Raw genomic sequence first — 57671 nt, forward strand, 5'->3', positions numbered from 1 at the left:
TGGTCAAAGGGGATCAGAAACTGGGATGAAATCGGTGAAGTGGAGTTAAATCCAGAGAACAAAAAAGAAGCAGCTTAACAGCTTAGGCGACAACTACCTTGAAAAACGCCGAACCACACTAGCTGCGGAGTTACTTTTTTCCAGGTTTCACCGATCTTTATTTGTCTGTTGGGATTACGGAAGTCAGGTTTAACTTTCGATAGGTCAGTGAAGAGTAACGGTCCCATTTTTATTGTTTCGGTATTGAGCTGGACATCTGGAAACAATCCTATATCAGGGAATTTATTCTTTAATCCAGCTTTCCATAAGTTAATTTCCCAATCTTCAATTGTGTCTGAAAACTGGTTGGAAGATTGTTCCGTATTCACAGAAGCTATGTCATATCCGAATTGGATTAACGACCATTTTAAATGTTTAAGAAATACTCTGTCTGGAGTATCAAGACTTGCTGCCACAACCAATGCTTCTTCAATGATAGCTTTTTGAGCTTTTCCCGAGCGAAAGAGAGCATCCTCGAAAGCCATTTTGTACAGTATGTTTGCTTGACGAAGATCGCCAGAAAAAACACACCAACGTGCTTCGTGCCAATCTAGCCAATACTTATTGGGTCCATATTGGGGCGTGCTTAACAGTTGGGACCTAGTGGACTCCAATATAGCCATATATTTTTGCGGCGCATCTTTGGAAACTGTTCTTCTTAGGCCTTGCTGTAGTATTGATAAGTTATGCATTAATGGACTAAGGGAATCTCTAGCTGCAGATTGAAGCGTTGCTATTTTCTTCACCATATCAAAGTTGCTTTTCCCGCCCCAAAGCGATAGTCGTATTTCATCAATGACTAAACCAAAACTATCCTCTTTTTTAAGCCAATCAATTGCTCTGGCGCTAAACAATAAAATACGTACTCGTTGCCAATCAATCTGTTCAGGTCTAGGCCCATTATAGTTTTTTTGTAAGAGTTGAATTGACTGGGAAGACGGTAAATCTGTGCTTCTTATCCATGATGAAATACGATCTTTTTGCTCTTTATTTAGACTTGATAAATAACTACTCCAGCCATTCTCATTATTTGATATCCAGTTTAGGGAGGTCGTTACTGCGGAAGTATCACGACTAAATAACGTTGATGGGTGTGGCCCTTCAAAATGTTGGAACATCGATAGCACTAAATCTTCCAAATGATATTTTATAAACCCATTCAGCAATATGGGCATCATGTCAGTTCTTAATAGTCCCTCGGCGGATACGGTCCCAATCATTTGCATGTAGTCGTTAAAAGTTCTTTCAATCGACTCAAAAAAAGGATTATCGGATTTTAAACCAACATACCTTTCAATAGGACGGAAGATGCAGTTAGTTAGTGCTTCTTTAAGCTCCCTTGGATCATATACTCGAGTAAAAGCACGTTCATCTAGGTACTTATTCGAGTGTTTAAGATCTAAGGCGTTGGTGATTACTCTGATAGCTTCAAATGGTGTGGGATAAGGAAAATCATATTTATTGTCCATTAAACAGTCCCTGTTTGGTGTTGATGTGTTTTATATCTCGACTGAAATTATACCAAGATCGATAATCGCTGGGAGTTGATGGTATTGGCATTTTTCTCCCCGATGGCGCTACTAATATCGCATGCTTTTTTCTATTAAGAACCAGCCAGCCATTTTTGATAAGGCATTTAACAAGGTTATTAATATCTTTATTGTTACTGAATTTCTTCATGGTGTCGCCTATTACCAAGCCTAAATAATAGGCTTGGCTGTCTAATAAAGCAGAGTTACTTTGGCCCATTCCCGCGACCACCACCAGACTTTCCACCCGTTTTACTCGGCCAATTACCGCCATTGTCTTTACTCATTGAAGTGCAGTTAATGCTTGAGTTAGTAAAAGTGTGAGTTGAAGTTAAGTTAGATTTAATCATCATAATTTCCTTGCTATTAGTTACCCGACATTGGGTAGGGGCACTTTATAAAATTACTGAATTATGATCTGCTAGGTGATAGGCTGGAAAATATTTTATTTTACAGGATTTGTTAATTGTTATTTAAAAACAATTAGTTGGTTTTTTTGATGTTGTCGATGAAAGCCGTCAGAAATATCGTGAAAGACGAAAGATCACAAATACTACTATGGTAAGTAGTATTTGAGTTATGTGACTCATAGTCTGTTGAGTTTTTAGTTTGATAAGTTGATTCTAGGAATAATGGGACACAGATATGGAACGAGAATGATTTTAAGACAGGTCACAGCATCAACATTGAAAAGCTTACGTCTTGAAGCTGGTTTGAGCCAAGAGCAATTGGCAAGGAAGTCAGGGATAGATAGAACTTATATCTCTGGAGTAGAACGTGGTGTTCGAAATATTACTTTGGACTCATTAGAGACGATCGTTTTGGCTTTGGGTGTCAGTCAATCAGAATTTGTTGAAACACTCCATAACCACCTAAAAATGGTTAAAGCTGTCGATTAGCTGGTTAACTTTTCGATAGCCTTATAAGCGGCTTCAAGAGCCTGCTGAACTTCAAAATCTAACCCGTAATCATGTTCTTCGTCATTTTGGCTTATTGACCAACAAAAACCTTCGCGGTACTGATCTGGGTTTGTCTCAATGTAAATATCAAAACCAAGATAAGTTTCTTCATATGGAAGATTTACCATTACTGTATTATTCATTTGTACTTCCTATGATGCTGTTTGACTTGATTATCATACGTGTTACTTCAAAGGTCTACGGACTATACGTCACAATTTTTTACTTAATAACGAAGTTTGGGTAGAAAGTGAAGTGCTAGATTGGATTTTGGCAAGGATAGAAGAGCAGGATTTGTATTGTTAACTTGGTAATTTCTTAGTTATTTTTACGTCGACTTTAGATTGAATTAAACAAGTAAATATTAGTACGAATATATATTATAGATTTCCTCTTGTGAATAGAGGTAAAAAGTATTGTAAATCATAGGTTCGCTTACATTTCTCACGAAGAATTGTTGGCCATAATAGGCAATGGTGATAGGCTACAAAACATAAGATACACTGGCAAATAAAGTTGTGAATCAATGGATATGACCTCAAACAAATATGACTCTGTTCGCCACGTAGATGCAACACCTTATGCTTCATCACTGATTGAAGGGCATAGAGACTTTGGCTACAGCCTTAAAACTGCTTTGGCTGATATAATAGATAACTCCATTTCTGCTGATGCTAATTGTATCCGTCTTGTTGTCGATTCAGTTTCTAATAATCCATCGGTTATTATTGCGGATAACGGGCATGGAATGACTGAAGGAGAGTTGTTAGAAGCTATGAGATTAGGTTCTAAAAGCCCTACTATTGAGAGGAAACCTTTTGAACTTGGACGATTTGGTCTTGGTTTAAAAAGTGCCAGCTTTTCTCAATGCCGCTCCCTTACAGTTATAACGAGGCGTAACGGAATTACTTCATGTGCTCGTTGGGATTTGGATTTAGTCTCAGAAACAAATGCATGGACCTTAGAAGTATTCGATAATTTTGAGGATCAGTTAGGCTATTCTTTACTTGAAGATAAAGGGACTGTCGTAGTCTGGGAAAAATTAGATCGTCTAGTGGGTGAGGCCGGTACATCCGCTAAGGTCATAGAGAATATGAATGCAGAATTTTCTCTTGCTGAACGTCACTTAAGACTTACTTTTCATCGATTTCTTGAAAGCAATAAACCGCAAATTCAATTGAGCCTTAATGCTCGTCAGCTTACTCCCTTAGATCCCACGGCCTCATCTCATCCAGCAACTCAGAAAGATCCAGAAGATACAATTCATTTATCTAACGGTGATGTACGTATTCGTAGTTACACTATTCCACATTACAAAAAAATGTCACAAACAGATTGGGATGAGCTTGGCGGGCCTGAAGGGCACCTAAAATCTCAAGGATTATATATCTATCGAGAAAATAGGCTAATAATAGCAGGTAGCTGGCTTGGGCTTGCGAAGCAGACAGAATTAACGAAATTAAGCCGCATTGCTATCGATATTCCTAACACTATGGATTCTCAATGGAAAATTGACGTGAAGAAATCATCGGCACAGTTGCCCCCTTTAGTTAGGGAGCGACTTATGCGAGTGGTTGAGCGCTTTGTTGGAACGTCGAAAAGGACCTATCGAAGTAGAGGTCAAAGGCTGGTTGAAAGCACTATGCACCCCATTTGGAATAGAGTCCAAGTAGAAGGGAAAATACACTTTAAACCGAATATAGACCACCCGGTATTTCAAGCTTATTCAAAATGTCTACCGATTGAGTTTAAAGAAGGGTTTGAGCGCTGTATTCGGTTAATCGCAGCAGGCTTACCTATCGATGCACTACATGCCGAGCTGGTGGGGAATGCGGAATCAATAGTTGCTTTGCAGACAGCTGAATCAGATTTAAATCAGGTCGTAATTGATCTCACGGAAGTCTTGTTGGCTAACGGTATCACTCGGGAGCGAGTTAAAGACACACTTCAAAATTACCCTTTGTTGCAATCGAATTGGGAAGTAGCAGAGCGATTAGTCACAAATTACCTTAAGGAAAAGGTTTATGAGTAGCAGACAACAAGTATTAAGCATGGTTGAATCAGGTCTTTTTGGTCAAAGTCCTAAACCGGAAAAGGAATTGAGACAGTTAGTGAAAGGAATCGCCGGGGTTATTGATTCTAGTCTTAGTGAAGAAGATATTGAATCAGTTGCGAGAGAAATAGAGTCAAAGCAAGGTATTAAGGTTGGCCTAGGTTCGGTTGTCGATAGTAAAAAGTTTAAACCATGGTTAGATGATGCCAAGCCACTTATAGAACCTTTTTACTGGAAGAGATATGAGAAGCTGTTGTTACAAAATGGATTACCAAGAGATGTTGTTACGGGCACTGACATAGTAACAGATAAGCTACTTGGTCGTTTGGGAAACCCCAAGGAGTATTCATCTTGGGATCGAAGAGGAATGGTCGTTGGTCATGTTCAAAGTGGCAAAACGGCGAACTACACGGGTTTAATTTGTAAAGCAGCAGACGCTGGTTATCGACTTATTATTGTTATTGCAGGGATACATAATAATCTTCGCAATCAAACCCAAGCTCGAATTGATGAAGGATTTATCGGCCGCGATACAGGTAAAGCGTCGGACAAGAAAAGCGGCAATGCAAAACATGTTATCGGTGTAGGACATTTTGATCCAAATAGAACTCCTGTGAGTCTCACAAATACCTCTCGGGATTTTAATAAACCCACAGCATCAACTAATACCAGTGAAATAGACTCGTATAGAGTACCTGTTGTTCTTATCATTAAGAAAAATCACAGTACACTTAAAAATTTACTTGAATGGCTTAAAGACAATAGTGCTCGCGGTGACAGAGAAATGATCGATCAACCAATGTTGTTAATTGATGACGAGGCTGATAATGCATCAATTAACACTAAATATAGTGCCCAGCTAGTAACAAAAATTAATGGGCAAATACGCGACCTGTTGAAGATGTTTCATCGTAGTTGCTACGTCGGTTACACGGCTACTCCATTCGCAAATATCTTTATAGATCCTGACGAAACTCATGATGTACATGAGGAAGATTTGTTTCCTAAAGATTTCATTATTGGTTTAGATGCGCCGACCAATTATTTTGGTCCAAAGAAAATCTTTATCGATGGATTACCTGATGAGGGTGAGGGTGAGCCGACATGGTTGCGTAATATCAAGGATAACGAAGATATTCTCCCAATAAAACACAAAATAGACCATGACCTATATCAATTGCCCGATTCACTATTATTCGCATTACGAGCTTTTCTTTTATCTCGAGCAATTAGAAACTTAAGAGGCCAATCGACTTCCCACTGTTCTATGTTGGTCAATGCAAGTCGTTTCACCGCTGTACAGAGCAAGCTCAGAAATCGTCTACATGAAGCATTAGAACGTATTCAAAATTCTTTGCGAATAAACTCCTCTTCAGCGAAAGCGTTGATGGATCCTGAAATAAATGCCCTATTTGAGGTATGGAAGAGAGAGTATGCTGACGTAGGAAAAATAGAGGGTGCCGATACCAAATTCAAGTGGGAAGACATTCAACATTCAATTTTTGACTCAATAGCGTCAGCTAAAGTTGTTGAAGTAAACAGCAAAGCAAACGGTTTGGATTACTCAAATGTGGGTGACAGAGGTCAAACCGTTATTTCTGTTGGTGGGTTCTCACTATCTCGAGGGCTGACACTTGAGGGGCTGACTGTTACATGGTTCTTACGTAATACAATGATGTACGACACGTTAATGCAGATGGGGAGATGGTTTGGCTATCGAAATGGTTATGAAGACCTGTGTCGTGTTTGGATGCCTAAAGAAGCAATCGAGTGGTATGCATTTATAGCTAACGCGGCAGAAGAGCTTCACGATGAATTAAAAAGTATGGATCAGGCTAAAGCTACTCCTGAGGATTTTGGTCTTGCTGTGCGCAGTCATCCCGCATCATTATTGGTTACGGCAAAAAACAAGATGGGAGATGGTAAGAAAGTTATAATTCGTGTAGGTCTTTCAAATAGATTTATTGAAACATCTAAGGTAAGTCTTAGTCCAATTGATCTTGACTCTAATTTAAACGCAGGTAAGAAGCTTGTATCCAACCTTAAAAATGAAGGTTACGCTTATGAGTTAACTGATTGGGGTTATCTTTTTTATAATGTTTCCGTTAATTATATTGATGAATTTTTAGCGGCTTGGAAAAATTCTCCTGCGAGTGTGTTAACTGATACGCGCCCTGTAAGGCATTACATCGACGCTTTGAAAAATGGTGAATTATCACATTGGGATTTATTGATTCCAAGTCTAAAAAAAGGAGAAGGGGAATCAACACTTGGTTTAAATGTAATACCAACTAATCGTGCTGTGAGTCTTGAAGATTTACAAAAGGGGCACTTATCATTTAGTGGCAAAAAGATGAGAGTCGCATCTCGAGGCATCGAAAAAGCTGGTGTGCCATTTGAATTAGCTCTGGCAGCTGAAAAAAAGCATATAGATGACAAAAATAATACGAACTACTCCGACTCTATTTACAGAATGGCTAGAATTAAGGCTCTTTTCGTACTCCATTTTGTGAAGCCGAAAGCTCCTCGTGGTGAAGAAGGGCATATAGCCGTTGCATCGATCCCAAATTATCCAGTTGTTGCTTGGGGCATTAGTCTTCCAACCTCAAAGGAAGTTGGGGTTGAATATGTAGTTAATACTCGGCGATACAAAGAGCTTTATGGCGAGGCTGATATTGATGAAGAGTATGAGGATGAGTTAAATGGATAACTCTCCTTGGAAAGGCTTAGAACCTAGTACAGCTAGAAGGGTAAATGATAAAGGTCAATTTGATTTTTTCTGGGTGCTAGTTGAGCAGGGAATGCCGGGACTTATGCTTAGGCTTCCAAATGAGCCAGATAGTAAGAACAAACTTCCGGAACTTAAAAGTCTTATAGCTCATTTCAGAATAATATCAGGACGATGGGCATTTGTAATAGCACTCAAAGAAAGCAGTCAAGCAGAGCTTTTTGAAACTCTTTGCAGGGATGTCGTTAAATCAGGTGAGGAAGCTACAAATCTTGATGAAGCATTATCTAGAGCCATCCATCGCACGAAAAGGTGGCACCACCTTCTGCGAGCTGGACATTCGGACGGCCTTTCTGTTGAAGAACAACGAGGCCTTATTGGTGAGTTAGCTTTTCTGCGAGATTTAGCCGTTACTTTTGGAGCTAATACGGCGATTGAGGCTTGGAAGGGGCCTTCGGGAGCTCCAAAAGATTTTGAATTTATTGGATGCTGTGTTGAAGTAAAAACTAGAAGAAGTGCTGCAGTTCCTTCAGTTTCTATTTCATCAGCAGATCAGTTAGCAGATTTTGATGGTGGGCGTCTTTTTCTAAATGTGACAAATGTAGAGTCTGCCATTGTGCCTGAAGGTATGACACTTCATGACTATGTAAATTTGACTGACTCTTTATTTCAAGAAGAACACCATATTTATACTAAATGGGAAGATGTAATTTATTCAACTGGTTATGATCCTCAAAATAAATACGATGACCGTCGTTGGCTGATACGATCTACTTCTTACTTTGAGGTTATAGATGGTTTTCCAAGGATACCCTGCCCATTACCACTGGGAGTGCAAAATGCAAGATACTCAATATCTCTAGATGCCTGCACCCCTTTTCAATTGAGTAACAATATTTTTGAATCTATCCGAGAGTGCTTTTAGAAATGACAGAATTAGCAGAATTCAATCTCCAGTTTATAGCTGATGTGCAAGGCGATGCTGATGCATTGGGCCTAGTAACAGTAGAAGCATTCTTTGAAAAAGTAGGTGATCTACTGAGTGAAGCGGGGGAAATCGAAAACGCAAACAGAGCTTTTCATGAAAGTTCATATTCACGTGGTATTGCGCAGATTGATGGTTATGGGGGAGACCCTAGAGAAAGTGATGGGATCCTTAGTTTAATTTTGTGTGATTTCACTTTAGATAGAGAAATACGTCCCTTATATAAAGAGCATGCACAAAAATTATCTCAAAAGCTTTTTAGGTTTTTAAACGCGAGTTTAGATGACCAATTTAGAGATAAGCTTGAGGAAACTAGTCCCGGCTTCGGCCTTGCTGATTTAATTAAAGCAACATGGTTTAGCGTAGAAAAAGTTAAATTTATTATCGTTTCTAACGGTGACTATAGAGCAAGAACAGATGCAGATAGCTTTGAAGTTATCGACGGAAAGCCAATAACATTAAGCATTTGGGATATTAAGCGTCTCAAGCGTTTTATGGAGCAAGGGCAAGTTAGAGCTGACACAGTCATTAATTTTAAAGAAGATTTTGGCGGCGGTATACCTTTACTCAAAGCATCTGGCGGTAACGATGCACTTGAGAGTTACCTTGCAGTAATTCCAGGAAAACAGCTTGCTGAAATTTATGATAAATGGGGGCCTAGGCTGCTCGAAGCTAATGTTAGGAGTTTCCTTCAAGTTAGGGGAAAAGTGAATAAAGGAATACGGGATACCATTCGCGATGAACCACATATGTTTTTCTCTTATAACAATGGGTTAAGTGCAACGGCTGATAGTGTTGAGATAGAAAAAACAGAGACTGGCTATCAATTAGCTAGTGTTAATAATCTTCAAATAGTTAATGGTGGCCAGACTACCGCGTCTTTATATACAGCGAGTAAAACTCTCAAAGAACAAATTCAACAAGTATTCGTTCAAATGAAGTTAACTCTAACTCCTAAAGAGTGCTCTGAAGAAGTTGTTCCAAGAATATCTGAATATGCAAACAGTCAGAATAAAGTGAATGCAGCTGATTTTTTTGCTAATCACCCATTTCATATACGTATCGAGGAATTATCTCGACGTATTTTATCCCCTGCAGGTTCAGACAGTTATCGAGAAACAAAATGGTTTTATGAGCGAGCTAGAGGCCAATTTGCAGATGAAAGAAGTAGAAGAACGCAAACTGAACGTACAAAATTTGATAAAGAATACCCAAGGAAACAGTTTTTTACTAAAACTGATCTGGCAAAATATGAAAATACTTGGTTGTGTTGTCCCCATATTGTAAGCCTTGGTGCACAAAAAAACTTCTCAGAGTTTGCTAAAAAAATAGGTAAGAATTGGGGGAAAGAGGGTTCTGCTTTTAATGAGGTTTGGTTTAAGAGGTTGATTGCTAAAACTATCATGTTCAGGGAAACTGAAAAGCTTGTTTCTTCAGCGGAATGGTACGAAGGTGGTTATCGGGCCAATATTGTAACATATGCAATTTCAAAGCTTGTACATGATGCTAAAAGCGTAACTATGGTTATAGATCTTGACCTTATCTGGAAAATGCAACAAATTCCAGATGCATTAAAAACCTCATTGTTAATAGCTGGAAAGTTGGCTCAAAATATTATCACTACCCCTCCAGAAGGAATTAGGAACTTCAGTGAATGGGCAAAGAAACCACTTTGCTGGCAAAGATTAACGGAGAGTGAATCTCTTCTTAACGACACCTTTAGAAGTGTAATCATTCCTTCAGAGCTAGCCGATGAAAAAGTTAGAGAAGTAAAAGCTGAAAAGGCATTAGATGACAGTATAAATGTAGAACTTGAAGTTTTTAATCTAGGTAAAGAGTTTTGGAGTGATGCTAAAAACTGGGCAAAAGAACGAGGAATGCTCACACCCAGGGAGAATAGTATTATTGAAATTTGTGCATCAATTCCTTTAAAAATACCGTCTCCTAAGCAATGTGGAGCTGCGATTGAGGCGCTCAAGAAGTTGGAGGCTGAAGGGTTTTCGTCATCGCAAAAGAAATAATTGTAATTAATCAATTGCAGATAACAGACCTGTTTGACAGAAAATATTTCTATCGAATTAAATTAATCCATTGCTCGATAGTTTCAGCCTGGTATGATTGCCTGGAAATTTTATTGATAGTAGTAGTTAAATGAAAACTGGTGACGTTCTTGTAATCGATCTTTTTGCTGGGCCTGGCGGGCTTGGAGAGGGGGTCTCTTCTGTAGTTGATGGCAATGGTAACAAACCGTTCCAGATTGGTGTATCAGTCGAGAAAGAGCCTTCGGCACATAAAACATTAACAACGCGAGCCTTCTACAGAAAAATTAAAGAATTAGATGGCGGATTAGAAGACTACTTCAATTATGTTCGTGGGAAGTTAACTCAGAATGAAATTTTCGAGTTATACCCTCAACAAGCTCAAGAGGCAATGTACGAAACGTTAGAAGAACCAAGGGCTCTTGGTGAAGATAACGAGCTAATTCATACTCGCATTCGTGAACTAGTTGCAGCTCATAAAGGCCCAAAAATAGTCATTGGCGGGCCGCCCTGCCAAGCATACTCCTTAGCTGGACGTTCTCGCAATGCGGGAATCAAAGACTATAAGGCCGAATATGACCATAGAAACTTCTTATACAAGGAATACCTTAAAGTATTATCTATAGCGCAACCTGATGTATTTGTTATGGAAAATGTACGAGGCATTCTATCTGCCAAAATCGATGGCAACGTTATGTTTCCCCAAATATTGGAAGACTTGAGAGACCCGGGCCTGGTAACTGGAGTTAGTGGTGTTGCTAAATATAGAGTTTTTTCACTTGTTGTAGAGGCAAGCGATCCAAACGATCCTCAATACCTAGACTCCTCAGACTTTCTTATTCGTTCTGAAAATTATGGCGTCCCTCAAGCACGGCATCGTGTAATTTTGTTGGGAGTACGACAAGATATAGCCCATATACCTAGTACCATTCATCCGATGGAGCAAGTTGTAACTGTTGAACAAGTGCTGTCTGATTTACCTCCATTAAGAAGTGGCTTGTCTAAGAAGAAAGATATTCAAAAAGATTGGGAAAACCAAGTACAAATAAATGCTAAGAAGTTAAAACGTATTTTGAAAATGCGATTCGAGAGTGGTGCTGTTGATAAATTAAATCTTGAACCGATACTAGGGTTAGATCGTCAAAGTTCTCTATTGTCAGAACTTGAGCGAATTATACCTGTGCATCTTGAAGACTGGTATTTGGATGGCCATCCTGGTTGTGTGTTAAATCATGCGACTCGCGGACATATGACCTCTGATTTACTTCGCTATTCTTTTAGTGCTGCGTTTACTAAGTTAAGTGGTGGCACATCACCTAAAGCAAGAGATTACCCATTAGAGTTAGCTCCTGATCATGAAAACTGGGATTCGGGAGCGCATGCAGATCGTTTCCGAACTCAAGCGGCAAACAAGTGTGCTACGACTGTGACTAGCCACATCTCTAAGGATGGTCATTACTTTATACACTACGACCCACAACAGTGTAGGAGCCTAACTGTGCGAGAAGCGGCGAGATTACAGACATTTCCTGATAACTATTTATTTGAAGGGAATAGGACACAGCAATATGTTCAGGTTGGAAATGCTGTGCCACCGTATTTGGCACAGCAGATTGGTAAGGTAGTTTTGGAATTGTTAAATTTAGTTTACTCTGGATGTGAGTAATCTGGAGTTCCTATACGGCTGAAATGTGAGCCTAATCGTTCGACAAATGAAGGTACGAACTCATTTGATAGCCTCGCATATTTGCCACTAATATATCGTTCAACCATTTCTGTGTCGGTTTTATTTACATAAGTTAGTTGTTCAAACTGTGCGTGTAAAGGGCCATAACTTTCACCACTAAGCCTCTTTATTTCAGGCAAGATATGAAGGGAAATTTTAACCCCATTATTTGGGAGTAATTTACTTACTTTACTCTGCTGTTTTTGTATATTTTTGTCAGCTTTCGTAACCGATTCTCTCGCAAATTCTAATTTACGTTGAGCTTCTTTTAGAGCCGTTTCAGCTTTCTTTTCAGCTTCCTCCAACTCAAAAAGCTTTTCGAGCTCAGAAATAACTGTTGCATTTATCTCCGCTAGCTCTTCATCTTCCGCACTAGCCTTTTTTCTTAGAGCTTGCTTTACCAGCCTTCTTTGTGTGACAGTCTGTCCAACCGTTTCTTCATAAGTATTAGAAAGCTGCTGTACTACATCGTTGCAATCAGTTTCTGATGTTTTTTTCTGCTCAGCTAAATCTTCTAAAGCACCTAGTTTAGTTTTTTCTTGCTGCAACTCTTCATATTTATCTTCCAATTTAACAAACTGATAATAACTGTTCTTTTTCTGAGCTATCTCACATCTTGGAGTGACTAGAATATAATGTGTACCATCTACCTGTGTTATATCACCTGTATCTAAATTGCCTTTAATCATTGGCCCCGTGAAGTAGTACTCTTCAGGGTGAACCTTTTCCGCCTCATTAAGAAAGGAAGCATGAAGATGAGTTGCCATATGGCGAATAATGGCTTTGTCAGCATATCCTGAACCATCTTTTCCCCATAGGCTCCAGCGAGGCCAAATCGCTGAATAGAAATGCTCCGCTTTAGACTGACTAAACTGATGTTTGATCTCAATAATTGAATCTATTATGTCTCGCTTTGATTCTAATGTTTCGAGCAACTCTGACTTGGACTGCGCTGCACGGTCTATCAGCTCAATATACTCCTCTAGATATGCCGGAATATCCGCATCTGTTCGTTGCCCTGTATACACCCAAGCTAGGCACATCGTAGACTTAACAATATCTAAAAGAACGTCATTGCCTTTGGTATTATTTTCATTTGGCTTACCGTCGTCTTCCGCTAATCGAATATCAATAATTGCAGCGGAAAAGTTAAATGTTTTTAAAAGTTTTTTAGCTTTGCCATAGCTCTCAGCAAACTCACAAGAAAACTCTATTTTTTTATCGTCTCTGTCAGCTAAAAGGTTGAACTCAATAATTGCATTTTTCCATTGGTCGATATGGCTTTGCTGATCTTCTACAATTAAAATGTTAATACGTTTCATCGTTACCTGCTTCTTTAGCCTTGGTTGGGATGGTAAGAATAAATGTTGTGCTGTTACTGCTAGGATCAAATTCTAGGTCACCGTTACTGCTTCTCATGGCTTCTCTTGCGATTACCAAGCCTAGTCCATGTCCGGCAGTCTTTAGAGTAAAGCCTGCATTAAATAAGCGTTCATGATGAATCGGCGGAATTTTAGGTCCATTATTCGACACTAAAATACGTACCGTATCTTCATGCTCTTCTGTAGTAATTGAAATTTTCTTATATTCTGACTCTTCAGTATCTAGCCAATGGATAGCATTGGTAAATAAATTCAGTAAAGCGGCTTGTAAATCACCCATAAACCCAAAACAATTGAGAGTTGGAGAAACTTGGTGATCGACAAACACCTCCGCGCTAGATTGATTAGTTTGAGTCAGTCGCTCGACTTTCTGAATAACCTCTAAAAGATTAAACTCTTGAGGTTTAAGTCTTTTTCTTCCTGAAATAGGGTCTATATCATCAAATAACTTATGAATGCCTTCAGCTCCCAACCTCATCCCCTCTAAAGTATTTGGTAACCGTTGACGTGCATAATCACCATACTTATCAGTAGAAGTTAAATTTTCTGCAAATCGTTCAAAGAACTTATTAGCTTCTCGAACGGGTGAAATATATGTACGGCCCTCATGGAGTACTTGCGCAACCACATTACCTAGTGACACTCGTGACTCTAATAATTTCAGATACTTATCCATTCCTTTAAGCACTTTGTCCATATCACTGGACGTCTTGTTGACAATAGCCTGAATAGCTTGCTTTTCGCTAGAGTTTAAAGCCTGACTAGATTTTATAGCATCTGAAATGTTGTCCAGTGATGCGATCTCAAATGCCGATTTGAAGTCTTTTTTAGGCGCTCTGCTGATCTCGGCTTTTTCTCTGTAACCAAAACGAGCTGCTTCCACATGCAGTAGTAAGTTGGTGATTAACGACTTTAACCGTGTAAATGATCCATTTTGCTCTAGCCCTTCTCGACTACTTTTCTCAATTAAGCCTGATGTAACTTCATCAGAGATAGTAATTGAACCACCAATTTGGGCATGACCAATTCTGTGAGATGGGTTTTGAACTCTTCGTTTTTCTAAGTTTAGCCAATCATGATCATGGTGGCCATAAGGCCTAACACGGAAAGAGTTTCGATAAATTCCAATACCTGTATTATCAGCGATAAATTTTCTGGCATCTTTCAAACTAAATGCCTCATAATTGAGTCCCATTACTTTGAACAAACGCTTGATTGAGTCAGACTCTAAATCATAAAGTTTTAGCACGACTTGAGTGGCACCACATGACTTTTCATTTTGACTAAGTTCACGTGCTTCTAACTCTATTGGGACAGGAACTTTATCTCCACGCAGAATTTTTAGGGTACCAGAAAAGGCACCTGCTTCATCAAAGCTGCCTTTTACAAGATAATCACAGTGCTCTCCAAGCGAAAACGGTCTGATTTTATTACCGATATCTTCTTTATTAGTGGATAACTGTTCTGCAGTATCAGCTGTTAGCGACTGGATAGTGCGATTGTTCAATTTGAGAAATTGAACTCCATCGAAGTCATATGGCGAAAAAGCTTTATATGGCACATCTTGTCGCTTCTTAGCTTTCTTTACTTCCTCTAAGTAATCTGTTCTTTTTTCAGATTGAATATAAGCCGACAGATCTAGCGTAATATCAAACGAGTTATTCTCATTAGTTTGAGGTGTTGCAAGGCGTCTCAGTTCGTGAATTAACTCTTCGATCCTAGTCTCACCCCATACATCTTTTAGTTCTGTAACTTTGATACATACTCCAGTACTTGCTTCCTCTAAAGAAAGGCTTTCTCGGCTTATATCAATATCAATGTCTTCTAGATACTTTACAGTCTCGAAAATTTCCCAATCTAAAGTCAAAACGCTCTTTTCTAATGCACCTTGATTATGTGCAATAGAGATGATTTGGAGCTTTTTACCAAGGCGTGCAGACGCAAAGCGACCAACGCCTTTTGCACCCAAAACATCACGATTACCGGAACGAGATATTGTTTGCTTAGCTTTGATGTCTGTTGCTGGTTCCAACCAGACTCCGATAATTTCATCGTAAGTCATGCCATGACCTTTATCAGAGATCTCGATGTAACCATGTTCCAGAATCTGAAGTTCAATATCATCATTTTTATGCTTTGGAGGAACGATTTTTACATCTACGTTTGGTGAGTCGGCATCATAAGAATTTTTGACGAGCTCAATAATCGCAGCTTCAGGGCCGCTAATAAGCTTGTCACCGATAGTGCGTATAAGCCTTGCTCTTGGTTTTAATTTAGCCACGGTTTAACCTCAGAGTTTTTTATATTTTCTACGGTTACCAATTCTTTTGCTCTCAAGTACACCTTCTTTAAGAAGAATCCCTAGAACGCTATAGGTAAGGTAGTCTTGTTGATTTCCGTTGTGATCTGATTGTAAGCCCAAGTAATGAGCACAATCAGAGTTATAGATCCCTTCTGGGTTCTCTTCTGACAACGAGATAATAGAGTTTTTAAGTAGTTTTAGCCCTAACTGCGCTTTCTCAATAGCACCATTTGGAACGGTAACTTTTTTATTGATTTTACGATTAATCGAGCGCGGTATGACGGTGTTGTATAACACCCCTCCAGTTTCGAGTGTCCCGAAACTGGAAATTAGTTCTAATTCGATTTGTAATGCTTGCTCTTCGGTTAATTCTTCGACCACTTTTGAAATTATAGGAGTGTTTCCCGAGTCTAAAATTTCTTGAATGTAAACTCCCTTACGAGTGTTGTCGACCTTCTTTAGATGATCGGTTTCGCGACTGCCAGTACCTTTACCAATGTAAAATACTTTAGCAGGCTTTTTCCGTGGATCTTTAAGTGAGTATACATAATAAGTCTTTGTCATCCAGACGTCCTTGTTCAATCGATGCTCTAAATAAGTGAAATTATGACTTTTAATGGAGCAATATCTTAATAATGCCACATTAATGAGAAAGGTGTTAGCTATCAGCCTGCTAAGAATTATCTAGATACTTTTAACTAACAATATGACCGTGAGAATTGTTTAATTTAGCTAAAAATTGGTTAAGATTTATTACTAGATCACTTTCAAAAATGATGTTCCCGCTTGAGCTATAAACCTCGGGATTAATTTCATCCCCTTCGTTTGTAGCTTCTTGGATTAAGTAACGGCCGTTTGAGTCTTCACGTTCAGTTGGATCAGCACGATCAACCCATAAGACGTAGTACTGTTGCCCGATGCTAAAGTAAAAGCTTGGGCTTACATCGTTGTGCCAACTTTTATCTTTAAGATAAGGGTAATCGCTTAAGTTAAATCCTAAGTCAAAATCTGCACCAAATTCATTTTTGTATAACATCTGTATCTCCACTAATTATACGTAATAGTTCTCATTATCTTTACTGTTAATTGTTTATAATAGTCTGCAATGATTTGGATAATGTATTTAAAGCTTCTTTCCGCTCTTCAAAATAGTCATGCTGGTTATAAATCCCTTCAACGCCCTTAAGCTTATGATTAAGACAACGCTCTGCTACATGCCCCAGTGTGCCTTGTTTGGCTAATAAAGTACGACAAGTGCGGCGTAAGTCGTGAACGGTAAAGTGGGCCATATCACCCATTACGTTGGGAGGTTGTTTCTTTTTACCAGCTTCATGACCAAAGAGTTTGGTTATAGCACGGTTTAGAGTATCTCTACCCATGTGTGGGTTCTTGCTTGAACGTCTGCTAGGGAACACATATTCGGAACCACAAGCTCTTACTTCTAGTTCACGAATCCAATTCATCACAACTTCAGGTAATGGAATAGTGATGCCAACACCGGATTTACTTCGCTCTTTCGGTAAGTTCCAAACCTGCTTTTCTAAATCAAATTCCTTCCAAGGCGCTTCAGCCAATTCAGATTTCCTAATGCCCAATATCACCAGTAATGCACAAGCAAGATAGTTTTCGCGGCTAAAGCTGTCACTATTTTCGCGTGCAACTTTAAAAAATTGAGTGAGCTCTTCGATGGTTAAGGCTCTGTCTTTGCTTTTTTCGACGCCACCAGCATCAGTAATAGAAAATGCACTTGCTGGATTTGCGCTAAGCAAGTCCAGTTTTATGCCGTGATTAAAGAGTTGCTTGCTGTACATTAGTGCGTCGTTAGCTATTGCTGGGCGGTTAGTGGCTGCGATGGCTTGTAAAATTGCTCTTATGTCTCTGGCTGTAACGTTATCGACGTTAAAGCTACCTATATGGGGAGCAATGTCCTTACGGTAGATACGTTCGGGGATTTCGTGATGTTTGAGCCTTTTGATATTGCCTAAATGCCAATCAGCAAAGAGATCATCGACGGTTTTAATTTCGGCTTGTTCAGCGCGTTTCTTGGCAATAAGAGGATCTAAGCCATCACGAAACTGCTTCATTTTAATTGCGGCTTCTGCGCGTGCATCTGCCAATGAAAGATCACTGTATTTAGCCAGTGTCATTTCTTTGCGTTTCTTGTTGGCGGTGTAGCGGAGCATCCAAAATGGTTTGCCGGATTTGGGCACGACAAAATATAAACCTTCACCATCAGCGAATCGACCAGGCTCTCCCTTGGATTTTGCTGCTACTTCCTTTGCGGTTAATTTTCCCATTAGCTCTAGTTCTCCAGCCAATTATAAGGGTGTGTGTTTTACCCACCACTACACATTGACTAGATACTAGCATACTCACCGTATTACCCACCAGTTAGTTCGAGAAAGTGGTGGGTATCTTTGGACCTCTATGGATTGAGGTTGAGAATAAATCCTTTTAAAACAATGGTTGTGTTACGTTTTTGGACCTAAATGGACACTATTCAACGTTTTGGATCTGCTCGCGCATTTGCTCAATCAATACTTTTAACTCAACCGCGGCTGAGGTGATTTCTGCGCTGATTGATTTTGAGGCTAGGGTGTTTGATTCGCGGTTAAACTCTTGCATCATAAAGTCTAAACGGCGGCCTTCGCTGCCGCCTTTTTTCAGGATGCGACGGGCTTCGGTTACGTGGGCTTCAAGACGGTCCATTTCTTCGGCGACATCTTGCTTTTGCGCCAGTAAGACCATTTCTTGCTCAATACGAGCAGGGTCGAGTTCACCGGCAATATCAGCCAAACGGTTGGTGAGTTTGTCGCGTTGGTATTGCATGACGGTTGGCATGTGCTCGCGCACAATATTGACTTGCTCCATTACGCCGTCTAAACGGGTTAGTAGCATGTCTTTAATGGCTTCACCTTCACGGCCGCGCGCTTCGATAAACTGATCTATTGCACTGTCAAAGGCTGTCATTAGCTCGGCGCCAATGGCGTCCATGTCTTGCTCGGCTGAGGCGAGCACGCCAGGCCAGCGTAATACATCTGTTAAGCTTAATTCGCCTTGCCCGGCTTCTTGCTTTAACCAGTTGGCTGCGCTTAATAATTGCTTGGCTAACGCTTGGTTTAGCTGTAATTCATTACTGCTATTGTCGGCGAGTTCATAACGCAGGTTCACTTCAACTTTACCGCGATTTAAGCGTTTACGTAGGCGATCGCGTAAGACAGGTTCAAAGCTGCGAAACTGCTCAGGTAAGCGCAAGTAGGTTTCTAGGTAGCGCTGGTTGACTGAACGAATTTCCCATGAGGCAGTGCCCCATTGTGCTTTGTGCTCAATACGAGCATAGGCTGTCATGCTTTGGATCATGAAGTGTCCTGTTATGTTATTACGCAAATGTGGGTTGATTATAGCCGCTTTAGGCCTCTGGATTAAAGGATTAGTGCGCAGATTTGTGCTGTATCTTGGCCGATATCAAGCATATGGAGATTAAAATACCTGGGGGTATATGCTAGTGATAACGATTAGGGTGGGTTTGTCGTGGCATCTGGCGGCGCGAACCTCTATAATATGCGCTCAAATCTGATATGAATTCGACTACAGGACTTTTCATGCGCCCAAGTAACCGTACACCAGCTCAAACTCGCCCTATTACTATTACGCGTTCTTTTACTGCACATGCTGAAGGCTCTGTTTTAGTTGAGTTTGGCGACACAAAAGTATTATGTACTGCCAGCTTTACTGAAGGTGTGCCTCGTTTTCTTAAAGGCCAAGGTCAAGGTTGGGTAACGGCTGAATACGGTATGTTACCGCGTTCAACCCACAGCCGTATGGACCGTGAAGCTGCTCGTGGTAAGCAGTCTGGCCGTACTCAAGAAATTCAGCGTTTAATTGGCCGTGCGTTACGTGCTGCAGTGGATATGAAGCTGTTAGGTGAAAATACGATTGTTATCGATTGTGACGTGATTCAAGCTGATGGCGGTACACGTACTGCGGCGATTACTGGTGCGTGCGTGGCGTTAGTGGATGCCCTGAACTGGGCCCGTGGTAAAGGCATTATTAAAGCCAACCCACTTAAGTTTTTAATTGCTGCTGTGAGTGTGGGTATTTACAAAGGCGAAGCAATCAGTGATTTAGAATACCTTGAAGACAGCGCAGCTGAAACTGACATGAATGTTGTGATGACTGAGACTGGCAAGATTATTGAAATTCAAGGTACTGCAGAGGGTGAGCCATTCAGCCATGAAGAATTGATTGAACTACTTGGTCTGGCTAAAAACAGTATTCGCGAAATTGTCGATGTGCAAAAAGCCGCATTAAGTTAATATGTTGTTGAAAATGAGGACCGATTACGGTCCTTTTTTTTAATCTAAAATTTGATTATAGAGGAACACACGTGAAAGCCTATCAACGCGAATTTATTGAGTTTGCTATTGATCGCCAAGTATTACGTTTTGGTGAGTTTACCCTTAAATCTGGCCGTACCAGCCCGTACTTTTTTAATGCTGGTTTATTTAATACGGGTAAAGACTTAGCGCGTTTAGGCCGCTTTTATGCTGCTGCGTTAATGGATTCTGGCATCGACTTCGACTTGTTGTTTGGCCCCGCTTATAAAGGCATTCCGATTGCCACCACTACAGCAGTTGCCTTGTGCGATCATCACGATGTGGATATTCCTTACTGCTTTAATCGTAAAGAGGCTAAAACCCACGGCGAAGGTGGCAGTTTAGTTGGCAGCGAGCTTAAAGGTAAAGTGATGCTGGTGGACGATGTGATCACTGCGGGCACGGCTATCCGTGAGTCGATGGACATTATTAATGCCCACAATGCCCAACTTGCAGGCGTATTGATTGCGCTTGATCGTCAAGAAAAAGGCAAGGGTGAGCTGTCTGCTATTCAAGAAGTTGAGCGCGATTTTGGCTGTCAGATTGTGTCGATTATTAAGCTGACCGATTTAATCAATTATTTATCTGAAAAACCGGGCATGGAAGCGGAACTGGCTAGCGTTAGGGCTTACCGTGAGCAATATGGTATTTAACCTGAGCTCCACGCCTTTCAAACAGCCCTTTGTCTTTCTGATTGTGTTATACCATTTCCATTAATTATGTGACCAATCAGAGCCACTCAGATTTTTCAGTTTGAGGCGCATTGTTGAAGGAATGGTTATTCCCTTTTAAGGCGATGCAACAAAGAAATGGAAAGTATGAGTGTCTCCTACAAGGCGGGTTTCTGTGCCTTCTATACTGCTTAATAGCATTTTGACGTACGACTGCATGGACGCAGGAGGTAGAACAACGCAGGAGCGGTTGTCGAGAGCAACTATGCCTACAATCCTATTACTTGCCTAGAAGACACAGAATTCCCGCTGAATGACCAGATAATTGCTGGAATTGGTATTAAATGAACTTCCACTTGGCTAGATTTAAACTGAGCCACATGGGCTGAAAAATTAAAAAAGCTGCACAATAGTCATATTGATGCAGCTTTTTATTGCTCTTTTTAGCGTAATCCGAGCACGTTATTTCACTTGGTGTAAAAACTCAGCACGGGTAGCCGGATTTGATTTAAAAATACCGCCAAGCGCTGTGGTGGTGGTTGAACTGGTTGAGTCCATAACCCCACGAGATTTAACGCAGTAATGTACCGCATCCATTTTGACGGCAACATCTTTTGTTTCAAGCAAGGTTTGCAGCGCCACTAACACTTGTTGGGTTAAACGCTCTTGTACCTGCGGACGTTGGGAAAAGAAGCGCACGATGCGGTTAATTTTAGATAAACCAATAATTTTAGTACGCGGTAAATAGGCGACGGTTGCCACACCATCGATGGTGACTAAATGATGTTCGCAAGTGCTGGTTAAGCTAATGTCTTGTACGCGCACCATTTCATCCACGCCCATCTTATTTTCAATGACGGTGATTTTGGGAAAGTTTTCGTAATCAAGCCCAGAGAAGATTTCGTCGACATACATTTTTGCGATACGCCGCGGCGTGTCTGTCAGGCTGTCGTCGGTTAGATCAAGCGACATTAAGGTCAAAATCTCACGCATGTGGTGTTCAATTTTAACTTTACGTTGTTCTGGCGTGGAAGTTTTTGGCAGCATTGGGGTTTCTAACCCACGTTCTTTTAGTGCTGCTTGTACTTTAATTGCGGCTTCACTGAGTGCCATATATCCTCCAACGACTCGATATCACTGTTTGTATGAGTGTATGCTAAAACGTGCTTAGCTGCTGCTAAGGGACGAGGAGAATAGCGCGATTTGCTGCAAATTAATACCGCGGCTAATAAAAAAGCCGACCCTTTTAGTCAAGTATCGGCTTTTGTTGATTAAACGGTTAGGTAATTGTTACTTAACGTTTAAGTTTTCTTTGATGAACTTAAGCATTTTTTCATAGTACATGGCTTGGTGAGTGTCATTATAAAATCCATGACCTTCGTTACTTATAACCATTTTTTGATATGGGAATTGTTGTTTTTTCAGCGCGTTCTCAAGAGATTCTAATTGAGTTAAAGGTGTCCGCTCATCATCTTCACCGTGAACTAAAAGCAATGTTGCTTGGAGTTTATTGACGTTGTATGCGGGGGACATTGCTTTTAAATTGTTGATGTCATTGCCTAAGACTTCTTCCTGATAGCTTTGTCCATAATTTGAGTTGGATACGTCACTGTCTTGTTTCCACAAAGGTAGATCATACAAGCCTGAAAAACCAATTGCACATTTGAATAATGTCGGTTCGATGACCGCACTTTGTAATGCGCTATATCCGCCAAAGCTACTCCCGACGATACACACTTGTTCTTTATTCGCGATGCCTTGCTCAATGACATGTTGAGCTGCATCAATAATGTCGTATTGAATATTTGTTCCCCAGTTTAAATAGCCAGCTTGTTCAAACTTTTTGCCATATCCGCCAGAACCTCTAAAGTTGACTTGTAAAACGGCAAAGCCTTCTTTTGCTAATAGTTGGTTTTGTGAGTTAAAGCCCCACCAGTCTCTGACACCATGCGGCCCACCATGAGGGTTAACAATTAATGGCAAGTTTTTGGCCTCTTTATTATTTGGTAGTGTTAAATAACCATTAATTGTTTTCCCATCTCTGCTTGTAAAGCGAATAGGTTTAACTTCTGCCATTTGTTCGGGGTCGAGCCATTTTTTTTCTGCAACGAGATAAATCAACTGCTTTTTGTCGGCAATAAAAAGATAGTAGTCGCCTGGGTTGCGATCGTTAAATGCTTTGATGATGAATTGATTCGCGTCTGTTGTTTCGCTGACAATGTGAATTTGATGCCCTGGTAAAGAGGCTAAAAGCTGTTTGAGTAATTTGCTGTGGGCGTCGGCTGGGTCGACAAAGTCGTATGTTGGGTAACCATCTTGGTATTCAACAGCATAAAGCTGTTTAGTTTGTTTATTTATCCAAAAGTGGCTAGGGTCTATTTTGTCTTCTTGGATGACTTTTTCTTTGGTGCCATGAGACAAATTCACTTTATAAACGCCTAATGTATCATCTTGTTCACGACCGGCGGCAAAAATCGTATTTGGCTGGTCTGAAAAAGAAATAGGATTAAAATCGGTTAGGCCTAGATTGAGGTTTTTTGAGTCAATCCAGTCACCATTATCGCGATAAAATAGTTTCGTTTCGTTATCGGCATTGATACCCGATGCAAATTTAACCTCACCTTCAAAATTTGTTAAAAAGGTTGTGTAACCTACTGGTGATGTAAGTATTTTTTTGCGTGTCCCAGAGTTAACATCAACGCGGTAGACTTGCTGGTTTTGGCTGTAATCTAGGTTACTTCCTCCATTCCAAGCAATTGCGTTGACCAACATGTATTTTTCGTCTTTAGGTAACGGGTCGAGAATATAGGCAGTAGCTCTAATGGCGGTATTTTTTTTAATGTGCGAACCTGTTTGCATTTGGCCATTATTGTAACCAAATAAATAGGTTGCTTTTGTACCGTCGGCATTCACTGCCATCAATTCACCATAATATAGTGGTTGCTCAGACCAGCCTTTTAAGTACATTTTTTGTAATACAAGACGTTCACTGTTGACCCATTCATAATCACCTACCTCGGCATTTCCAGGAAAATAGATGGCATGAACAAGCTGTTTGGTGTCTGTTTTTAAAATAACGAGGGTTTTCTTACCCTGGTGCGCTGTCACTGCACTGATATATTTGCCATTGGGAGATATTTTTAGATCTGTGTATTCGCTTCCTCTGCTGAACAGTTCGGCATTAGAGGCGTGAGTGCTTGGAATGGCAATCATAAATAAAATAATTGCTAAGAGAATGCTGTATTTCATATACGTCCTTTTATCACAGATAAAACCAAATGTTTTATCTGTATTTGTCCTTAGGGGAATAGTTGATCTTTTAAGGTTGTTTTTGTAGCGAATTGTTGGCCATCACTTAAACATGAGCTACAAAGCAGAGACTTTGTCGTGTCACTATTTTACGTAACAGTTTATAACGCAGTAAAAAGGCCAAAAATTCGCTGCCCGCAGGCTTCGGCTAAAAACGTTTTACTCTTTGCGAATAAAGAGTTGCTTATATGACTAGGCATCAATCTATTCGCCGCGGTTAGCACGTTTTTAACTCGAACAAAACTCAACCAGAAAAGGTCAACTGGTTCTGGTTATTTTATTATTTATTTCGTGGGTTAGCTTCTCAGCAACTGTTGCTGAATAAAGGTCCACTGCTCGTCAAAATGTAGTGTGGGTTTTTGTTTAAATTCACTGCGAACAAACTGTGAAATTCTGCCTTCGGCAAACGCTAATAATAAGTTAGCGAGTATGGCTTCATCGAGATTAAAACCGACGCCTTCACGTAGGGTTTTTTCACGTAGAATTTGTTTGATTTGGGTTTCTATTTTGGCAAATAACACGTCAATTCGACTGCGCAAACGCTCGTTTTCGCCTAGCAGTGCATCGCCATTTAAGACTCTAGAAATACCAGGGTTGCGTTCAGAAAATACCAACAATAGCTGCAATACTAATTGGCAGCGGGTCATGGTGTCTTTTTCTTCGTCCATGATAATGTTTAAGCGTGACAGAATCGCATCTTCAATAAATTCGATTAAGCCTTCAAACATCCGGGCTTTACTTGGGAAATGACGATATAGCGCGGCTTCTGATACGCCGACTTCTGTGGCCAGTTTGGCGGTTGTGATCCGTTGACCTGGGCTGGTTTCAAGCATTTGTGCTAAGCATTGTAAAATATGCTCACGACGGTTTATTTTTGGGCTTTCGGCCATTGTGTGTTCCTTGGCTCAGTGACTACTTGAAAAGGTTATTTGGTACCGGAGTGACCAAATCCGCCTTCTCCACGTTCTGAGCGATTAAACTCATCCACTAGGGTAAATTGGGCCTGTACGACAGGGACAAACATCAATTGGGCCAACCTATCACCGACGTTGAGCGTGAATGGCTTATCACTTCGATTCCAACATGACACCATGAGTTGCCCTTGGTAATCAGAGTCGATTAAACCGACCAAATTACCTAACACAATACCATTTTTATGGCCCATACCTGAGCGCGGTAAAATGATTGCTGCTAGGCTTGGGTCGGCCACGTGAATGGCAATGCCCGTTGGAATTAACTCAGTTTGGCCTGGTTCGATAACCATTGCCGTGTCGGTCATTGCGCGTAAGTCCATACCTGCACTACCTGGGGTAGCGTAAGCTGGCAGCGGAAATTCGCTGCCAATACGCGAGTCGAGGATTTTTAGTTCAATGGGTGTTTTCATGATTTTTTTAGTTGTTGTTCTATCAATGTAAGTAATTGGCGTGCCAGCGTCAGTTTGTCTGTAGCAGGCAGTTGTTGGCTACCGTTTTGCCAAAATACTTGTAGTGCATTGCTATCGGCATTAAAGCCAAGGCCTTGAATAGAGACATCGTTCGCAGCAATCATATCCAGCTTTTTACGCTGAAGTTTGCCACGGGCGTATTGCTCTACATCGTTCGTTTCAGCGGCAAAACCGACAGTGAAAGGCCGTGTTGTGTGCTGAGCTACCGTGGCTAAGATATCAGGATTACGCACCAGTGCAAGCTGCATTTGTTCGGCCGATTTTTTAATTTTTTGATCAGCTACATCGGCAATTCGATAATCCGCAACTGCCGCACAACCAATGAAAATATTATGTTGCTCAACCTGTTGCATTACGGCGTCGAGCATTTGCTGTGCAGATTCGACATCAATGCGCTTAACACCTGCTGGCGTGGCAAGGTTGACAGGGCCCGACACTAGGGTCACTTGTGCGCCCATTTCGGCGGCGGCTTGTGCAAGGGCAAAGCCCATTTTGCCAGAGCTGTGGTTAGATATATAACGCACCGGGTCGATTGCCTCGCGGGTTGGCCCTGCGGTGAGTAACAATTGATGCCCTTGTAATAACTTTGGTCCAAAAAATTGCACTAATTGCTCGGCAATGGCGATGGGTTCTTGCATACGCCCTGGCCCCACTTCACCACAGGCTTGGCTGCCTGATGCGGGTTGCCAAATGATAAAGCCTTTTCTGACTAAATGAGCCATGTTCTCTTGGGTGGCGATATTTTGGTACATTTGTTGGTTCATGGCAGGGCAGACAATTACGGGCGCACTGGTCGCTAAACAGGTTGTTGTGAGTAAATCATCTGCCATACCAGCATTGATACGCGCCATAAGGTTTGCTGTAGCGGGTGCAAGCAATACCACATCAGCCCAGCGTGCAAGCTCAATATGACCCATAGCGGCCTCTGCTGCTGGGTCGAGCAAATCAGAGGCTACAGGGTGGCCAGAGAGCGCTTGTATGGTGAGTGGCGTAATAAATTCCATGGCGCTTTGAGTCATGATGACCCGCACGTCTGCGCCGCGTTCTTTTAAGCGGCGGATTAAGTCCGCACTTTTATAGGCTGCAATGCCGCCGCCAATTCCGAGTAATACTTTTTTATTTGTTAGCATGATGTGAATTATCCGGCTCAAATCTTATTGCGGCTAACGATATCACAAACCAACAACAAGTTGCTTGGATCCAATCTCAAAAATATCGACCATACTGTGTAATCAATTTAAAGTTTGTTTTCAAAATATAACAACTCAGTATTGGCGCAGTAGTAGCGAATTGATGAAACTGGATTCGTCGATGTTATGGCGTCTCACAGAGTGCAAGGAGCATACATGGGAATTAAAGACTGGCCTCAAGGAGAAGGGCCACGTGAAAAGCTATTACTTAATGGTGCAGGGCAGTTGTCTGATGCTGAATTACTGGCGGTGATTTTGCGCAATGGCCTTGCGGGTCAAAATGCGGTCGATTTAGCCCGCAATATGATTAATCAGTTTGGCGGTTTGCGCAGTTTGTTGAGTGCGCCTAAAAACCAAGTGTGTAAATTAGCCGGTGTTGGACCGGTAAAATATGCTCAATTACAGGCTGCGGCCGAAATTTCTAAGCGAATTGCCCACGAAAATCTACAAAGAGGACAAATTTTGACAAATCCTGATTTAACTCGGGACTATTTAATGAGACAATTAGCGGACCGATCCTATGAAGTGTTCGCCTTACTATTGTTGGATACCCAACATAGAGTCATTCAATTTGTAGAATTATTTCGTGGCACCATCGATTCTGCTTCTGTTTATCCTCGTGAGGTTGTAAGCCTTGTTTTGGATAAAAAAGCAGCGGCGGTGATAGTGTGTCACAATCACCCGTCTGGCATTGCAGAGCCAAGTCAGGCTGATCGGCGAATAACTGATCGAATAAAAAATGCATTGGCAACCATAGATGTTTCTTTGTTAGATCATATGGTTGTAGGTGATCAGGAGATTGTCTCCTTTGCCGAGCGGGGGTGGATTGTATAAACACTGCTTGATCTTATATGGTCAATCGTGTATAAAATGCGCCCTCTTTGTGCCTCGGGCGACGGCCATACGAGGCACATTAATGCTCGAGCGTTAAAAATTTGTTTTGGAGAAGATTGACATGTCAAGAGTATGCCAAGTAACTGGCAAGAAGCCAATGGTTGGTAACAACCGTTCGCACGCAAAAAACGCGACTCGTCGTCGTTTTTTACCTAACCTACAAAACCACCGTTTTTGGTTAGAAGAAGAAAAGCGTTTCGTACAATTACGTGTATCTACCAAAGGTATCCGTATTATCGACAAGAAAGGTATCGAAGTTGTTGTTGCTGAACTTCGTGCCCGTGGCGAGAAGGTGTAATAGAAAATGGCTAAATCTAAAGGTAATCGTGAGAAGATCAAATTAGTATCTAGTGCTAAAACTGGTCACTTCTACACTACTGAAAAGAACAAGCGTAACATGCCTGAAAAAATGGAAATCAAGAAATTTGATCCAGTTATTCGTCAGCACGTTATCTACAAAGAAGCTAAAATCAAGTAATTGATTTTTCTTCTTAAAAAAGCCCCTTAATTGGGGCTTTTTTTATGCCTGTAAAAAAGTAAGCTATACTGAAATGGTTTATGCTGTTTAATGCGCAATGGTATAAACGAGACAAAAGTGCTTAAGGCCATATAGCCTGTTAAGTTAAACTAACTTTATGGCTGTAATGATTTTTTCACACTTAACAGACAAACTATTTTTCGCTTTGTGTGAAATAAAATGCTTTAAAAGTGAATTAAAATGCAATAACATCGTTGTTCGATATTACATTCTGGCTTGTAACTGCTGCTAAAGGTTGCAAGTATGACTAACACCAAATTAATTACCGAGGTGAATTTGCCTGTGAGAACCACTGAACTGGTTGATGGATTTCGTCATTCTGCTCCTTATGTTAATGCCCATAGAGGTAAAACTTTTGTCGTCATGTTAGGTGGCGAGGCATTAGCGCATCCGCAGTTTCGCGGCATTTTAAATGATGTTGCTTTACTGCATTCACTCGGGATTGAGGTGGTATTAGTTTACGGTGCTAGGCCGCAAATTGATGCAGGATTAAAAGCGGCAGGTATTGAGCCTGCATACCATAACGGTATTCGTATTACCGATGAAGATACCTTAAAGATTATCAAGCAAGTTGCTGGAGCCACTCAGTTTGATATTACGGCTCGATTGTCTATGAGTTTAGGTAATACGCCCATGCAAAATGCACAAATCAATCTTGTTAGCGGTAACTTTGTTATTGCACAACCACTTGGTGTTGATGACGGTGTTGATTTTTGTTTGAGCGGCAAAGTGCGTCGTATCGATGCTCAGGGCTTACGTCGCCAACTAGACAATAATGGTATTGTGTTGATGGGGCCTATCGCGGCGTCAGTGACTGGTGAAAGCTTTAATTTAACGGCGGAAGAAGTTGCCACACAGGTGGCCATTAAGCTCAAAGCAGACAAAATTATTGGTTTTAGTGAAACAAATGGCATTGTTGGCGAAAACGGTGAGGTGATTGCTGAGCTTATGCCTGATGATGTTGAAGAAATGCTTAAAACCATGAAAGCAGATACAGCCGCCTCTGTTGGCACGATGGCATTTTTAAAAGCCAGTGTTGAAGCCTGTCGTCGTGGTGTGCCTCGTTGTCATTTGGTGAGTTATTTAGATGACGGCGCCTTATTGCAAGAGTTGTTCTCACGCGAAGGCATAGGCACTCAAATTGTCACACAAAGCGCCGAACGTTTACGCCGTGCCACGATTAGCGATATTGGCGGCATCTTAAATCTTATCCGCCCATTAGAAGAGCAAGGTATTTTAGTGCGCCGCTCTCGTGAGCAGCTCGAAATGGAAATAGAACAGTTTATGTTGGTCGAGCGCGATAACTTAGTGATTGGTTGTGCTGCGCTGTATCCATTTGAAGAAGATAATGCCGGTGAGTTTGCGTGTTTAGTGGTGCATCCTGATTACCGTGATGCTGACCGTGGCAGCATTTTATTGAATAATATTATTGGTCAAGCTCGAGTGCGCGGTTATTCACGCTTGTTTGCGTTAACAACACGCAGCATTCATTGGTTTTTAGAGCATGGCTTTAATATTGTTGACGTTGAAGAGTTGCCTAACAAGAAAAAGCAGCTTTATAACTATCAACGACGATCAAAAATTCTTGCCCTGGATTTATAGATCCTTTGTGTTAAAAATGCCGGTTATTCCGGCATTTTTTATGGCAAAAAACACTCTTAGAAAGAGGTTATATGAATGCTATTGAGCTGGCCTCTCTTGAGTCTGGAGCCATATACAGTTTTATTGCCCTGTTAGTTGGCTTACTTGGTTTAACGGTGTTTATTTTTTTAAAACCCATTCCCAGTAACGCTAAGTATTTAACACTGGGAGTAATGTTACCTTTAATGGGCTTATTTGTTTTGACGTTTTATCAGTCGTTTAGCAGTACCATTTACTGGGATGACAAACAGTTGCGGGTTAAAATTCCACTGTATTCACACACCATTGAGGTTAATCAAGTGGACTTTGCTCAAGCTCGGGTCGTCAACCTGCTTAAAGAGCCCGAATACGCGGCTAAGTGGCGCACAAATGGTTTGGGCATACCTGGATATTCTTTGGGATGGTTTTCATTAAATAATGGCGATAAAGCCTTATTGTCGGTAACAGATCCTACTCAGGTGATTATGTTACCCATTAGCCAAGATAAAATGATTATGGTTAGTGTCATCGATGCAGATAAAGCGCTAGCACAGTTGCATGCCAGCGCGTTAGCATTAGAGCCTATTGATTAAGCCTTTGCGGCGGCTTTTTTCGTGGCAACATGTTGGCGCTGTCGTTGCAGTACCATGTCGCTAATAAATATCACCAGTGCGCCCCAGATAAAACCAAAAGTGATGCCTTTTTCAATATCGAAAGGTTCATTAAATAATTTGACCGCTAAGATAAACATGATACTCGGGCCAATGTATTGGAAGAACCCTAAAATAGAAAAGGGAATACGTACGGCGGCACCTGCAAAACACAAAAGAGGAATAGTGGTGACAACTCCTGCGGCCACTAAAAGTAAATTAAGGTTAAGGCTATTGGTTAACATGCTGGCAGGCGAATTGCCTAGTGTTATCACTAAGTAGCCCAGTGCAACGGGTAATAAAATAGCCGTTTCGACTAATAAGCCAGATTTTGCATCAATGTTGACTTTTTTACGCAATAAGCCATAAAAACCAAAGCTTGCCGCTAGGGCCAGAGACACCAGCGGAATTGAGCCAAACGAGATGAGCTGCACCAACACCCCAATACTGGCTAACGTGACCGCAAGCCATTGCAATTTACGTAAGCGCTCTCCTAAAAATATCATTCCTAACAGTACATTAAAAAGTGGGTTGATAAAATAACCTAAACTCGCATCAAGCATGTGGTCGTTATTCACAGCCCAAATAAAAATAAGCCAATTTGCTGCAATTAATACTGACGTTGTGAGCAAAATAAGCAGTTGTTTGGGGTGCTTAAGGATGAGGCGTAAGCGGCTAAATCCACCAATAAATTGCATTAAAACGATCATAAAAAGAAATGACCATATAACACGATGCATTAAAATTTCAGTGGCGGGGACATGATGTAATAATTTGAAATATAAAGGAGCGACACCCCAAATGGTGTAGGCGCAAATCGCGAGGAAAACCCCTTTACGATACTCTAAATCAGGCATGATGAGTCAACTATGGCAATAACGAAAGAGGGGCGATTGTAGGTCGCCCCCATTGATGACACAAGTTATTAAGCAATTTGTTTTATTGGTGAGCTGTCACTTTAACGTGGCAAAAGGACTACTATTGCCGAGTTAGCCCACCATGTAAGTACCTGTACCAAAAGCAATGTGAGTGCCTAATTCATTGTGCAATTCCATTCGGCAAACCGATACACGATTGCCAGCCCTGATGACAGTGCCAGTACCTGTAAATATTTCACCACGACCAGGACGTAAAAAATCAACCCGCATATCAATGGTGCCTAAGGTCGTTAAGCGTTGTTGTAACTCTTCTATTGTCCAATCTTCACGGCTTGCAACCAAGCCAGCAAAGGCTGTCAGGCCACCCACCACATCAAGTAACGTAGCGGTAACACCACCATGAAGGATGTTTTGATGGATGTTACCTATTAGTTCTGGTTTCATCTTAATCACGACTTCAACCCCATTGATGTCGTAATGCTTTATGTCTAATCCAAGTAGGTTATGAAAAGGAACATGCTTATCAAAAATCTCTGCAACTTGTTGCAGGGCTTGACTTTGAATAGGTGAACTCATGGGAAATCCTTGTCTTATTTATTATTTTTGTATTTATTTTCAGTGTGCATAGAGTATTAAATCTAACGTTAAAGTGAGCAATACTCAATCATCATAGGAGGTAAAATGGCGTAATTGCACTTTGCTTCAAGACATCTGTAGCCGAGTGCTTTAAAATGGCCGTCCGTTTAATGACATCATAGTGTGAATGGATAATCTGACTTCGACGCCAAGCCCAACCCCTAATACTGCTGCTGAGCAAGATATGTTATCGGCTAGTTTACAGCAGGTATTTGGTTATCGTGCCTTTCGTCAAGGGCAGCGAGAGGTGATTGAGCGCAGCTTGCAGGGCCAAGACACTTTAGTGATTATGCCTACCGGTGGTGGTAAGAGTATGTGTTACCAGTTACCGGCTTTAGTGTTGCCGGGGGTCACAGTTGTCGTTTCACCTCTGATTTCATTAATGAAAGATCAAGTAGACAGTTTATTACAAAGTGGTGTCGCTGCTGCGTATCTCAATTCATCACTGCCGCGCGAGCAAAGTGCGCAAGTGCTGCGTAAATTGCACGCAGGCGAGATAAAACTGCTGTATGTCTCGCCTGAGCGATTATTGCGCCCAGACTTTATAGAGCGTTTACAATCTGTTGAATTGTCGATGTTTGCTGTTGATGAGGCACATTGTATCAGCCAGTGGGGTCATGACTTTAGACCTGAATATGCCGAGCTAGGGCAGTTAAAAACGTATTTTCCTTATATTCCGTTAATGGCGTTAACCGCGACGGCAGATCAAGCGACACGTTTAAGTATTTGCGAGCGCTTAAACATTGCTCCTTATACCTTACTCTCGAGTTTTGATCGTCCAAACATTCGGTATACCGTGGCAGAAAAGGTAAATGCTGCCAACCAGTTACGCCAATTTATCACGGTGCAAAATGGTGCGAGTGGCATAGTGTATTGCAGCAGTCGTCGCCGGGTCGATGAAGTGGCTGAGCGACTGCGCTTACAGGGGTTTAATGCTCAAGCCTATCATGCCGGAATGAGCCAAGAAGAGCGCGCAGATGTACAAGATAAGTTTTTAAAAGATCAGGTTGATATTGTGGTGGCCACGGTGGCCTTTGGGATGGGAATTAATAAATCTAATGTCCGTTTTGTGGTGCATTATGATATCCCTAAAAGTATTGAAGCTTATTATCAAGAAACTGGCCGAGCGGGCCGAGATGGGCTAGAGGCTGAAGCTTACATGTTATTTGACCCTGCCGATATTGGTCGGGTTAGGCATTTGATTGAGCAGTCAGAGCCAGGGCCTCAGCAACAGGTTGAGTTTCACAAATTACATACCATGGCCGCTTTTGCGGAGGCGCAAACTTGCCGGCGCCAAGTATTGCTCCATTACTTTGATGAGGCAGCATCTGAGCCATGCGGTAACTGTGATATTTGTTTAGATCCTCCAAAACGTTACGATGGCACCGAAGATGCTCAAAAAGTGTTGTCATGTATCTACCGTTTACAGCAACGCTTTGGTATTCACCATGTTATTGATGTACTCAGAGGTTCTAAAGCCGCGAGTGTGGTTGATAGAGGCCATGATAAGTTAACCACATGGGGGATCGGTGCCGATAAGTCGGCAGAACATTGGTTGAGTGTACTGCGACAGCTAATCCATTTAGGCCTGGTTAGTCAAGATATCACTCGAGGGTCAAGTATTCGCTTAAACCCAGCTGCAAGGGCGATTTTAAAGGCTGAAGTTGCCTTAATGCTGGCAGAGCCGCGTATTCAGTTGCTTGATGTAAAACGTAAATCGAATACGCGCGCTGTGCAGCAATATGATCGGAAATTATTTGCGCGATTAAAGTTATTGCGCCGAGAGTTAGCCGAGCAGCATGATATTCCACCGTATTTGGTGTTTAACGATGCCACACTTGCAGAAATGTCGGCCATGTTACCTACCAGCCCAGGTGAAATGCTGGCGGTAAATGGTGTTGGCCAAATAAAACTTGACCGTTTTGGCGGCGAGTTTTTAGATGAGATCAGTGACTATTTAACGGGTTAGCACATAGCCACTATGGGTTAAATGCACTCTGTTCGTGAGATAAGACTTTGCTGTCTTGTGTTTTCATTTTACTTAATTGGTTTAATATTGCGCGTTTCATTAACACTTCAAATGTGTCTAACTGCTGTAAGCTCGCAAGACCTATGCTGGCTTTCACGTCGTCTTTCCAATTGCTCAGTATTTGTTCTATTTGATGCATGACTCGTGTAGCCCCTGTTGCTGACGTATGAGGTAGCAAAATGACGAGCTCATCGAGACTATGGCGAAACAGCTGATCTTGTTCTCTTAATGCCAATTGAAATTGCTTTTCAAGATAGGGAATATCCACTTGGCGGATTTGGCTAATATTAACCAGAAGCATGCTCAGTTGATAATGGCCTTGTTTGGCGCTGAGCAGTAAGTTATCAATTCGTTGTTGTTGAGTTTCTTCTGTCGTGTCGGTTGATGCTGTTTGTGGTTTTTTCGCTAAAAATAGCACAAGGCCAATCGACAGCAATAAAATAATCAATGCCGTAATTGCGATATTTTGATTGATATTTGAGGTTGATTCTTGCTCTATAGGTGCAGCGTTATTTTGTTCAGCCAGGCGGGCTTGATACTGAACAAAATGAGCATTATTGAGTTTTGCAGCAGCTTGCTTAGCGGCCTCAAAACGCTGTACCTGAAATTGATAAGCCAGTTCAAACTGGTTGTTGATTGCGTAATATTCGCTGATGATGTGATTAAACTCTTCAAGGTCGGAAAACTGCTGAAGTTCGCTAGCTTGCTGGATGATGTCGTTAAGTAGTGCTAACGCTTGGTTGTCTTTGTTTTGTGCAAAATAAATCTTGGCTAACGTGCGTTTTATACGCATGACGTAAATTGGTTCTTTGTATTGGGTTAATACTTTGATACTGAATGATGCTTGTTGTTCTGCCGTGTCGTTATTTCCAAGATACGAGTTGATAGCAGCAAGCAACGCATTACCAATAGCGATATCTCTTGTCGCTGTGTTTTTGTTATTTTCTGCTTCGGCTTTCTTCAAGTACAATAATACGTCTGGTTTATTATCTATTTCTATGTTGATTCGTGCCAAATTAACGGCAAATGCAAATTTTAGCTTACCAAACGCCGAGAAATCATTGGCAGCAGTTTCTGCAAAGTGAAGGGATTCTTTAATGTCACCCATAGAGAAAAAAACATTTGAAATTTCCAGTTGTACAAATGACCTAGGCAATAAATACCATTGTTGAAATTGAACTTGTGCCTCATCAAAAATGTCCAGCGCTAAGCGCAAATCTTCAATTGATTGGTTATAGTTTTCTAGGCTTGTATTTTGCCTACTTCGCAAATACAAGGCATTCACCATGGCTTGTTTTTCAGAATAGCGTCTTGCCAGACGCAAGGCTTCTTCAGATTGTCGTTGTTCTTGTATGGTGTTACCAAGACTTTGATGAGCAGACGCTTCACACAATATAAAATAAGGTCGCGCAGAATCGTATTTTAACTGGCGAGCATTAAGTTCACCTTGTTTTGCCAGCATGATTGCCTGATTGAACTCACCAAACTCGAGTAAATTAAAACACCGTAATAAGCTTAAGCGAAGGGTTTCTACGTTGCTAAAAGCTTGAGTGCTCTGTTGCCGCTCCAGTGCTTCTAGAAGTGTTCTTGCGTCTTCTGATTTTTGCGAATTGATACTGTTAATGACATCCAATTGCTCACTGACACTGAGCAACTGCGTTTTGGTGACGATGTTGTCGCTTAGAAGTAGCTCTTGCGAAGGGAGTGATAATGCCGGCGCCGCAACGAACAACAGCAATAAACCAAACATAAAACTCAACAAATTGTATTTATTTTTATTTGCTGCTTTCACACGTACCATCGTTACGTTGACTCTAATTGGGTTGTTCAAGTATACGGATTTTTAATTTTTGTTACATAAAAATATAAATGATGTGGCCATTTAAGTTCACGAATTTTGATCTAGCCCATTGAGATCATTAAGGCAAAAGATACCTTGGTCTCAAAGGTAAAATTGCATGAGATCACCGTAATGAGGTACTAGTACACCGTAATCTTTCTCAAGTTGAGTAATTTAGGGTTGACAGCAGCGCCAGCTCGCGTTAAATATTAGTCATAGAAAAATAATTCAGAATATTTATTTACTAAACATTAAGTAATGTGAATATAAAACTATTGAAAGTGAATACTAACGCTATGAACACACAGGCTATTTTACTCGGACTCCTACTCCTCTCTCGCATAGACTGCGCGGAGTCCTTTGTGTTACATGCGAAATAACTCATTCAGCATACACAAACCCCGCGCTAACAGTCGCGGGGTTTTTTGTTTTTAGCCCTTTTGAAACGAGCCGGTTGTGATATTTGCAGTTAGGTGAAATACAAACAAGATGGTCGATGGAGAAATTCGATGTCCAATAGAGTCTTAATTTTTGATACAACATTGCGTGATGGTGAACAAGCACTTGCTGCCAGCTTAACCGTTAAAGAAAAGCTACAAATCGCGCTGGCTCTAGAGCGTTTGGGCGTTGATGTGATGGAAGTTGGGTTTCCTGTGTCTTCGCCAGGCGACTTTCATTCTGTGCAGACCATTGCTAAAACCATTAAAAACAGTCGTGTGTGTGCGTTATCTCGTGCATTAGAAAAAGACATTGATGCCGCAGCACAAGCCTTGTCTGTTGCCGATCAATTCCGTATTCATACCTTTATTTCAACCTCAACCATCCATGTAGAGAGCAAATTAAAGCGTTCGTTCGATGATGTGCTAGACATGGCGGTGGGTGCGGTGAAATACGCTAGGCGCTTTACTGACGATGTTGAATTTTCGTGTGAAGATGCCGGACGCACTCCCATCGATAATTTGTGCCGTATGGTTGAGGCCGCAATCAAAGCCGGTGCCCGCACGATTAACATCCCTGACACTGTTGGTTATACGGTGCCTAGTGAGTTTGGGGGCATCATTCAAACGCTTTTCAACCGCGTACCCAATATCGATCAAGCGGTGATTTCGGTGCATTGCCATGATGATTTAGGGTTGTCAGTGGCTAACTCCATTGCAGCCGTTGAAATGGGGGCTCGCCAAGTTGAATGTACCATTAATGGGATTGGCGAACGCGCAGGCAATTGTTCGTTAGAAGAAATTGCGATGATTTTGGCGACGCGTAAAAACTTGTTAAATTTAGATTGCGGCATTAATGCTAAAGAAATTCACCGTACATCATCGTTAGTGAGTCAGCTTTGTAATATGCCAATTCAAGCCAACAAGGCGATTGTAGGAACCAATGCTTTCTCGCATTCGTCAGGTATTCACCAAGATGGCATGTTAAAAGCGAAAAATACTTATGAAATTATGACACCAGAAAGTATTGGCCTAAATCGCAATAACTTAAACATGACTTCTCGTTCTGGTCGCCATGTGATTAAACACCGCATGGAAGAAATGGGCTATTTGCCAACTGACTACGATATGGACAGCCTATATGAGCAGTTTTTAACCCTAGCGGACAAAAAAGGCCAAGTATTTGATTACGATTTAGAAGCATTGGTCTTTATGGAGTCACAAGCGCAAGATGATGACAAATATCAGCTTCAGCATATGATGGTGCATTCGGACTCCACAGAGGGTGTCGCTACCGCCACTGTGCGCATTGCAGTCGACGGTAACGATATTACCGAGGCGGCAACAGGTAATGGGCCTGTTGATGCGGCATACAATGCCATTGCCCGTGCGACAGATCGTAAAATCAATATTACTAATTACAAACTCAGTGCCAAAGGCGAAGGGCAAAATGCATTGGGGCAGGTTGATATTACTGCAAAATATAATGAACAAATGTTCCATGGTGTCGGTTTAGCAACTGACGTCGTAGAGGCCTCTGCTCAAGCGTTGGTGCATGTGATGAATTTAGTGTACCGCGCAGATAAAGTGGCTGATTTTAAACAACAGATCCATAAAGAAAGGGAGTTAGGTGGCGTATGAGTTATCAAATAGCAGTTTTGTCGGGTGATGGTATTGGTCCTGAAGTGATGGCAGAAGCACGTAAAGTGCTTAGTGCTGTTGAAACCCGTTTTGGACTTGATATTCAATACACCGAATATGATGTTGGCGGTATTGCCATTGATAACCATGGTTGCCCTTTACCTGATGCAACACTAAAAGGTTGTGAAGCCGCAGATGCGATTTTATTTGGTAGTGTAGGCGGCCCTAAATGGGAACATTTACCTCCAAACGATCAACCTGAGCGCGGAGCATTGTTGCCACTGCGGGGTCATTTTGAGTTATTTTGTAATTTACGCCCAGCAAAATTACATGACGGCTTAGAACATATGTCACCACTACGTAGCGACATATCAGCACGCGGGTTTGATGTGTTGTGTGTACGTGAGTTAACCGGTGGTATCTACTTTGGTAAACCTAAAGGGCGCCAAGGTGAAGGTGAAAGCGAAGAAGCGTTTGATACCATGCGTTATAGTCGCCGCGAGATCAGCCGTATTGCACGTATTGCTTTTGAAGCCGCAAGAGGCCGTAAAAAGAAGGTCACTTCAGTAGATAAAGCTAACGTGTTGGCGTGTTCAGTACTATGGCGCCAAGTGGTAGAGGAGGTCGCTAAAGACTTTCCTGATGTCACCTTAGAGCACATTTATATTGATAACGCGACCATGCAGCTATTACGTCGTCCAGACGAGTTTGACGTAATGTTATGTTCAAATTTATTTGGTGATATTTTGTCAGATGAAATTGCCATGCTAACAGGTTCTATGGGGCTGTTATCGTCGGCAAGTATGAACAGCACTGGGTTTGGGTTATTTGAACCCGCTGGTGGTAGTGCGCCTGATATTGCTGGGCAAGGTATTGCTAACCCGGTGGCACAAATTTTATCGGCGGCATTAATGTTGCGCCACAGCTTAAAGCAAGAAGAGGCAGCAAGTGCTATTGAGCGTGCGGTTACCAAAGCATTGGCAAGTGGCTACCTTACGGGTGAACTGTTAGCTGCAGATAAACGCAGTCAAGCTAAATCGACAGTACAAATGGGTGATTTTATCGCTCAGGCAATAAAGGAAGGTGTGTAATGGCCCAGGTAACAGGTAAAACCTTATACGAAAAAGTGTGGGATGCGCATATAGTGGCAAGCCCAGAAGGTGAGGCGCCAATTATATATGTTGATCGGCATTTAGTGCATGAAGTGACATCCCCGCAAGCCTTTAGTGGGTTGAAAGTGGCTGGGCGTCAATTACGCGCACCCGAAAAAACCTTTGCTACCATGGACCATAATACTTCGACTCGAAGTGCAAGTTTAGATGCGCTAAGCCCAATGGCCCGCACGCAAGTGGAAACGTTGGCACAAAACTGTAAAGAGTTTGGTGTGCGTTTGTACGATATTCATCATCCAAATCAAGGTATTGTGCATGTCATGGGGCCAGAGCTTGGTATTACTTTACCAGGAACTGTCATTGTGTGTGGTGACTCGCATACCGCGACTCATGGCGCATTTGGTGCATTGGCATTTGGTATTGGCACATCAGAAGTTGAGCATGTATTAGCAACACAAACCTTACGGCAATTAAAAGCCAAAACCATGAAAGTGGAAGTGCGTGGTCAGGTGACAGACGGCGTGACGGCAAAAGATATCGTACTGGCGATTATTGGCAAGCTTGGTATGGACGGTGGTACTGGTTATGTGGTTGAGTTTTGTGGCCAAGCCATTGAAGCGTTAAGCATGGAAGGCCGTATGACATTATGTAACATGGCCATCGAAATGGGTGCTAAAGCCGGTATGGTGGCACCAGATCAAACGACCTTTGATTACCTAAAAGGCCGTGAGTTTGCGCCAAAAGAAGAGTTATGGGAGCAGGCGGTTGCGGCGTGGTCACAGCTTAAAACCGATACTGATGCCGTGTTTGATGCCGAAGTGGTATTAGATGCTAAAAACATTGCGCCGCAATTAACCTGGGGAACAAACCCTGGGCAAGTTGTAGCCATCGATGCCGTGGTTCCTAACCCGCAAGATGAACCCAATCTGACTAATCGCACCAGCATGATTAAGGCATTGGAGTACATTGGTTTAACACCAGGTACTAAAATGACCGACATTAGCATTAATAAAGTGTTTATTGGTTCTTGCACTAATTCGCGCATTGAAGATTTACGTTCTGCGGCGGTATATGCCAAAAATCGTAAGGTAGCACCGGGCGTGGTTGCGATTGTGGTGCCTGGTTCTGGCCAGGTAAAACTTCAAGCAGAAGCAGAAGGCCTAGATAAAATCTTTATTGAAGCCGGATTTGAATGGCGCTTACCGGGATGCTCTATGTGTTTAGCCATGAACGATGACCGCTTAGAGCCCGGCGATCGCTGCGCCTCTACAAGTAACCGTAACTTCGAAGGACGCCAAGGCCGTGGCAGTCGCACACATTTGGTGAGTCCTGCGATGGCGGCTGCAGCTGCCATCGCTGGTCACTTTGTTGATATTCGTAAACCTTACTAAACCGAGATAGGAGACAAACATGCAAGCATTTACTGCCCATACCGGTTTAGCGGTAGTGATCGATAGTGCCAATATCGACACAGATCAAATTATTCCGAAGCAATTTTTATCTAAAGTGACCCGTGATGGCTTTGGGGTGCATTTATTCCATGACTGGCGTTATTTAGATGATGCCGGCGATAAGCCTAACCCAGACTTTGCGCTTAATAAGCCGCGTTATAAAGGGGCTTCTATTTTATTGGCCCAAGAAAACTTTGGCTGTGGTTCATCGCGTGAACATGCGCCTTGGGCGTTGGCAGACTTTGGTTTACGCGTGATTATTGCCCCAACATTTGCTGATATTTTTTACGGCAACTCCATTAATAATGGTTTATTACCCGTTAAGTTGCCTGCACAGCAAGTACAACAATTGATGGATGAAGTTGAGGCAACCGAAGGGGCGCAAATTACGGTTGATTTACAAGCCTTAACTGTTACAGCGCCTTCAGGAAAGGTGTTTAGCTTTAGTTTGGTGGAGTCAGCAAGGCATAAACTGCTTAATGGTTTAGACGCCATAGGCTTAACCTTATCATTTGAGCAGCATATCAGTGATTATGAAGCTAAAATTCCGCAGTGGTATGCGTAATTTGTCTTGAATACATTGACATCGCCCTTGAGTGGTTATGGCTTGGCTAGCTGATCAGTTAACAGCTCATATAAATGAGTCATGTGTGGTCATTCAGTGTGAAAAAACCTCTTTTTGTGTGCAAAAAGAGGTTTTTTTATTTTTTATATGTAAATTAATTTTTGTTTGAAAACGGTTAACTTAATTTGTAGCGCGATGACAATCAGTAACTAAATGCAGTGATTAAAGCTAACTTGTGTGCCAACTTTATTTGTTTAAGTATTTGTTTTGTATTAGTTAAGTGGTTGTTTTGAGTGGCTGCTGGTATTTGGGCGTACAGGTATTTATATTTTTACCTAGGTAACTACCCATGCCAATTAAAAATCTTGCGCTAGATCACAGTTTTAAATTGGCCGATTTGCTCCTCTTGCTCGATTCCCCCCTGTTGCAAAGCCGTTTTGGATCCGTAAACTGATGCCCTCATTTAAATCGAGCTTTTACTCTATTGAGGTCGATTTAAGCAGTATGAATCTTAAACACAGAGAATGATAATGAAAAAAACAGTGTTAACATTGGCCATTAGCGCCATTGTATTTGGGGCAACAACTCAAGTAAAAGCAGCAGGTTTTCAACTTGCAGAATCGTCAGCAACTGGGCTTGGCCGAGCATTTGCTGGTGAAGCCGCCATTGCAGATAACGCGTCAACTCAAGCAAGAAACCCTGCCATGCTCGCATACCTTGAAGGTCGTCAGCTTTCTGCTGGTGGTGTTTATGTTATGCCAAATGTGGATGTGTTAGGGGATGTAAGTATTACTTCTCCTTTATTAGGATCTGATGCGATAGTCGTCGATGCAGATGCAATTGATGTGGCCGACGATGCCCTGATACCTAACTTTTATTATTCGAATCAGCTAAATGATAAATGGACTTGGGGTCTTGCTGTTAATGCTAACTACGGTTTAGCAACCGAAACCTCCCCAAGCAGTGCCGCTGCCATTTTTGGTAGTCACACCGCGATTACCACCGTTGAATTTAACCCAAATATTGCCTATCGCATTGATGATGAATTTACCGTGGGAGCAGGTCTGAGAATCGTTTATGGTGAAGGCGAAATCAGCGCAACAACACCAGCTTGGATAGAGGCGATTAAGGCTAACCCTAGTGTGCCAGAGAGTATTTCAGCGCGTCTGCCAGCATCAGGTACAGAGCTTAAGTCAATGGAAGGTGATGACATTGGTTATGGTTGGAAAGCCGGAGCAAGTTGGCAAATTAATGCCAACAACCGTATTGGTTTAGCCTATCACAGCGGCGTTGATCTTGAGTTAGATGGTAGCGCAGCGGGTGTTGTCTACAATGGCGGTCAAGACGTTAAAATAGATGGGTATTTACCTATCGAACTTCCTGCAATTGCTGAGTTGGCATCATATCACCAACTTACAGAAAACTGGGCGGTGCATGCAAGTGTCAATTGGACACAATGGAGCACCTTTGATCGTTTGGTCGCTTATTTCCCTGGAGAGATAAAACCGACTGGCGATCTTGAATCTGACGTTGTTAAAGAAGAAAACTTTAAAGATAACTGGCGCTACTCAATCGGTACGACTTATCACCTTGATGAGCAATGGTCACTTCGTGCTGGTGTTGCGCTCGATAACACCGCTGTAGATGATGAGCATCGTACAACAACAATTCCAGATTCGGATCGTTTGTGGTTCAGTATGGGAGCTGGTTATCAAGTGTCTGACAATCTAAGTGTGGACCTTGGCGTAACCTATATTCGTATGCACGGTGATGCTCCCATTGATGAAACTCAAGACTTACTCGGACTTGCCTCTATCGGCTTTAGTGGCGAAGCAACTGGCGACGTATGGCTAACCGGATTACAGCTTAGCTATAAAATGTAACTGATTAAGGTCATACTCATCAGCACAAAAATGTGATCATGCTGACTGGTTAACATGGTTTATTACTTTGTTAGAAATGTTGAAGATAGAACAATTATCTCGCAGCCATTTCTGCCTTGTTCTAAGCGATTTTTCTTAGGTAATGTCTGATCACTTATTTTTCCTGATGGTTTAACAAGCGATTTAGCCCTGCATTTGCGGGGCTTTTTTACATTTTAGGGGAGATGATTTGAACTAGGCAACGATTGGCCAGTTTGGTTGAGGTGGTATTACTCATATAGATAGCATTAAAGGTGTGCTTCTGCAGTGTTTACTTTGCGCTATCGCGAGTTGAGAGCTGTGTTACTGCGCCGCGACGCTTGAACAAAAACGGCTGGAAACATTCTAAGTGGTCACTATTAATAGGGTGCATTAATGACAAACATAGACTATTACTTGCATTAAATTTATGTGTCGATGTAGGATGTACTATTTGCTAATTAAGCAGATAAATCATATAAAAATAATCATATTAAAATGATATAGGAATTCAGATGGTTGCTAAAAAATACATTGTCGCGTTAGATCAAGGCACAACCAGCTCCCGTGCGATTGTGTTTGATCACCAAGCGAATATTGTTGCCGTTGCACATCGCGAGTTTACTCAGCATTATCCTCAAGCGGGGTGGGTTGAGCATGACCCGATGGAGATTTGGTCATCGCAAAGTTCAGTATTAGTTGAAGTGTTAACGCGAGCAGGTATTAGCCGCCATGATGTAGCTGCCATTGGTATTACTAACCAACGCGAAACGACCATTGTATGGAACAAACACACAGGTAAGCCAATATGTAATGCGGTGGTGTGGCAATGTAGACGAAGCCAGGGGATTTGCCAGCAGCTTAAAGCGCAGGGTGCTGAAGAAATGGTACGTCTAAAAACAGGGCTGATATTAGATCCCTATTTTTCGGCCTCAAAAATCAAATGGATCCTAGACAATGTTGATGGCGCAAGAGAGCAGGCCGAAGCTGGCGATTTATTATTTGGCACCGTTGACACATGGTTAGTCTGGAAGCTCACTCAAGGTGATGTGCATGTAACCGAGCCGACTAATGCATCTCGCACTATGTTATTCAATATTCATACCCAAGAATGGGATCAAGAGCTGCTAGAGTTGTTTGATATTCCTCGTGCTATGTTGCCAGAGATTAAGCCTTCCTGTGCTATTTACGGTTACACTGAACTTGCAGGTAACCATGTCCCCGTAGCAGGTATGGCTGGTGATCAACAGTCGGCGTTATTTGGCCAGCTGTGTATTGAACCTGGCATGGCCAAAAACACTTACGGTACTGGGTGCTTTTTATTAATGAATACTGGCGAGAAAGCCGTTGAGTCGACACATGGTTTATTGACAACAGTGGCTATTGGTGCAGACGCTAAAGTAAATTACGCATTAGAAGGTTCGGTCTTTATGGGCGGGGCGGTGATCCAATGGTTGCGTGATGAATTAGGCTTAATTGCTGACGCTTGCGATACCCAATATTTTGCCGAAAAAGTGGACGACACCAACGGTGTATATTTGGTCCCCGCGTTTGTTGGATTAGGAGCACCGTACTGGGATGCCGATGCCCGTGGTGCCATTATCGGACTTACCCGTGGTGCTAATCGCAATCATATTATACGTGCAGCGTTAGAAGCCATTGCCTACCAATCGCGTGATGTTTTAGATGCAATGAGCAAAGACTCAGATGTGCCATTAACCGAAATTCGTGTTGACGGCGGTGCAGTGGCGAATGACTTTTTAATGCAATTCCAAGCCGATATTACTGGGGCAAAAGTGATCCGTCCATTGGTCACCGAAACCACAGGTATGGGGGCTGCATTTTTAGCTGGTTTAGCGGTAGGTGTGTGGGAGTCTACCGATGAGTTAAAGGCGATGTTATCTACCGAGCGTGAATTTATCTCAACGATGGATCATGACCACAGAGCTAAAATATACGCCGGCTGGAAACAAGCCGTGTCGCAAGTCAGTCCAAACTGTAATCCATCATAATAATGGCTGATTCATTATACTTCGATATCAATATGCTGACTCGGCGTTTCTCCACGTGTGGAAAATCGCTCGTCAGTATTCATTCTTCTTAGTCGACTACCGACATTCTTTTTATCTTCTATGGTGCGTAATGTTGAGCGACGTTCTTTACGCACAAGGGCTTTTTTGGCCATTAGCGTTTTATGGGGAATATGAGGTGGAAGTTGTGACTGCGGTGCTTCATGACTGTCAGGACTAATGGCGCTTGTGCTTCGCACTTGCTCAACAATTCTTCTGCGCTCGCTAACGGCGCGCACAGGTCTTGCTAACATGGCATAAATGCTATCGATACTCATGTCAGTGCCTCCTGTATAGATAAACCCACTAGCTATATTTATTCACTATACCCTGTTATCGGCATCTTAAGATTAAAATTTAGCCGTTATAGATTGCCAATTGACTTACGCGTTATTTCACACCATTGACTTACAAGAAGATCAAGGTCATTTCTGCATGGTTGACTACGCGGTAAGTCTTTAGCGGCATTAAGAAAAATTAACTGTGATTGTGAGTTGAATTGATAAAATGCCTGCCATGGTTATTGGCTTCAACGCAGTTATGTGGCTTGGGGATATATTTAAAGCCATTGTGCTAATGGATAAGTAACGGCTGTTTACTGACGCTGAGTTTGTACGATGGCGGTGTGTCCACTCATAACATTAGCTTCATTCGGTGCATTAAATGAAGCATGGCGTGTTTTTAAATACGATTTAATGATCAAGATCGACAATTTGTGATGTTAATGTTCCATAAACAAGCCTTAATTAAGGCAATAATTCAATCAAAAGGTGGACGATTACCACAATTTAGTCACTTTAATTCAACGCTAGCGCCTCAAATTAGTCGATAAAATGACCGTTATGTGTCTGGTTTAACTCATTTACCCTGATTTTAAGCTGTTTTTTACAGACAGCTTTGTCATTCCTCCTGCTTGAGATCAATTTGCTGCTAACCCGCTTGGGGTCTGGATTTAATATATCTGTCCATCCCTTGACAACACTTGCATAGAGTCCCTAAACTTAGCATTTGTGGGAAAAAGTGGATCATTGTGGATCAAATGCTAACAAAAGGGGTGATATAGGGTGTTTCGGGGGGCCAGTGCAATTAACATGGACGCTAAAGGACGGATCGCAATTCCTGCGAGATACCGTGATGCGCTTCGTGTTGAGCATGCCGGTACTGTGATCATCACTGTTGATATTGAATCTGCCTGTTTGTTGATTTACCCATTGCACGAATGGGAGCAAATTGAAGCAAAGCTTAAATTGCTCTCAGACACGGTTCCACTTGAGCGTTCTTTTAAGCGCAAATTACTGGGTCATGCTCAAGATTGTGAACTAGACAGCCACGGACGTATTGTGATCCCGCCGGCTTTACGAAGTTTTGCCAGCCTAGAGAAAAAAACCATGCTGGTGGGCTTACTGAATAAATTTGAATTATGGGAAGAGTCAGCTTGGCAGAAACAAATGGATGACGGTAATACGCTCATCCACAGCCAAGATTTAGCCAGCAATGAATGCCTGGCCCACTTTTCACTGTAGTGACCAAAAAGGTTAAAAGAACCCAATGAGCCAAGAGTTTGCCCATTTATCTGTATTACTGAATGAGACCGTTGATGGGCTCAATATCCAACGTGATGGCATCTATATAGATGGCACCTTTGGTCGTGGCGGGCATTCACGTCATGTTTTAAGCCATTTGGGTGAAAATGGGCGCTTAATTGCCATTGATCGTGACCCACAAGCCATTGAAGCCGCTAAACAGTTTGCCGACGATTCACGCTTTCAGATAGTTCATGGTGGTTTTGGGCAGTTAGCACAGTATGTTGAAGAACTAGGGCTTACGGGCAAAATCAATGGTGTGTTACTCGATTTAGGAGTGTCGTCCCCACAGTTAGACGATGCAGAACGTGGTTTTAGTTTTTTACGTGATGGCCCGTTAGACATGCGTATGGACAACAGCCAGGGGCAAACGGCTGCACAATGGATTGCGCGTGCTGAAATTGAAGACATGGCATGGGTATTTAAAACCTATGGCGAAGAGAAAAACGCTCGTCATATTGCCCGCTGTATTGCTGCAGATCGTGAAAAAACGCCGTTTTTACGGACGAAAGAGTTAGCCGATTTAATCGCGCGTATTACCAAAAATAAAGAACGCAATAAGCACCCAGCAACGCGAGTGTTTCAGGCTATTCGAATTTATATTAATAGCGAATTAGAACAGATAGACCAAGCACTCGAAGGAGCATTAACGGTATTGGCGCCAGAAGGCCGTTTGTCGGTGATCAGTTTCCATTCGCTAGAAGATCGCATGGTAAAACGTTTTATTCGTCGACATAGCCAAGGTGAAAGTGTGCCACACGGATTACCGATCACCGAAGCAGAAATTAATAAGTCGCGTAAATTAAAGGCTGTTGGTAAAGCGTTGAAGCCATCAGAAGCTGAACTTGAACAAAACCCACGTGCACGCAGCTCAGTGTTAAGAGTTGCAGAGCGCCTGGACTATTAGTCTTAGAGGTTAATGTGAGCCAATCACCATTAAGTTTACCTCGAATAGTGTTACAAGATCTGTGGCGTCATAAGTGGGTGGTTTTGCTTGGGGCGTTAGTGATGGCGAATGGTATTGTGGTTGTGTATACCAGCCATGTTACTCGGCAATTGACCTCGCAATGGGATCAGTTGCTGCAAGAACAAGATCGCCTAGATATTGAATGGCGCAATTTATTATTAGAAGAGCAATCGCAGTCTGAGCACAGCCGCGTGACGCGAATGGCAACAAAAGAACTGAATATGGCTCGGCCGCTTCCTAAAGAAGAAGTCATTATTCGGGTTCAGTGAGCATAGGGATTATGGCAAGACAAGCAAAACGAAAATTAAATCACGAATTGATCCCATGGCGTTTATACGTTGTGGTGGGATTTGTGTTGTTATTATTTTTTAGTTTGATTGCTCGTGCGGCATATATTCAGATTATTGAACCAGACAAACTGCGTCACGAGAGTGACATGCGCACCTTACGCACCACGAGCAGCCAAGTACAACGAGGGTTAATTACTGATCGTAATGGCGACATGTTAGCTGTAAGTGTGCCTGTGCGTGCGGTATGGGCCGACCCGAAACATGCTCATGATCAGAATGCCTTTAAAGACATGCGCCGCTGGCAGGCGTTAGCCGACGTATTGCAAGAGCCCGTAGATGAACTGGTGCGCAAGGTAAAGGGCAACCCTAAAAAGCGTTTTGTTTATTTAAAACGTCAAGTCACTCCCGCCGTAGCTGATTATATTGAACAGCTTAAAATTGGCGGGATTTATCTTAAATCTGAGTCTCGTCGTTATTACCCCGCGGGTGAAATTGCTGCTCAACTTATTGGTATTACTAATATTGATGACGTGGGGATTGAAGGTATCGAAAATACCTACAACACTTGGCTTACTGGCACGCCGTCAAAACAAAAAGTGCGTAAGTCCCGTGACGGTAGTGTTGTTGAACGCTTAGATATGGTGCAAGAAGGCGAAAGCTCAAATGACCTAGTGCTAAGTATCGATCAACGTATTCAGCAGTTAGCATACCGTGAACTTAAACGTGCGACTGAAATGTATCAAGCAACTTCAGGTTCTGTTGTGGTAATCGATGTCCATACTGGTGAAGTGCTAGCAATGGCCAATACGCCATCATATAACCCAAATGCACGTGATAACCTGCAAACTCACCGTATGCGTAACCGCGCGTTAACCGACACCTTTGAACCGGGCTCTACTGTTAAGCCTTTTGTTGTGGCCGCCGCATTAGAAGCCGGTACAGTAAAAGCCAATGAGCTTATTCAAACCTCACCCGGCTGGATGCGTATTGGTGGGCGTCAAGTGCGCGACTCTAACAACTACGGTGACATGTCGTTAGCAAAAATTTTGGTTAAATCAAGTAACGTTGGCATCAGTAAGTTGGCACTATCGATGCCAGTACAGCAACTTTTAGGGACTTATCAGTCTATGGGGTTGGGCAACTATTCGGGCATCAATTTAACCGGAGAAAGCGCCGGGTTAATTCACGACCGTAATCGCTGGTCTGACTTTGAACGCGCCACCTTATCATTTGGTTATGGTTTTACCGCGACGCCTCTGCAAATTGCACGCATGTACGCGACTTTAGGCAGTGGCGGTATTTTATATCCGGTATCGATTTTAAAACTTAAACAAGCACCTAAAGGTGAGCAAGTTATTTCGACTCAAGTTGCTAAAGATGTCATGCAAATGCTGGTTGGGGTAACTGAAGTGGGCGGCACTGCAACTAAGGCGCATATTGATGGTTATCCGGTTGCAGGTAAAACCGGTACTAGCCGTAAAGCCGTTGCGGGCGGCTATGGTGATGATTATGTTGGCTTGTTTGCCGGCGTTGCGCCTGTTCATAATCCTCGCCTTGCCATTTCTGTGGTGATTAACGAACCCAAAGGCGACAAGTATTACGGCGGTGATGTGGCAGGTCCTGCTTTTGCCAAGATTATGTCTGGTGCATTGCAAATGCTGAACGTTGAGCCAATTTCAGAGCGTGAGGCTATTCATTTAGCCACTGCGCAAGGAGCGCAGAATAATGTTATTAAATGATTTATTAGCACCGTGGTTTCATTATGCTGGCTCAGAGTCAATTAATGACTTAACCCTAGACAGTCGCTGCGTCAGTCAAGGCGGATTGTTTGTTGCTCTTCCAGGTTATAAAGTCGATGGGCGTGAGTATATTCCACAAGCGGTAGAGGCCGGTGCGGCTGCGATTTTGATCCATACTGATAATCCTGAGCAGCATGGTGTTGTGGATTTACAGCAATACCCTGTGCCTTTAGTGTATTTTTTCCAACTGACTCGCCAATTGTCTGCGGTAGCCGCTCAATTTTATGCCACTCATACCCATTCTTTAGCATTAATTGGCGTCACAGGTACTAATGGTAAAACCTCCGTCAGCCAAATTATTGCGCAAATCGTTAAGTTGCTCGGATACCCAGCGGCTGTGATGGGCACATTAGGTAATGGCATTTGGGGGCAATTGGTCGACAGCGGCAATACAACAGCCGATGCGATAACCGTTATGCGCCAATTGGCTGAGTTTAATGCTCAAGGAGTCAAAGTGTGTGCCATGGAGGTGTCAAGCCATGGTTTGGTGCAAGGTCGGGTTGAGGCGGCACCGTTTGAAACCGCTATTTTTACAAATTTAAGTCGTGATCATCTTGATTATCATGGCGATATGGACGCTTACGCCGCAGCTAAAAAACGTTTGTTTCATTTTCCTAGTTTAAAACACGGGTTGCTTAATATCGACGATGCGGTCGGTGCGAAGTGGTTTGCAGAGCTAGCCAGTCACCAAATTAAGTCGTTTAGCACTCAAGGTGAGACCAGTGCCGATTTTTACTGTACCGATGTGCACTATCACGATGCTGGCGTGAATGCCGTTTTGCATTACCCGTCATTAAATGGCCAGGGTAGTTTATCCGCTAGCCTAGAATCACCGTTATTAGGCGCATTTAATTTATCTAATGTTGTTGCGGCTATTGCAGCTTTGTATTTACAAGGTATGTCGATGACAGCCATGCTTGCGGTGATGCCAAATGTGCTGCCAGTAGCTGGGAGAATGGAGCGTTTTTCTGCTGCCAATAAAGCCACACTGGTTGTGGATTATGCCCACACGCCTGATGCGATTGAACAAGCATTAAAAGCATTACGAGTGCACTGCAAAGGTACTTTATGGTGCGTGTTTGGGTGTGGTGGTGATCGCGATAAAGGTAAGCGTCCATTAATGGCGCAAGCGGCTGAGCAATATGCAGATAAAGTGATGATCACTAGCGACAATGCGCGTAGCGAAGATCCACAAACCATTATCAATGATATTTTACAGGGCATCAATCAGCCCAACAATGTGTTGACACATGTTGACCGTATTGAAGCAATTACTCGTGTCGTGGCATTAGCACAAGCAGATGATATTGTACTGCTTGCTGGTAAAGGGCATGAAACCTATCAAGAAGTTGCAGGCCAGCGTATCGATTATGATGAGCGCGCGTTAGCACTTGCTTTGTCAAAGGACGCATTATGATTAGTTTATCTTTAGCGCAAATTGCAGAGCATTTACAGGGCACATTACACGGTGTTGAACAAGGGGCCGAGCTCCACATTACGGCAGTCAGTTCTGATAGCCGTAAAATCGACGCTAAATGCTTATTTGTTGCGTTAAAAGGCGAGCGTTTCGATGGCCATGATTTTGCTAAAACAGCAATTGATAATGGTGCGACTGCATTACTGGTAGATCATCTTTTACCGTTTGATATTGCACAAATTGTGGTGGCCAACACTCAAAAAGCCATGGGCAGTATTGGTTCACTTGTGCGTCAAATTGTAAACCCAATTAGTGTGGCATTAACTGGCTCTAATGGTAAAACTAGCGTCAAGGAAATGGTGGCGACGATTTTGTCGCAGCAACATCAGGTGCTATTTACCGCGGGTAATTTTAATAATGAAATAGGCGTACCATTAACACTATTGCGCTTAACTCATGGTGATAAATATGGCGTGTTTGAGTTAGGTGCTAATCATCGTGGTGAAATAGATTACACATCCTCTTTGGTGCAACCTCAAGTCGCATTAGTCAATAACATAGGCAGTGCTCATCTAGAAGGGTTTGGTTCGTTAGATGGGGTCGCACAGGCTAAGTCTGAAATATTTAACCATTTAGCTAAAAATGGCACTGCGATTATCAATGCCGATGATAAATATGCCGCTTACATGACGCAACGTTCACAAGGTTACCAGCAGGTACGTTTTTCGTGTCAGGAAGGTGTTGATGCAGATGTTAAGGCCATTGATATTGAAGCTGACGCGAATGGCTGCTGTCAATTTACCTTAACCTATAACGAACAACAAATTGCGGTGCAATTACCCTTGGCTGGATTACATCAAGTGAGTAATGCTCTGGCTGCCGCGTCTATGTGTTTAGCGCTTGGTCTACCTCTAACCCTTATTGCACAAGGTTTTGCGTTACTTCAGCCTGTAAAAGGGCGGATGCAACCTCACAACCTAGGGCGCATATTGCTAATTGATGATAGTTACAATGCAAACCCATCTTCAGTGAGTGCTGCAATCAATTGGTTGCAACAACGTGACGGTTATCGTTGTTTAGTGCTGGGAGATTTGGGCGAATTAGGCGACAATGCTGCCCCTTTGCATGCCGGCGTTGGATTGCAGGCGAAAAATGCAGCAATAGACAGTTTATATTGTTGTGGCCAGCTTTCGGCTCATGCCAGCAATGCGTTTGGTAGTGAACATTTTTCAGCACAAGACACATTGATAGTGGCATTACAACAACACCTTAAAGAGGTTGAAGGTAATGTGACTATTTTAGTTAAAGGTTCTCGCAGCGCCGCTATGGAGCGGGTTGTTGACAGTTTATTGAATGCCTACGGGCGTGGGGAGTTAGTGTAGATGCTGGTTTATCTAGCTGAGTATTTAACCCAATTCTATAGCGGGTTTAACGTTTTTTCGTATGTAACGTTTCGGGCTATTTTAGGCTTGTTAACCGCATTAGTGTTTAGCTTGTGGTGGGGGCCTATTCTAATCAAGCGTCTGCAAATGTTACAAATTGGGCAGGTTGTGCGTAATGATGGCCCTGAGTCACATTTTAGTAAGCGTGGTACGCCGACGATGGGCGGTATTTTAATCCTAGCAGGCATTTTTATTAGTGTGTTGCTGTGGGGGGATTTATCAAATCGTTATGTATTAGTTACGCTGTTTGTTTTGGGTAGTTTTGGTGTCATTGGTTTTATCGATGACTATCGCAAAGTGGTCAAAAAAGACTCTAAAGGCCTTATTGCTCGTTGGAAATATGCCTTGCAATCTATTGCGGCCCTCGTGGTGGCGATATTTTTATATGCTTCATCAACCATGGCGGGTGAAACACAGTTAGTCGTGCCGTTTTTTAAAGATGTGATGCCGCAACTTGGTTTTATGTTTATTTTACTGGCTTACTTTACCATTGTTGGGGCGAGTAATGCGGTGAACTTAACCGATGGTTTAGATGGCTTGGCGATTATGCCAACGGTTATGGTGGCAGCAGCGTTTGCGTTAATTGCTTATTTATCTGGTCATGCGCAATTTGCCAGTTATTTGCATCTACCGCATTTACCGTTAGCGGGTGAACTCGTAATTGTTTGCACGGCTATGGTTGGTGCTGGACTAGGCTTTTTGTGGTTTAACACATACCCAGCACAAGTGTTTATGGGTGATGTGGGCTCATTGGCGTTAGGGGCTGCATTGGGAGTGATTGCGATTCTTGTGCGCCAAGAAATTTTACTCGTCATTATGGGCGGTGTATTTGTAATGGAAACCGTGTCGGTGATCTTACAAGTGGGTTCATATAAATTGCGCGGTCAGCGTATTTTCCGTATGGCACCCATTCATCATCATTATGAGTTAAAGGGATGGCCAGAGCCGAGGGTTATTGTGCGCTTTTGGATTATTTCACTGTTTTTAGTGCTTTTAGGTTTAGCGACTCTAAAACTACGCTAAGCAATTATTAAGGTAGATATTATGCAATCTAAGTACACGCACATTGTTTTAGGCTTGGGAGCTACAGGGCTTTCAGTCGTGCGTTTTTTGGCAACTAAAGGCATTAAACCTTTGGTCATGGACAGCCGTCGTCATCCTCCAGGGGCTGAGATGCTGGTACAAGAATTTGCTGATATCGAATTAATAGCCGGTGGGTTTGATTGTCGTTATTTGGTGCAAGCGAGCCAAATTATTATTAGCCCTGGTGTGCCTATCGATACACCAGAAGTGCGCGCTGCACTGGACATGGGGATTGAAGTGATAGGTGACATAGAGTTATTTGCTCGCGAAGTTGCCGATCGCAAACCTTGTGTTGTTGGTATTACTGGCTCAAACGGTAAATCGACAGTCACCACACTGGTTTATGAAATGCTGCAAAAAGCCGGTATGTCGGTGGCCATTGGTGGCAATATTGGTACGCCGGCTTTAGATTTGCTTGCACAAGATGCCGAGTTTTATGTGCTTGAGCTATCAAGTTTTCAACTTGAAACCACACATTCGTTAAATTGTATTGCCGCGACCTGTTTGAATATTAGCGAAGATCACATGGACCGTTACAGTGATTTGAATTCGTATCGCGAAGCCAAGTTACGTTTGTATCCGCAAAGCCGATTTGTGATGTACAACCTCGACGACGAGCTGACATACCCATTAGAGCCGATGAATCAAAATCATTTTAGTCTCGGTGTGCCAGAAGGTGATGCCTGGGGGTTGAGTGATGGCAAGATTTTCCATGGTGACAGTGAGATTGTTAACTTAAATGAAGTGTCGCTTATCGGTAGTCATAACCATGCTAACTTGCTTGCGGCAATGTCACTGGCCTATGCCTGCGGGGTTGACAAAGAGTCGATGGTGGATGTGGCGAAGCATTTTGTTGGTTTAAGTCATCGCTGCGAATTAGTTGGTGTTAAACAAGGTGTCTCGTACATCAACGACTCTAAAGCCACGAATGTTGGCGCGACTGTCGCAGCGTTACAAGGATTGAATTCGCATCTTGGTGATTTGTATTTAATTGCAGGCGGTGATGGCAAAGGCAGTGATTTTAGCCCGCTTACAGAGCCTTTAGCCAACATTACGCAGTTGATCACTTTAGGCCGTGATGGCCCTAAAATTGCCAAATTAAAGGCGGACTCTATTCAGGTCACCAGTATGGCAGAAGCCGTGGCCAAAGCGGCAGAGTTAGCATCATCGGGTGATATCGTATTGTTGTCACCAGCGTGTGCCAGTTTAGATATGTATAAAAACTTTATGGCTCGTGGTGATGATTTTAGACAATGTGTGGAGTCATTAGCTGATGGCGAGTAATGAGCAACAACTCAACCTGTTTAAACAAGGCTTGAATTGGGCTTTACCGTCATTGCTGTCGGACAACAGTGCACCGGGTATGCCACTGTATGACCGCAGTTTTTTAACAGCCATTATTGGTTTGATGTGTTTTGGCTTTGTGATGGTGATGTCAGCATCGATGCCTGAAGCCACAAAGCTTACCGGCGATCCATTTTATTTCATGTACCGGCATGTGCTGTATTTAGTGGGTTGTGTTGTTATTGCATTTTTTGTGTTGAAGTTTGATGTCAGCTACTGGGAAAAAAACAGTGGTATGTTGATGTTAGGCGTATTGGTGTTACTCATTGCCGTGTTGTTTATTGGTACCTCGGTAAACGGCGCAAAGCGTTGGTTATCGATAGGGCCAATACGAATTCAAGTTGCTGAAATGGCAAAGTTTATTTTTATTGTATACATGGCGGGGTATTTGGTTAGACGCCATGGTGAACTGCGTGAAAACCGCAAAGGTTTTATTAAGCCCATTTGTGTATACGGTTTGTTTGCATTGCTGATTTTGTTACAGCCTGACTTAGGTACTGTGGTGGTGTTGTTCGTGTGTACCGTGAGTTTATTATTTTTAGCGGGCGCCAGGATTATCGACTTTATGGCGTTAATTTTACTTGGCGTTATTACCTTTGTGCTCTTGGTATTATTTGAGCCCTACCGTATGCGACGCGTCACTTCGTTTATGGACCCATGGGAAGACCCATTTGGTAGTGGCTACCAGTTAACGCAATCATTAATGGCATACGGCCGCGGTGATTGGTTTGGCCAAGGACTTGGTAACAGTATTCAGAAGTTAGCGTACTTGCCTGAAGCACACACCGATTTTATTTTTGCAGTGATTGGCGAAGAGCTCGGTTTTATTGGCATCATTATGGTGTTATTGGCACTGTTTTTTGTGGCAATGCGCGCGATTAGATTAGGTAACTTGTGTTTAAAGATGCAACGTCCATTTGAAAGTTATGTTGCTTATGGCGTTGGCATTTGGGTGTGTTTCCAAACCGTGGTGAATGTGGGTGCGAGCATTGGCATGTTACCCACAAAAGGACTTACTTTGCCGTTTATTAGTTACGGTGGCAGTAGTTTATGGGTGATGACAGCCGCGGTCATGTTACTGGTAAGAATAGATTACGAACGCCGACTGAGTTTGGTGCAGGCCGTGCAAGGGAGAACAAGTTAATGAATAGCAATGTAAGTCGTTCTCCACGTATTTTAGTGATGGCTGGCGGAACGGGTGGCCATGTGTTCCCTGCTCTGGCTGTAGCAAAACATTTAGCTGAAAAAGGCTGGCAAGTACGTTGGTTAGGTACAGCAGATCGGATGGAGGCGCGTTTAGTGCCTAAGTATGGCTTTGATATTGAATTTATCGATATTAAAGGCGTTCGCGGTAATGGATTAATCCGTAAATTAGCGGCGCCATTTAAAATTATACGTTCGATTATTCAAGCCAAAGCAGTGATTAATGATTTTAAGCCTAATGTTATTTTAGGCATGGGCGGCTTTGCCAGTGGCCCCGGTGGCATAGCGGGCAAGTTGTCTGGAGTGCCAGTGGTATTGCATGAGCAAAATGCCATCCCTGGAATGACCAATAAACTGTTGTCTAAAATCGCCAAAAAGGTGTTGTGTGCATTCCCTAATACCTTTGGCAGTGACGTCGCTAATGTGGAAGTCGTGGGCAATCCTATTCGCCAAGAGCTCATTGCATTAGGTGCGCAAACCAAAACATCACAAGTCGATGCGTTAAGAATATTGGTTGTAGGCGGTAGTTTAGGTGCCAAAGTGCTTAATGATGTGATGCCAGCGGTGGTGGCACAGTTAAGCAAGCAACATTCGATTACTGTGTGGCATCAGGTGGGTAAAAACAATCACACTGCAGTAAAAGCCAGTTATCAACAACTAGGCCAGTTAGACACTGTCAATGTGGCCGAGTTTATTGATGACATGGAGGCGGCTTATCGCTGGACTGATGTGGTGGTTTGTCGTTCTGGCGCGTTAACCGTGTCTGAGCTAGCAGCGGTTGGACTTCCAAGCATTTTGGTACCATACCCCCACGCCGTTGATGATCACCAAACCGTCAATGCGTCAGTATTGGTTGATGCTGGTGCCGGCTTTTTATTACCACAAACGATTTTAAATGCAGACAACTTAGCTGAAAAATTGCAATTGTTTGCAGAAAATAGAGATGAACTCGCCCAAATGGGCCGTAAAGCAAGAGGTGTTGCAGTGCTAGACGCTACTCAACGAGTAGCAGATATTTGCGCCTCAGTTGCAACAAAGGGTTGAAATGACAAAGACAGAAAGATACGCACAACTTCGTAGCATGATCCCTGAAATGAGACGGATCAAGCGCATTCATTTTGTTGGCATCGGTGGTGCTGGCATGGGTGGTATTGCCGAAGTGTTAGTCAATGAAGGCTATCAAATTAGCGGTTCAGACATTGCGGTTAATAGCGTAACAGAACGTTTGCAGCGTTTAGGTGCAAAAATCATCATTGGTCATCAGGCCCAAAGTGTTGAGCAAGTTGATGTGGTAGTGGTATCTACTGCGATTAATCAGCAAAACCCTGAAATTATTGCCGCGAAAGAATTACGCATTCCCATTGTTCGCCGCGCAGAAATGTTGGCAGAACTGATGCGTTATCGCCATGGTGTGGCGATTGCTGGCACACACGGTAAAACGACCACCACCAGTTTAATTGCCAGTGTATATGGCCAAGCAGAGCGCGACCCGACATTTGTTATCGGTGGGCTGTTAAACAGCGCTGGCACCAACGCCCGTTTAGGCACTA

49 protein-coding genes (1 of these 49 running past the window's edge) are annotated in these 57671 nt (G+C 42.4%); 31 read left to right on the plus strand and 18 right to left on the minus strand.

Annotated features, from left to right (window positions below; translation table 11 throughout):
* Nucleotides 1-74: 74 nt before the first annotated feature.
* A complete protein-coding gene (locus L2703_RS16285) occupies nt 75-1508 on the minus strand; it encodes a hypothetical protein (RefSeq protein ID WP_248972125.1) in 1434 nt (477 codons plus the stop codon).
* Nucleotides 1498-1842, minus strand: coding sequence for a hypothetical protein (locus L2703_RS16290; protein ID WP_248972126.1), 345 nt, complete (start codon nt 1840-1842; stop codon nt 1498-1500). The genes L2703_RS16285 and L2703_RS16290 overlap by 11 nt, the downstream gene beginning before the upstream one ends.
* Nucleotides 1843-2224: 382 nt before the next feature.
* On the opposite strand from L2703_RS16290, the gene L2703_RS16295 reads away from it, so the two are divergent.
* The gene (locus L2703_RS16295; RefSeq protein WP_248972127.1) at nt 2225-2467 is read left to right on the plus strand and encodes a helix-turn-helix domain-containing protein; all 243 of its coding nucleotides are present in this window, start codon (nt 2225-2227) and stop codon (nt 2465-2467) included.
* On the opposite strand, the gene L2703_RS16300 is transcribed toward L2703_RS16295, so the two are convergent.
* Nucleotides 2464-2670, minus strand: coding sequence for a hypothetical protein (locus tag L2703_RS16300; RefSeq protein ID WP_248972128.1), 207 nt, complete (start codon nt 2668-2670; stop codon nt 2464-2466). The genes L2703_RS16295 and L2703_RS16300 overlap by 4 nt on opposite strands.
* 383 nt (nt 2671-3053) lie before the next feature.
* Between L2703_RS16300 and L2703_RS16305 the strand changes: the two genes are divergently transcribed.
* From L2703_RS16305 to L2703_RS16325, 5 genes are all read left to right on the plus strand, one after another.
* Entirely contained in the window at nt 3054-4559 is a 1506-nt protein-coding gene (locus L2703_RS16305) for an ATP-binding protein (protein ID WP_248972129.1), read from the plus strand.
* Entirely contained in the window at nt 4552-7290 is a 2739-nt protein-coding gene (locus L2703_RS16310) for a Z1 domain-containing protein (protein WP_248972130.1), read from the plus strand. The genes L2703_RS16305 and L2703_RS16310 overlap by 8 nt, the downstream gene beginning before the upstream one ends.
* The gene (locus L2703_RS16315; RefSeq protein ID WP_248972131.1) at nt 7283-8233 is read left to right on the plus strand and encodes a PD-(D/E)XK motif protein; all 951 of its coding nucleotides are present in this window, start codon (nt 7283-7285) and stop codon (nt 8231-8233) included. The genes L2703_RS16310 and L2703_RS16315 overlap by 8 nt, the downstream gene beginning before the upstream one ends.
* Before the next feature lie 2 nt (nt 8234-8235).
* Entirely contained in the window at nt 8236-10314 is a 2079-nt protein-coding gene (locus L2703_RS16320; protein ID WP_248972132.1) for an AIPR family protein, read from the plus strand.
* Between the two features lie 130 nt (nt 10315-10444).
* Complete coding sequence (locus L2703_RS16325; RefSeq protein ID WP_248972133.1) at nt 10445-11998, plus strand: DNA cytosine methyltransferase; 1554 nt, start codon at nt 10445-10447, stop codon at nt 11996-11998.
* Here L2703_RS16325 and L2703_RS16330 read toward each other — a convergent pair.
* From L2703_RS16330 to L2703_RS16355, 6 genes are all read right to left on the minus strand, one after another.
* The gene (locus tag L2703_RS16330; protein ID WP_248972134.1) at nt 11980-13380 is read right to left on the minus strand and encodes a response regulator; all 1401 of its coding nucleotides are present in this window, start codon (nt 13378-13380) and stop codon (nt 11980-11982) included. The two genes, L2703_RS16325 and L2703_RS16330, sit on opposite strands and share 19 nt — an antisense overlap.
* Nucleotides 13367-15721, minus strand: coding sequence for a sensor histidine kinase (locus tag L2703_RS19060; RefSeq protein WP_248972135.1), 2355 nt, complete (start codon nt 15719-15721; stop codon nt 13367-13369). Before L2703_RS19060 ends, L2703_RS16330 begins: the two co-directional genes overlap by 14 nt.
* Before the next feature lie 9 nt (nt 15722-15730).
* On the minus strand, nt 15731-16306 hold the full coding sequence (locus tag L2703_RS16340; RefSeq protein ID WP_248972136.1) for a GIY-YIG nuclease family protein: 576 nt from the start codon (nt 16304-16306) through the stop codon (nt 15731-15733).
* Nucleotides 16307-16436: 130 nt separating this feature from the next.
* Nucleotides 16437-16778 carry a hypothetical protein gene (locus tag L2703_RS16345; protein WP_248972137.1) on the minus strand — a complete coding sequence of 114 codons (342 nt, stop codon included), beginning with the start codon at nt 16776-16778 and terminating at the stop codon, nt 16437-16439.
* 46 nt (nt 16779-16824) lie between these two features.
* On the minus strand, nt 16825-18039 hold the full coding sequence (locus tag L2703_RS16350) for a tyrosine-type recombinase/integrase (RefSeq protein ID WP_248972138.1): 1215 nt from the start codon (nt 18037-18039) through the stop codon (nt 16825-16827).
* 199 nt (nt 18040-18238) lie between these two features.
* Nucleotides 18239-19102 carry a YicC/YloC family endoribonuclease gene (locus L2703_RS16355; RefSeq protein ID WP_248972139.1) on the minus strand — a complete coding sequence of 288 codons (864 nt, stop codon included), beginning with the start codon at nt 19100-19102 and terminating at the stop codon, nt 18239-18241.
* A gap of 242 nt (nt 19103-19344) precedes the next feature.
* On the opposite strand from L2703_RS16355, the gene rph reads away from it, so the two are divergent.
* Nucleotides 19345-20058, plus strand: a complete 714-nt coding sequence (rph, locus tag L2703_RS16360) for a ribonuclease PH (RefSeq protein ID WP_248972140.1) — start codon at nt 19345-19347, stop codon at nt 20056-20058.
* 71 nt (nt 20059-20129) lie between these two features.
* On the plus strand, nt 20130-20771 hold the full coding sequence (pyrE, locus tag L2703_RS16365; RefSeq protein WP_248972141.1) for an orotate phosphoribosyltransferase: 642 nt from the start codon (nt 20130-20132) through the stop codon (nt 20769-20771).
* 480 nt (nt 20772-21251) lie between these two features.
* Here the strand turns inward: pyrE and folE are convergent, their stop codons facing one another.
* From folE to coaBC, 5 genes are all read right to left on the minus strand, one after another.
* Entirely contained in the window at nt 21252-21902 is a 651-nt protein-coding gene (gene folE, locus L2703_RS16370; protein ID WP_248972142.1) for a GTP cyclohydrolase I FolE, read from the minus strand.
* Between the two features lie 177 nt (nt 21903-22079).
* Entirely contained in the window at nt 22080-24038 is a 1959-nt protein-coding gene (locus tag L2703_RS16375; protein WP_428848668.1) for an alpha/beta hydrolase family protein, read from the minus strand.
* Nucleotides 24039-24394: 356 nt separating this feature from the next.
* On the minus strand, nt 24395-24988 hold the full coding sequence (gene slmA / locus L2703_RS16380) for a nucleoid occlusion factor SlmA (protein WP_248972143.1): 594 nt from the start codon (nt 24986-24988) through the stop codon (nt 24395-24397).
* 35 nt (nt 24989-25023) lie between these two features.
* Nucleotides 25024-25482 carry a dUTP diphosphatase gene (gene dut / locus L2703_RS16385; protein WP_248972144.1) on the minus strand — a complete coding sequence of 153 codons (459 nt, stop codon included), beginning with the start codon at nt 25480-25482 and terminating at the stop codon, nt 25024-25026.
* Nucleotides 25479-26675, minus strand: coding sequence for a bifunctional phosphopantothenoylcysteine decarboxylase/phosphopantothenate--cysteine ligase CoaBC (coaBC, locus tag L2703_RS16390; protein WP_248972176.1), 1197 nt, complete (start codon nt 26673-26675; stop codon nt 25479-25481). The genes dut and coaBC overlap by 4 nt, the downstream gene beginning before the upstream one ends.
* Nucleotides 26676-26888: 213 nt before the next feature.
* Here coaBC and radC point away from each other — a divergent pair, with 213 nt between their 5' ends.
* From radC to L2703_RS16415, 5 genes are all read left to right on the plus strand, one after another.
* Entirely contained in the window at nt 26889-27566 is a 678-nt protein-coding gene (radC, locus tag L2703_RS16395; RefSeq protein WP_248972145.1) for a RadC family protein, read from the plus strand.
* A gap of 121 nt (nt 27567-27687) precedes the next feature.
* Nucleotides 27688-27924 carry a 50S ribosomal protein L28 gene (rpmB, locus tag L2703_RS16400; protein WP_160054466.1) on the plus strand — a complete coding sequence of 79 codons (237 nt, stop codon included), beginning with the start codon at nt 27688-27690 and terminating at the stop codon, nt 27922-27924.
* Between the two features lie 6 nt (nt 27925-27930).
* Nucleotides 27931-28104 carry a 50S ribosomal protein L33 gene (gene rpmG / locus L2703_RS16405; RefSeq protein WP_055025224.1) on the plus strand — a complete coding sequence of 58 codons (174 nt, stop codon included), beginning with the start codon at nt 27931-27933 and terminating at the stop codon, nt 28102-28104.
* A gap of 342 nt (nt 28105-28446) precedes the next feature.
* The gene (argA, locus tag L2703_RS16410) at nt 28447-29766 is read left to right on the plus strand and encodes an amino-acid N-acetyltransferase (protein ID WP_248972177.1); all 1320 of its coding nucleotides are present in this window, start codon (nt 28447-28449) and stop codon (nt 29764-29766) included.
* Nucleotides 29767-29837: 71 nt separating this feature from the next.
* On the plus strand, nt 29838-30377 hold the full coding sequence (locus L2703_RS16415; RefSeq protein ID WP_248972146.1) for a PH domain-containing protein: 540 nt from the start codon (nt 29838-29840) through the stop codon (nt 30375-30377).
* Here the strand turns inward: L2703_RS16415 and rarD are convergent.
* Together rarD and L2703_RS16425 are read right to left on the minus strand one after the other, a co-directional pair.
* Nucleotides 30374-31291 (minus strand): EamA family transporter RarD, encoded by a 918-nt coding sequence (gene rarD / locus L2703_RS16420; RefSeq protein WP_248972147.1) that lies wholly within the window; start codon nt 31289-31291, stop codon nt 30374-30376. The two genes, L2703_RS16415 and rarD, sit on opposite strands and share 4 nt — an antisense overlap.
* Nucleotides 31292-31423: 132 nt before the next feature.
* Nucleotides 31424-31888, minus strand: a complete 465-nt coding sequence (locus tag L2703_RS16425; protein WP_248972148.1) for a thioesterase family protein — start codon at nt 31886-31888, stop codon at nt 31424-31426.
* A gap of 187 nt (nt 31889-32075) precedes the next feature.
* Here L2703_RS16425 and recQ point away from each other — a divergent pair, with 187 nt between their 5' ends.
* Nucleotides 32076-33917 (plus strand): DNA helicase RecQ, encoded by a 1842-nt coding sequence (gene recQ / locus L2703_RS16430; protein WP_248972149.1) that lies wholly within the window; start codon nt 32076-32078, stop codon nt 33915-33917.
* A 10-nt stretch (nt 33918-33927) separates the two neighbouring features.
* On the opposite strand, the gene L2703_RS19065 is transcribed toward recQ, so the two are convergent.
* Nucleotides 33928-35769 carry a diguanylate cyclase domain-containing protein gene (locus L2703_RS19065; RefSeq protein WP_248972150.1) on the minus strand — a complete coding sequence of 614 codons (1842 nt, stop codon included), beginning with the start codon at nt 35767-35769 and terminating at the stop codon, nt 33928-33930.
* Between the two features lie 557 nt (nt 35770-36326).
* On the opposite strand from L2703_RS19065, the gene leuA reads away from it, so the two are divergent.
* The 6 genes from leuA (at nt 36327) to glpK (ending at nt 44936) form a co-directional block, all read left to right on the plus strand.
* On the plus strand, nt 36327-37895 hold the full coding sequence (gene leuA, locus L2703_RS16440) for a 2-isopropylmalate synthase (protein WP_248972151.1): 1569 nt from the start codon (nt 36327-36329) through the stop codon (nt 37893-37895).
* The gene (leuB, locus tag L2703_RS16445; RefSeq protein ID WP_248972152.1) at nt 37892-38986 is read left to right on the plus strand and encodes a 3-isopropylmalate dehydrogenase; all 1095 of its coding nucleotides are present in this window, start codon (nt 37892-37894) and stop codon (nt 38984-38986) included. The genes leuA and leuB overlap by 4 nt, the downstream gene beginning before the upstream one ends.
* Nucleotides 38986-40398 carry a 3-isopropylmalate dehydratase large subunit gene (gene leuC, locus L2703_RS16450; protein ID WP_248972153.1) on the plus strand — a complete coding sequence of 471 codons (1413 nt, stop codon included), beginning with the start codon at nt 38986-38988 and terminating at the stop codon, nt 40396-40398. The genes leuB and leuC overlap by 1 nt, the downstream gene beginning before the upstream one ends.
* Before the next feature lie 19 nt (nt 40399-40417).
* Entirely contained in the window at nt 40418-41023 is a 606-nt protein-coding gene (gene leuD / locus L2703_RS16455) for a 3-isopropylmalate dehydratase small subunit (RefSeq protein ID WP_248972154.1), read from the plus strand.
* Nucleotides 41024-41553: 530 nt separating this feature from the next.
* Nucleotides 41554-42906: an outer membrane protein transport protein gene (locus L2703_RS16460; protein WP_248972155.1), complete on the plus strand. Its 1353-nt coding sequence runs from the start codon at nt 41554-41556 to the stop codon at nt 42904-42906.
* Nucleotides 42907-43439: 533 nt separating this feature from the next.
* On the plus strand, nt 43440-44936 hold the full coding sequence (gene glpK / locus L2703_RS16465) for a glycerol kinase GlpK (RefSeq protein ID WP_248972156.1): 1497 nt from the start codon (nt 43440-43442) through the stop codon (nt 44934-44936).
* Nucleotides 44937-44950: 14 nt separating this feature from the next.
* On the opposite strand, the gene L2703_RS16470 is transcribed toward glpK, so the two are convergent.
* The gene (locus tag L2703_RS16470; protein WP_248972157.1) at nt 44951-45271 is read right to left on the minus strand and encodes a hypothetical protein; all 321 of its coding nucleotides are present in this window, start codon (nt 45269-45271) and stop codon (nt 44951-44953) included.
* A gap of 786 nt (nt 45272-46057) precedes the next feature.
* Between L2703_RS16470 and mraZ the strand changes: the two genes are divergently transcribed.
* The 11 genes in view from mraZ to murC are tightly spaced (at most 25 nt apart) and all read left to right on the plus strand, a layout consistent with a single transcriptional unit that may run on beyond the window.
* Nucleotides 46058-46516, plus strand: coding sequence for a division/cell wall cluster transcriptional repressor MraZ (mraZ, locus tag L2703_RS16475; protein ID WP_248972158.1), 459 nt, complete (start codon nt 46058-46060; stop codon nt 46514-46516).
* Nucleotides 46517-46541: 25 nt separating this feature from the next.
* A complete protein-coding gene (rsmH, locus tag L2703_RS16480; RefSeq protein ID WP_248972159.1) occupies nt 46542-47483 on the plus strand; it encodes a 16S rRNA (cytosine(1402)-N(4))-methyltransferase RsmH in 942 nt (313 codons plus the stop codon).
* 14 nt (nt 47484-47497) lie between these two features.
* Nucleotides 47498-47812: a cell division protein FtsL gene (gene ftsL / locus L2703_RS16485; protein ID WP_248972160.1), complete on the plus strand. Its 315-nt coding sequence runs from the start codon at nt 47498-47500 to the stop codon at nt 47810-47812.
* An 11-nt stretch (nt 47813-47823) separates the two neighbouring features.
* Entirely contained in the window at nt 47824-49572 is a 1749-nt protein-coding gene (locus L2703_RS16490) for a penicillin-binding transpeptidase domain-containing protein (RefSeq protein ID WP_248972161.1), read from the plus strand.
* Complete coding sequence (gene murE, locus L2703_RS16495; protein ID WP_248972178.1) at nt 49556-51049, plus strand: UDP-N-acetylmuramoyl-L-alanyl-D-glutamate--2,6-diaminopimelate ligase; 1494 nt, start codon at nt 49556-49558, stop codon at nt 51047-51049. Before L2703_RS16490 ends, murE begins: the two co-directional genes overlap by 17 nt.
* The gene (locus tag L2703_RS16500; protein WP_248972162.1) at nt 51046-52431 is read left to right on the plus strand and encodes a UDP-N-acetylmuramoyl-tripeptide--D-alanyl-D-alanine ligase; all 1386 of its coding nucleotides are present in this window, start codon (nt 51046-51048) and stop codon (nt 52429-52431) included. The genes murE and L2703_RS16500 overlap by 4 nt, the downstream gene beginning before the upstream one ends.
* Nucleotides 52432-53514: a phospho-N-acetylmuramoyl-pentapeptide-transferase gene (mraY, locus tag L2703_RS16505; protein WP_248972163.1), complete on the plus strand. Its 1083-nt coding sequence runs from the start codon at nt 52432-52434 to the stop codon at nt 53512-53514.
* A gap of 21 nt (nt 53515-53535) precedes the next feature.
* Nucleotides 53536-54858 (plus strand): UDP-N-acetylmuramoyl-L-alanine--D-glutamate ligase, encoded by a 1323-nt coding sequence (gene murD, locus L2703_RS16510; protein ID WP_248972164.1) that lies wholly within the window; start codon nt 53536-53538, stop codon nt 54856-54858.
* Nucleotides 54848-56062, plus strand: a complete 1215-nt coding sequence (gene ftsW / locus L2703_RS16515) for a cell division protein FtsW (RefSeq protein WP_248972165.1) — start codon at nt 54848-54850, stop codon at nt 56060-56062. Before murD ends, ftsW begins: the two co-directional genes overlap by 11 nt.
* Nucleotides 56062-57165 carry an undecaprenyldiphospho-muramoylpentapeptide beta-N-acetylglucosaminyltransferase gene (gene murG / locus L2703_RS16520; protein ID WP_248972166.1) on the plus strand — a complete coding sequence of 368 codons (1104 nt, stop codon included), beginning with the start codon at nt 56062-56064 and terminating at the stop codon, nt 57163-57165. Before ftsW ends, murG begins: the two co-directional genes overlap by 1 nt.
* Nucleotide 57166: 1 nt before the next feature.
* Nucleotides 57167-57671, plus strand: partial view of a UDP-N-acetylmuramate--L-alanine ligase gene (murC, locus tag L2703_RS16525; protein ID WP_248972167.1) — the beginning only. Its footprint extends 962 nt past the window's final position; 505 of the gene's 1467 nt are visible here — the first part of the coding sequence; it begins with the start codon at nt 57167-57169; its stop codon lies off the right edge, out of view.

Origin of the sequence: Shewanella basaltis (genome assembly GCF_023283885.1) — a bacterium.
GTDB classification, from domain to species: Bacteria; Pseudomonadota; Gammaproteobacteria; order Enterobacterales; family Shewanellaceae; genus Shewanella; species Shewanella basaltis.

What these genes read in the sequence shown, in the direction of transcription:
- L2703_RS16490 (WP_248972161.1), top strand. Translation starts at nt 47,824, where the DNA reads ATGGCAAGACAAGCAAAACGAAAATTAAATCACGAATTGATCCCATGG.
- leuB (WP_248972152.1), top strand. Translation starts at nt 37,892, where the DNA reads ATGAGTTATCAAATAGCAGTTTTGTCGGGTGATGGTATTGGTCCTGAA.
- recQ (WP_248972149.1), top strand. Translation starts at nt 32,076, where the DNA reads ATGGATAATCTGACTTCGACGCCAAGCCCAACCCCTAATACTGCTGCT.
- rsmH (WP_248972159.1), top strand. Translation starts at nt 46,542, where the DNA reads ATGAGCCAAGAGTTTGCCCATTTATCTGTATTACTGAATGAGACCGTT.
- L2703_RS16345 (WP_248972137.1), bottom strand. Translation starts at nt 16,778, where the DNA reads ATGTTATACAAAAATGAATTTGGTGCAGATTTTGACTTAGGATTTAAC.
- L2703_RS16310 (WP_248972130.1), top strand. Translation starts at nt 4,552, where the DNA reads ATGAGTAGCAGACAACAAGTATTAAGCATGGTTGAATCAGGTCTTTTT.
- slmA (WP_248972143.1), bottom strand. Translation starts at nt 24,988, where the DNA reads ATGGCCGAAAGCCCAAAAATAAACCGTCGTGAGCATATTTTACAATGC.
- dut (WP_248972144.1), bottom strand. Translation starts at nt 25,482, where the DNA reads ATGAAAACACCCATTGAACTAAAAATCCTCGACTCGCGTATTGGCAGC.
- L2703_RS16415 (WP_248972146.1), top strand. Translation starts at nt 29,838, where the DNA reads ATGAATGCTATTGAGCTGGCCTCTCTTGAGTCTGGAGCCATATACAGT.
- rpmG (WP_055025224.1), top strand. Translation starts at nt 27,931, where the DNA reads ATGGCTAAATCTAAAGGTAATCGTGAGAAGATCAAATTAGTATCTAGT.
- L2703_RS16300 (WP_248972128.1), bottom strand. Translation starts at nt 2,670, where the DNA reads ATGAATAATACAGTAATGGTAAATCTTCCATATGAAGAAACTTATCTT.
- leuC (WP_248972153.1), top strand. Translation starts at nt 38,986, where the DNA reads ATGGCCCAGGTAACAGGTAAAACCTTATACGAAAAAGTGTGGGATGCG.
- leuD (WP_248972154.1), top strand. Translation starts at nt 40,418, where the DNA reads ATGCAAGCATTTACTGCCCATACCGGTTTAGCGGTAGTGATCGATAGT.
- L2703_RS16305 (WP_248972129.1), top strand. Translation starts at nt 3,054, where the DNA reads ATGGATATGACCTCAAACAAATATGACTCTGTTCGCCACGTAGATGCA.
- L2703_RS16330 (WP_248972134.1), bottom strand. Translation starts at nt 13,380, where the DNA reads ATGAAACGTATTAACATTTTAATTGTAGAAGATCAGCAAAGCCATATC.
- rarD (WP_248972147.1), bottom strand. Translation starts at nt 31,291, where the DNA reads ATGCCTGATTTAGAGTATCGTAAAGGGGTTTTCCTCGCGATTTGCGCC.
- L2703_RS16350 (WP_248972138.1), bottom strand. Translation starts at nt 18,039, where the DNA reads ATGGGAAAATTAACCGCAAAGGAAGTAGCAGCAAAATCCAAGGGAGAG.
- L2703_RS16315 (WP_248972131.1), top strand. Translation starts at nt 7,283, where the DNA reads ATGGATAACTCTCCTTGGAAAGGCTTAGAACCTAGTACAGCTAGAAGG.
- L2703_RS16355 (WP_248972139.1), bottom strand. Translation starts at nt 19,102, where the DNA reads ATGATCCAAAGCATGACAGCCTATGCTCGTATTGAGCACAAAGCACAA.
- L2703_RS16320 (WP_248972132.1), top strand. Translation starts at nt 8,236, where the DNA reads ATGACAGAATTAGCAGAATTCAATCTCCAGTTTATAGCTGATGTGCAA.
- L2703_RS16295 (WP_248972127.1), top strand. Translation starts at nt 2,225, where the DNA reads ATGATTTTAAGACAGGTCACAGCATCAACATTGAAAAGCTTACGTCTT.
- leuA (WP_248972151.1), top strand. Translation starts at nt 36,327, where the DNA reads ATGTCCAATAGAGTCTTAATTTTTGATACAACATTGCGTGATGGTGAA.
- rpmB (WP_160054466.1), top strand. Translation starts at nt 27,688, where the DNA reads ATGTCAAGAGTATGCCAAGTAACTGGCAAGAAGCCAATGGTTGGTAAC.
- L2703_RS16340 (WP_248972136.1), bottom strand. Translation starts at nt 16,306, where the DNA reads ATGACAAAGACTTATTATGTATACTCACTTAAAGATCCACGGAAAAAG.
- L2703_RS16425 (WP_248972148.1), bottom strand. Translation starts at nt 31,888, where the DNA reads ATGAGTTCACCTATTCAAAGTCAAGCCCTGCAACAAGTTGCAGAGATT.
- L2703_RS16460 (WP_248972155.1), top strand. Translation starts at nt 41,554, where the DNA reads ATGAAAAAAACAGTGTTAACATTGGCCATTAGCGCCATTGTATTTGGG.
- rph (WP_248972140.1), top strand. Translation starts at nt 19,345, where the DNA reads ATGCGCCCAAGTAACCGTACACCAGCTCAAACTCGCCCTATTACTATT.
- mraY (WP_248972163.1), top strand. Translation starts at nt 52,432, where the DNA reads ATGCTGGTTTATCTAGCTGAGTATTTAACCCAATTCTATAGCGGGTTT.
- folE (WP_248972142.1), bottom strand. Translation starts at nt 21,902, where the DNA reads ATGGCACTCAGTGAAGCCGCAATTAAAGTACAAGCAGCACTAAAAGAA.
- L2703_RS16470 (WP_248972157.1), bottom strand. Translation starts at nt 45,271, where the DNA reads ATGAGTATCGATAGCATTTATGCCATGTTAGCAAGACCTGTGCGCGCC.
- ftsW (WP_248972165.1), top strand. Translation starts at nt 54,848, where the DNA reads ATGGCGAGTAATGAGCAACAACTCAACCTGTTTAAACAAGGCTTGAAT.
- L2703_RS16375 (WP_428848668.1), bottom strand. Translation starts at nt 24,038, where the DNA reads ATGAAATACAGCATTCTCTTAGCAATTATTTTATTTATGATTGCCATT.
- radC (WP_248972145.1), top strand. Translation starts at nt 26,889, where the DNA reads ATGGGAATTAAAGACTGGCCTCAAGGAGAAGGGCCACGTGAAAAGCTA.
- murD (WP_248972164.1), top strand. Translation starts at nt 53,536, where the DNA reads ATGCAATCTAAGTACACGCACATTGTTTTAGGCTTGGGAGCTACAGGG.
- murG (WP_248972166.1), top strand. Translation starts at nt 56,062, where the DNA reads ATGAATAGCAATGTAAGTCGTTCTCCACGTATTTTAGTGATGGCTGGC.
- L2703_RS16285 (WP_248972125.1), bottom strand. Translation starts at nt 1,508, where the DNA reads ATGGACAATAAATATGATTTTCCTTATCCCACACCATTTGAAGCTATC.
- L2703_RS16500 (WP_248972162.1), top strand. Translation starts at nt 51,046, where the DNA reads ATGATTAGTTTATCTTTAGCGCAAATTGCAGAGCATTTACAGGGCACA.
- L2703_RS16325 (WP_248972133.1), top strand. Translation starts at nt 10,445, where the DNA reads ATGAAAACTGGTGACGTTCTTGTAATCGATCTTTTTGCTGGGCCTGGC.
- L2703_RS16290 (WP_248972126.1), bottom strand. Translation starts at nt 1,842, where the DNA reads ATGGCGGTAATTGGCCGAGTAAAACGGGTGGAAAGTCTGGTGGTGGTC.
- glpK (WP_248972156.1), top strand. Translation starts at nt 43,440, where the DNA reads ATGGTTGCTAAAAAATACATTGTCGCGTTAGATCAAGGCACAACCAGC.